This is a genomic window from Yoonia vestfoldensis SKA53, assembly GCF_000152785.1.
GTDB classification, from domain to species: domain Bacteria; phylum Pseudomonadota; class Alphaproteobacteria; order Rhodobacterales; family Rhodobacteraceae; genus Yoonia; species Yoonia vestfoldensis_A.
Map to the genome: position 1 here is coordinate 379743 of NZ_CH672414.1, position 55217 is coordinate 434959.

A 55217-nucleotide genomic window follows, 5' to 3' on the forward strand; every position below is an offset into this window, starting at 1 on the left:
CCCGCACGGCGCAAGATGCTGACGCAGAAATTCGCGCGCCATGCCGCGATCCGCGCGCAGATGGCGCGCGATCCGGGCTTTGTCAGCGCTTTTTGACGGCGCGTGCGGCTTGGGCTGCGGCGCGGATCTCGTCGGCGATTTCCTCGGCCTCTTCGGGTTCGAAATCCATCGGGATCTCTGTGTCGCCGGCCTCGATGAAAATGCGCACCATGCCCAGTTCGGTCGGGCCGATCTGCATATTGGCCTCGATATCGCGTTCGCTGTTGATACCCATGATCTGTTCCTTACTGTCTTTTGCCTGCCTACAGCGCTGCGCGATCGCTTGGCAAGTGCCGCGCGCGAAAAGCCGTGACTAGCCCTTGCAATCATGCGGTCATGCAGCTAAATCCGGCGCCAGTGCCGCGTTAGCTCAGTTGGTTAGAGCGCTTGATTGTGGATCAAGAGGTCGCTGGTTCGAGACCAGCAGGTGGTACCACCCCCTTTTCAGCCCGCAGATGATGACGGAGAACTTGATGGGGCCGACCCTGATCACATTCACGATTGCCCAAAACCCGCCGCCACGGCTGGACAAGGCGCTTGGCCGCGACGTGCCGAATGATGCCGCGCTCAGCCGGTCGCGTCTGGCGCGGCTGATCGCGGATGGCGCTGTGGCCGTGGACGGGCAGGTGGTCACCGACCCGCGTTTTCGCATCGCTGAGGGCGCGCAAGTCGCCGTCACCGTCGCCGTCGCTGTCGAAAGCCATATCGAAGCGCAGGATATCACGCTGGATGTGGTGTTTGAGGATGACGACCTGATCGTCATCAACAAACCCGCCGGCATGGTCGTGCATCCCGCCCCCGGCACGGCGGATGGCACATTGGTCAACGCGCTGATCCACCATTGCGGCGACAGCCTGTCGGGCGTGGGCGGCCTCAAACGCCCCGGCATCGTCCACCGGATCGACAAGGACACGTCGGGCCTGCTGGTCGTGGCAAAATCCGACCGCGCGCATCATCATCTGGCCGATCAATTCGCCGATCACACGGTGGAACGGCGCTATATTGCTGTCTGCTATGGCGTGCCAGAGGCCAATGACCCCCGCCTGCGCGGCATCAAGGGCACGTCCTTTGAACCCGGCAACATTCTGAAAATCCAGACCCAGCTGGGCCGGCACCGCACCGACAGGCAGCGGCAGGCGGTGTCCTTTACCGCCGGGCGGCATGCGGTGACACGGGTCCGAATCCTTGCCGCTTTGGGCGCGATGCCTGTCGCGGCGCTGGTCGAATGCTGGCTGGAAACTGGCCGCACGCATCAGATCCGCGTGCATCTGGCCCATTGCGGCCATGCGCTGATCGGTGATCCGACCTATGGCAGCCGGCGCAAGATGTCGCCCAAAGCATTGGGCGAGGCCGGCGTCGCCGCCGTCGCTGCCTTTCCGCGTCAGGCGCTGCATGCCGCGACCTTGGGTTTCGTACATCCGGTGACCGAAGAATTCCTCGAATTTTCAGCACCTTTGCCTGCGGATATGCAAGCATTGCTGGCGGCAATGGGCGCGCCGGTCTGAAATACGCTATCCCATCTGCGTGAGCGCACACAAAGGCCACTCGCAAAACTGAACTGAATGGTTCATATTGTGTTGACCAGAAGTAAAGACCGAGACTTGAAAATGGCCGCAGCGCGACCATATCTATGTTAAGCCTTTATACATAATGGAGGGCACGACAGTGAGCGACTATAAAAATCTTCCCGCACCAACCCCTGAAGGTGGATTGAACCGCTATATGCAGGAAATCCGCAAGTTCCCGATGCTGGAACCCGAAGAAGAATACATGCTGGCCAAACGCTGGGTGGACCACGAAGACACCGAAGCCGCGCATAAGATGGTGACATCGCACCTGCGACTGGCTGCCAAAATCGCCATGGGCTATCGCGGCTACGGCCTGCCGCAGGCCGAGGTGATATCGGAGGCGAATGTGGGCCTGATGCAGGCGGTCAAACGGTTCGACCCCGAAAAGGGTTTCCGCCTGGCGACTTATGCGATGTGGTGGATCCGCGCCTCGATCCAGGAATATATCCTGCGGTCCTGGTCGCTGGTGAAAATGGGCACGACATCGGCGCAGAAGAAACTGTTTTTCAACCTGCGCAAGGCAAAGAACCGCATTGGCGCGCTGGAAGAAGGCGATTTGCGCCCCGAGAACGTCAAACAGATCGCCAATGATCTGGGCGTGACCGAGGACGAGGTGATCTCGATGAACCGCCGCCTGTCGGGGGGCGATGCCTCGCTGAACGCGCAGATCGGCTCAGACGGTGAAGGGTCGATGCAATGGCAGGACTGGCTCGAAGACGACAGCGCCAATACCGCCGCCGATTACGAGGAACATGACGAACTCGACGCCCGCCGTGCCCTGTTGGTCGAAGCCATGACCTTGCTGAACCCGCGTGAAAAGGATATTCTGGTGCAGCGCCGTCTGGCCGAAGAAACCGTCACCCTCGAAGATCTGAGCGCGCGCTACGAGGTCAGCCGCGAACGGATCCGCCAGATCGAAGTGCGGGCGTTTGAAAAGCTGCAATCGCGCATGACCCAGCTGGCGCGCGAAAAAGGCATGCTGGAAAGCGCCTGAACTTTTCCGCGACCCGTCGTCCCTGTGATCCCCGTCGGAGCCTCCGGCGGGGATATTTTTTCTCGGAAGATGGGAAAGGGGAATGGCAGCGACCGGATGATAGCGCTAGCATTCTCAAAAGGGAGATGACCATGACACCAATCCGCTGGGGCATTCTGGGTGCCGCCGATTTCGCCCGCCGTTTCATGGGCCCTGCCATCCATGCCGCCAAAGGAGCCGAGCTTTACGCGCTGGCCACATCCAGCCCCGCCAAGGCGGCACATTTCGCGGATTTCGCGCCGCACGTCATTGTGCATGACAGCTATGATGCGCTCTTGGCCGATCCGGCTGTTGATGCGGTCTATATCCCGCTGCCCAACCATCTGCATGTGGATTGGTCGCTCAAGGCGTTGGCCGCTGGCAAACACGTGTTGTGCGAAAAACCCATGGGGCTGGCGGCGGCGGATTACGACCGGCTGATCGCTGCGCGCGATGCGGCGGGGCTGCTTGCAGCAGAGGCGTTCATGATCGTGCATCACCCCCAATTTGCGCGCGCGCGCGCTCTTTATGCCCAAGGCGCGATTGGCAAGCTGATGCATGTCGATGCAACCTTTACCTATAATAACGCGGATGATGTGACCAATATCCGCAACCGGCCCGAAACCGCAGGCGGCGCGCTGCGCGACATTGGCGTTTACACCTTTGGGGCCGCCCGTTTCGTGACAGGACAGGAACCCGATGCGATCACCTACGCCGATTTGCGGCTGGAAAATGATGTCGATGTCTTCGCGCAGATCGCTGCGCGTTTTCCCGATTTTACCTATTCCGCCATTGTCTCGATGCGGATGCATCCGCGCCAGCAAATCACCTTTCACGGTGACAAGGGTATTTTGCGCCTGACCTGTCCATTCAACGCCAATGTCTTCGACATGGCGCAATTGACACTGGAAACTGACGGGACCAGCACCATCAGCGAACGCTGGCCTGGCGTGAACCATTATATCGTGCAAGTCGAAAACTTCGGCCATACGCTGCGCGGCACGGCCCGCTATCCTTGCGCGCTGGAATTCTCACGCGGTACGCAGGCAATGATGGACATGGTCTTTACGGCGGGCGCGCGGCGTTAACCACGCGCCACCCAACTTCTTATTTCCAAAAATACTCCCCCGCCGGAGGCGCTGGCGTTACAGCGCCTCCAACTCGTCGATCATGCTTTCGATCAGCGCCAGCCCCTTGTCCCAGAATGCAGGGTCCGAGGCATCCAGCCCGAACGGGGCCAGCAAGTCCTTGTGATGCTTGGACCCACCCGCGCGCAGCATTGCGAAATACTTGTCGCGGAAATCGGCATCGCCTTCTTCGAATACCGCATAAAGCGCATTCACCAACCCGTCGCCAAACGCATAGGCATAGACGTAAAACGGCGAATGCACGAAATGCGGGATATAGGCCCAGAAGGTTTCATAGCCATCCGCGAAATCGAACACCGGCCCCAGACTTTCGGCCTGCACCGACATCCACAGCGCGTTGATATCCTCGGGCGTCAGTTCACCCTCGGCACGGGCCGCATGCAGCTTGCATTCGAAATCATAAAACGCGATCTGGCGCACCACGGTGTTGATCATATCCTCGACCTTGCCCGCCAGCAGCACCTTGCGGTCCTGTGGCGTTTTGGCCGTGTCGCGCAATTGCCGGAATGTCAGCATCTCGCCAAAGACCGACGCCGTTTCCGCAAGCGTCAGCGGGGTGGATGACAGCAATTCGCCCTGTTCGGCCGCCAGTACCTGATGCACGCCATGCCCCAGCTCATGCGCCAATGTCATCACATCACGCGGTTTGCCAAGGTAGTTCAGCATCACATAAGGATGCACCGGCGTCACCGTGGGATGCGCAAAGGCACCGGGCGCCTTGCCGGGTTTTGTCGCGGCATCAATCCAGCCTTTGTCGAAAAACCGGCCCGCGATTTCGGCCATGCGCGGATCGAAACCGGCATAGGCGGTCAGCACGGTGTCGCGCGCCTCTTCCCAGCCGATCACGCGGGTCTGGTCCATCGGCAAAGGCGCGTTGCGGTCCCAGACCTGCATCCTGTCCAGCCCCAGCCATTTGGCCTTCAGCGCATAGTACCGGTGCGACAGGCGCGGATAGGCGGCAACGACGGCGTTGCGCAGAGCCTCGACCACTTCGGGTTCGACATGGTTGGCCAGATGGCGCGCGGCCTGCGGGCTGGGCATCTTGCGCCAGCGGTCGTGGATTTCCTTTTCCTTGGCCAGCGTGTTGTGGACACGGGCAAAGATCTTGATGTTCTCACGGAAAACCGCCGTCAGCGCATGGGTCGCAGCCTCGCGTTTGGCGCGGTCAGGGTCGGTCAAAAGGTTCAATGTGCCTTCAAGGCTCAGCACATCGCCGTCCACGACGAATTCAAGCCCTGCCATGGTTTCATCGAACAGCCTGTTCCACGCGGCAGCCCCGACGGTGGATTGGTCATGCAGGAATTTTTCCAGCTCGTCGGACAATTGATGCGGCTTCATCGCGCGCATCCGGTCGAATACGGGTTTATAGCGCGCCAGATCGGCATTGGCGGCCAAAAGACCCGCCAGATGCGTATCGTCCAAACGGTTGAACTCCAGCCCGTAAAACACCAGCGGCGTGGTGAAACGGGTGATCCTGTCCTGACAATCGGCCATGAACTTGGCGCGATCGCTGTCGGTGGTGATCTGGTAATAGCGCAGGCCCGCAAATGACATGATCCGCCCTGCAATCACGTCGATCTGTTCATAGCGTTGCACCGCGCCCAGCAAACCCGCCGCGTCCAGCGATGCAAGCTTGCCTTCATAATCGGCGGCAAAGGCTGCGCATTCGGTTTCCAGCCATGCCATGTCGCGGGTGATTTCGGGGCTGTCCGGGCTGGGATAAAGGTCGGTCAGGTCCCATTCGGGCAGATCGCCAAAGCTGTTTTTTCCAGACGTATTGGCATCATAGACGGGGTTTTGCATGGCGCGGCTTTCATTGCTGTTTAACCCATTACTTAGAGTGTCGCACTGGCGCAGGGAACCCTGTCAGCCGTAAAGCCGCAGCATTTCGCGCAGATCGTCAAGCGTATTGGCCTCGGCCACGGGTTTGTCCTGCCGCCAGCGCAGCATCCGTGGAAACCGCAAGGCGACGCCGGATTTGTGCCGCGGGCTTGCGTTGATGCCTTCAAAGGCGATCTCGAACACATGGACGGCCGGCACCTGCCGGACGGGGCCGAATTTTTGCAATGTGTTCTTGCGCACCCAAGCAGTGATCTGGCGGAATTCGGCATCGGTCAGGCCGGAATAGGCTTTGGTGAAGGGGACCATTGCATCGCCATCGCGCACGGCAAAGGTGTAATCGGTGAACAGATTGGCCCGCCGCCCGCTGCCCGATTGCGCATAGATCATCACGGCATCAATGGTCAGCGGATCGACCTTCCATTTCCACCAATCACCTTTCTTGCGCCCTGCCAGATAGGGGCTGTCGTGGCGTTTGAGCATCAGCCCTTCGGCCCCCACATCCCGCGACTGGCTGCGTGCGGCGGCCAGATCGTCCCAGGTGCCAAACGTCACCTGCGGTGACAAGCGCAGCGGCGCGTTGGTTGAAACCCGCGCAACGAGCCTTGCCAAGGCCGCGCGTCTGTCTGCAAAGGGCAAGGCGCGGATGTCGCGCCCGTCGTGTTCCAGAAGGTCATAGGCCATCAGGATCACGGGCGCCTCGGTCAGCAATTTGCGCGGCACTGTTTTTCGCCCGATGCGTTTTTGCAAAGCGGCAAAGGGCAGGGGGGCATCGTCCGCAAAGGCCAGCACCTCACCGTCGATCACGGTGCCGTCGGGCAATGCATCGCAAAGCTGGGCAAGCTCGGGAAAGCGGTCTGTCATCAGGTCTTCGCCGCGCGACCACAGGTAATGGGTGCCGCCGCGCAGGATGAACTGCCCCCTGATCCCGTCCCATTTGCGTTCCGCCGACCAATCGGCGGGCGGGCCGAGGGTGGCGAGATCCTCCAACCCGTAAGCCAGATAGAACGGATAAGGGCGCGACGCGTCGGTGCCGGGATCATCCGCCTCGATCAGGCTGGCCCATGTGACGCTGTCGGGCGTCCAATTGCCCATCAGCTTATGGGTCAGTTCCGGTTCCGGCTGGCCCGTGGCCTGTGCCAGCGCGCGGGTCATCAGTTTGGCGCTGACCCCGATGCGCAAACCGCCCGTCAAGAGCTTGGTAAACAAAAACCGTTCCGCAGGCGGCAGCCGGTCCCATGCGGCGATGATGCCGGCCTTGCGCGCGTCATCATCCTGCATGCCCAGCGCGCGCAGATGCATGATCCAGTCGGTCAGGCTTGCGTCGCTGGTCGCGCGCGGCGCTGGCAGCACGAGTGCGATGGTTTCGGCCAGATCGCCCACGATGCTATAGCTTTCTTCGAACAGCCAGTCGGGCAGGCCTGCCACCTCTGCCGCCCAGAGGCGCAATTTGGAGGCTGTGATGACCCGCTTCGGCCTGCGTCCGGTGAACAGGGCTATGGTCCACAGTTTGTCACTGTCTGGCGCGGTGCGGAAATAATCGGCCAAGGCCGCGACCTTGGCGCTGGTCTTGGTGCTTTCGTCAAGCGCGCTGAACAGGGTGGCGAAGGCTTTCATGCCGCATCCTCGCCGCTGTCGAACCCTTCGCCTTGGTAATCGGTGCTGACGGTATGCGCGTCATGGCCCTGCTCGCGCAGCCATTGCTGAAAGGCGGTGGTATAGCCATGGGTGACAAAGATTTTCTCTGCCCCTGTCGCGGTGATCGCCGTGTTCAGCCCTGCCCAATCGGCATGGTCGGACACGATGAACCCCCGATCCGCCGCCCGTCTGCGCCGCACACCGCGCAAGGCCATCCAGCCACTGGCAAAGGCGGTCGAGGATGGCCCGAACCGCCGCGCCCAAGGCGTGCCAAGCGCGGCAGGCGTGGCCAGCACCAACGCACCGGGGTGGGATTTGGCGGTCATGGTGGTATCGACGCGGGTGGTGGCGGGCAGGGGGATGGCGATGCCGCGCAGCACGTCATTTGTGTTTTCCACCGCGCCATGTGTCAGGATCGGCCCGATGGCAGGGTCAAGCAGGCGCAAGAGCCTTTGCGCCTTGCCCAAGGCATAGGCCCCCAGGATCGCGGTCTTGCCTGCGGCGGCACTTTCGGCCCACCAGCGGTTGATCTGGTCGCGCAGCACATCCTGCGGCGTCCAGTTGAAAATCGGCAGCCCGAAGGTGCATTCGGTGATGAAGGCGTGGCAGGGGACGGGGGCGAAGGGTTCGGACAGCCCGTCGTCTACAATCTTGTAATCGCCCGAGACGACCCAGACCTGCCCTTTGACCGCTACCCTGATCTGCGCCGATCCCGGCACATGGCCTGCGGGGTGCAAAGACACCACTGCATCCCCGATGCGCAGGGCGCTGTCATAGGCAATCGTCTGCACCGCGATATCGCCCAGCCGGTGCCGCATCACGGCGGCGGTGGTAGGGGTGGCCAGATAGCTGTCCATCCCCCAGCGGGCGTGATCGCTATGCGCATGGGTGATCAGCGCCCGTGGCACGCGGCGCCAGGGGTCGATGTAGAAATCGCCCGCGGGGCAGTAGATCCCGCTCTCGGTGAAGGTCAGCACATCCGCCATGATGCATAGATAGGGTTTTTGACCGGTCTGCCAATGGCGGGCCTGCGTGGCGGTGGAGAGACCTGAGCCTCCGGCGGGAGTATTTTTTGAAATAAGAAGATGTGGATTGTGCCGTCAGCGGTGCGCGTCGAAATGTGCGATGGTCGTGGCATTGACGCTGTCGCGCATCGCAGGTTTGTCCATCAGCATTTCGTGCAAGCCGCCCTTGATGTCATGCAGCACACCGTCCCGCCAGCGCGTCATGCGGGTGCGGATCGCCGCTGGGTCGACGATGGATTCCTTGCTGCCCAAAAAGGTGATGCAGGGGGTCGCTGGGGCGGGCAGGCGGGCGAGATCACGCATTTCATGCAGCGATCTGTTCAGCCATCGCAAGCTAGGCCCGCCAAGGCCGAGGGCGGGATGCACCGCGATCTGGCCGCGCAGGGCGGCGTAGATTTCGGGATCATCGGTCAGCATATTGCCTGCGAAGGGCTGGATCAAAGGATAGCTGGTGGCGGATTGGCCCGGGACCAGTTTTTCGTCAAATTTGAATGACAGGCTGAGCGTTGTCAGGCTCCAGGCAAAGGCGCGTGTGGCAGGGGGCATCTGGATGCCCCACATGGGCGCGGAAAACATCACAGCCTTGACATCAAGGCCGTTCATCAGCGACCGCAGGCCGATGCAGCCCCCCATGGAATGGGCGATCAGAAAGAACGGACGCGGCAGGCCCAGCACCATGGCATGGTCCAGCAAAGCCGCCACATCGTGCTGATAATCCGCGAAATCGCCGATATGGCCGAGGTTCGGATCGCTGATCAGCCGGTCCGCCAGCCCCTGGCCGCGCCAGTCCACGGCCAGCACGCTATAGCCTGCCGCCGTGAGCGCCTGTGCCGTGATCCCGTATTTTTCGATGTATTCGGTGCGGCCGGGAAAGATCAGCACGGTGCCTTTGGCCCCGTCCCCCGGCCAGTGACCGGCGCGGATGCGCCTATTGTCGCGGGTGGTCAGCCAATGCGCGGCCCCGCCCGCCGGGCCGTTTGCGACATCATCGAAAAACGGGGCCGCGGGTGCCATCAGCCAAGCACGCTGGTCAATTTCATGGCAACGCCCATATCGCCGTCAACGCTGAGCTTGCCGGTCATAAAGGCCGTTGTCGGGTTCAATTCATCGTCAAGGATCGCCTTGAACACATCCGCACTGGCGGTCAGGGTCACATCGGCGTCGTCATCGGCGGCGCGTGCGCCGGTCTGGTCGATGATGATTGCGCCTTCGTCCTCAATGACGAATTTGGCACAGCCGTCGAACCCATTCCCGCCCATCTTGGCGTTCAGCTGACTGACGGCTTCGGTGATGACATCGCTCATGATTTTGATCCTCTTGTGATGAATTGCGGTGGCATGGCTCTGGTGTCCGCCGCATGATGCGCTACATTGCTTTATATGATAGCTGATCCTCTTCGCTTCAAATGTATCGTAGCGGCACTTGTGCTGGTCTTGGGCTTTTCGTTGCCTGCGGTCGCACAAACCGACCGGCTGGACCAGCTTTTCGCGGAATTGTCACAGACCGATGAAGACGGGTCCTTGCGCATCGAACAGCAGATTATCGCGGAATGGAGCAAGAGCGGGTCGGCGTCTATCGATCTGTTATTGCAGCGCGGACAGGATGCGCTGGATGACGGCGCGGCCGAGGCCGCACTCGATCATTTTTCGGCGCTGGTTGATCATGCGCCGGATTTCGCCGAAGGGTATTTCTTGCGCGCCACGTCGTTTTATCTGCTGGATGAAATCGGCCCGGCCATGGCCGATCTGGGCGAGGCGCTGACCCGCAATCCGCGCCATTTCGAGGCGATGCGCGGGCTGGCGGTGATGATGGAAGAAACCGGCCGCCCGCAAGCGGCACTTGAACTTTACGACATGATCCTTCAGATCGTGCCATATTCCATGCAGGCCCGCGAAGACCGCGCGCGCCTGCACCAACAGCTGGACGGCCAGGCGATCTGACCGCCCGGCCCTGACGGGGACGAAAATGCAAGGTTCCCGGATCACGGCCGTTCTCGGGCCGACCAATACTGGCAAGACCCATTACGCGATCCAGCGGATGCTGTCCTACCGCACCGGCGTGATCGGCCTGCCTTTGCGCCTGCTCGCGCGCGAGGTTTATGACCGCATCGTCGCGATCAAGGGGCCGGGGGTCGTGGCGTTGGTGACTGGCGAGGAACGGATCGTGCCGCCGCGCGCCGCCTATTGGGTTTGCACGGTCGAGGCGATGCCCGATGGCATGGGCTGCGATTTTCTGGCTGTCGATGAAATTCAGCTTTGTGCTGATCCCGAACGCGGCCATATCTTCACCGACCGGCTGCTGCATGCGCGCGGCTTGCACGAAACCCTGTTTCTGGGGGCCGAAACCATGCGCGGTGCGATTGCCGCGCTTGTGCCGGGTGCGCAATTCATGGTCCGCGACCGCATGTCAGAGCTGACTTATACCGGATCGAAAAAGATCAGCAGGATGCCCGCAAGGTCGGCCATCGTGGGGTTTTCCGTCGATAACGTCTATGCCATCGCCGAATTGTTGCGCCGCACCAAGGGGGGCGCCGCCGTCGTCATGGGCGCGCTGTCGCCGCGCACCCGCAATGCGCAGGTGGAAATGTATCAAAACGGCGATGTCGATTACCTTGTCGCCACGGATGCCATCGGGATGGGGCTGAACCTTGATATCAGCCATGTCGCGTTTTCATCGCTGACCAAATATGACGGCCGCCGGATGCGCCATCTGGAACCGCAGGAGCTGGCGCAGATTGCAGGCCGCGCGGGGCGGCATATCGAGAACGGCACGTTCGGGGTGACAGGCGAAGCCCCGCCCTTGGACGATGCTGTCGCCGAGGCGATCTGCAACCACCAGTTCCGCCCTGTCGCCAAATTGCAATGGCGCAACAGCCGGTTGCAGTTCGGATCTGTCAAGCGGCTGATTGGATCCCTTGAGGACCGCACTGACGATCCATGGCTGACCCGCGTGCGCGAAAGCGATGATCTGGCCGCGCTGAAAACCTTGGCGCAGGATGCAGAGGTCGCGGCCCGCGCGACCGACGGGCCATCGGTGAAACTGCTTTGGGATGTCTGTCGCATCCCCGATTTCCGGGGCATTTCGGCGGGCGAACATGCCGGTTTGCTGACACAGATTTACAACGATCTGCACCAGCTTGGGCATGTGTCGGCCAATTGGTTCGCCTTGCAGGTCCGCCGGATTGACCGCACTGACGGGGACATTGATACTTTGTCCAAACGGCTGGCCTATATCCGGACCTGGACCTATGTGGCTCAACGCAAAGGTTGGCTTGTTGACGATTCTCATTGGCGCGATGAAACCCGCGCTGTAGAAGACCGTTTATCAGATGCGCTGCACGGCGCGTTGACGCAAAGATTTGTGGACCGGCGGACCAGCATCCTGCTTCGCCGGCTCAAACAAAAGGAGAGCCTGTTGGCCGAGGTGAATGAAAAAGGCGAAGTGACCGTCGAGGGCGAATTTGTCGGTCGTCTGGAAGGGTTCCGTTTCCGCATGGACAAAGCAGGAAGCCCCGACGAGGCGAAAACCTTGCGGCAGGCGTCCCAGCAGGCGATTGCGCCGCATCTGCATCTGCGCGCGGATCGGTTCTATAACGCGCCCGATACCGAGATTGATTTCACCGAACAGGGTGGTCTCATGTGGGGCGATCAGGCCGTGGGCAAGCTGGTGGCGGGGTCTGACCCGCTGAAACCCGGCGTGGCGGTTTTCGTTGATGACGAGGCAGGGCCGGATGTTATTGCCAAGGTCCAGCGCCGGTTGCAGCATTTCATCGACCGCAAGATCGCAGCAGGGTTCGAACCGCTGCTGGCGCTGAAAAATGACGAGACCCTGACAGGGGCCGCCAAGGGGTTCGCCTACCGGATGGCCGAACATTTCGGCATCATCCCGCGCGGCGATATCGCGGACGAGGTCAAGGCGCTGGAACAGGACGCGCGGTCTGCGTTGCGCAAACATGGGGTGCGCTTTGGCCAGTTCACGATTTTCCAGCCGCTGCTGCTGAAACCTGCGCCCACGCGTCTGCGCCTTGTGCTGTGGTCGCTGGCCCGCGATCTGCAGGAATTCCCGCAAAGCCCGCCCCCCGGTCTGGTCACTGTGCCAGCCGCGAAGGATGCCGTGCCCGGCTATTACGCGATGGCCGGTTACCGCGCGGCGGGCGAGCGTGCGATCCGTATCGACATGCTGGAACGGCTGGCCGATCTGCTGCGCGACAAGGACAGCCGGGCTGGGTTCGAGGTAAACCCCGACATGCTGTCGATCACTGGCATGACGCTGGACCAGTTCGCCGATCTGATGGCCGGTTTGGGCTACAAGGCCGAAAAGGCCGAACGGGCCAAGGTCAAACCAGCGCGCGCGGATGTGACGGGCGATCCTTCTGTCGCGAAACCTGCCGACACGCCGGATCACGCCGACAATGCAGCAATGCCAACGGCCGATGTGCCTGACGCCACGCCGCAGGAAATGCCGCAGGAAATGCCGGCTGGCGCATCTGTCGAAACCCCCGACGCGCCCGAGATGGAGGTGTTCTATACCTTCACATGGGGCGGACGGGCTGTGCGCCCGGCACGCCCCACGGGTGGCGACCGCCCGCGCGGCAATCCAAAATCCAAGGGCAAGCCCAAGGGCAAACCGACAGCACAGGCGAGCAAGCCTGACAGCTATCAGGCTAAGCCGCGCTATGAAAAACCGATTGATCCCGATAATCCGTTTGCGGCGGCCTTGGCGGGGTTCAAAAAGGCTTGACCGATGCGCCTCGGCCCACGATCCGGCTGGACAAATGGCTCTGGCATGCGCGGTTTTTCAAATCGCGCAGCATTGCCGCCGGTGTGGTGACGGGGGGCAAGGTGCGGGTGGGTGGCAATCCTGTCAGCAAACCTGCACGCGCCGTGGGGCCGGGCGATGTGCTGACCTTCGTGCAGGCCGATGTCGCGCGGGTGATCCGCATCCTTGCATGCGGCACGCGCCGTGGCCCGGCGCCAGAAGCACAAGCGCTTTACGAGGACCTGACGCCAGTGACGGTGCCTGTACCCCAGACCCCTGGCAGCGACCGCAAGGGACGCCCCACCAAAAAGGACCGGCGGGATATGATGACGCAGCGTGGGATGGATGACCCTTTCACGCTTGAATGACCGCGCGATCCGATTTAGCAAACCGGCAAAGAATTACGGATGATCCCATGACCTATATCGTAAATGACAATTGTATCGCCTGCAAATACACCGACTGCGTCGAGGTATGTCCGGTGGATTGTTTCTACGAGGGCGAGAACATGCTGGTGATCCACCCTGATGAATGTATCGATTGTGGGGTCTGCGAACCAGAATGCCCGGCAGATGCGATCCGCCCCGATACCGAACCCGACATGGAAAAATGGGTCGAGTTCAACCGCAAATATTCGGAAATGTGGCCGGTTATCATCACCAAGAAAGACCCGCTGCCCGGCGCCGAAGAGATGGATGGCAAGCCCGGCAAGCTGGACCTGTTTTCCGAAGCCCCCGGCGAAGGCGGCTAAGGCAAGCGCCTGATTTCAAATGCGTTTCGTATCATACGCGGGGACGCTTCCGAAGGGCGCGTTTTTGTGGTATGATTCCCCCAATGACGCGAATGATGTGATCCCGCCCATAGGTATGAACCCGCCGGTGACGCTTGTTACCGACGGTTTTTTGTCGCCTGACGTGCCGGATTGCCATGAAAGGACAATCATGACCAAGAAGAAAAGCGAATTCAGCCCCGACCAATTTGTCGTCTATCCGGCGCATGGCGTGGGCAAGATCGTCTCTGTCGAAACGCAAGAAGTGGCCGGATTCGAACTCGAGATGTTCGTGATCGCCTTTGAAAAGGACAAGATGACCCTGCGGGTGCCGACGCATAAGGCGACCGATGTGGGCATGCGCGCGCTGGCGACACCTGATGTCGTCAATCACGCGCTGAAAACTCTGCGCGGCAAGGCCAAGGTCAAAAAGGCCATGTGGTCGCGCCGTGCGCAGGAATACGAGCAAAAGATCAATTCCGGCGACCTGATCGCCATCGCCGAAGTCGTGCGCGACCTGCACCGCCAAGACGACCAGCGCGAGCAAAGCTATTCCGAGCGTCAGCTATATGAAGCTGCCCTCGAACGCCTGACCCGCGAATTCGCCGCCGTTGCAGGCGATGACGAGAATGCGGCAGCCGCACAGATCGGGTCTGTTCTGGTCGGTCGCGCTGCTTAAGCGGATGTGAAATCAACAAAAAGCCGCGCCAGAGAGCGCGGCTTTTTGCGTTTCACAACGCCCGCCAGCCGATGTCGGACCGGTAAAACCCGCCCGGCCAGTCGACGCCTTGCGCCATGGCATAGGCCTGTTCATGCGCCTCGGCCAATGACGCGCCGCGCGCGGTGATGTTCAGCACCCGCCCGCCATGCGCCTGATACTGGCCCTCAAACCGTTTTGTGCCTGCATGGAACACCATGTGGAAACTATCCGCAGGCTGGCTGTCCAGCCCGCCGATCACGCTGCCCTTGGCGTAATCGCCCGGATAGCCGTTGGCCGCCATCACGATGGTCAGCGCATGGTCATCGGCCCAGTTCACGGATATTTCGTGCAGGCGCTGCTCGGCGCAGGCTTGCAGCAGGTCCAGCACTTGCCCGCCAAGGCGCATCATCAGCACCTGACATTCGGGATCGCCGAAACGCACGTTGTATTCCACCAGCCGTGGCTGGCCGTTTTCGATCATCAGCCCGCAGAACAGCACGCCTTGAAACGGGGTGCCGCGCCGCGCCATTTCATCCATCGTGGGTTGGATGATCTCGCGCAGCGCCTTTTGCGTGACCTCATCGGTCATCACGGGCGCGGGCGAATAGGCACCCATGCCGCCCGTGTTTGGCCCTTGGTCGCCGTCGAAGGCGCGTTTGTGGTCCTGCGCGGTGCCTACCGGCAGGATCGTGGTGCCATCACAGAGCACGAAAAACGACGCCTCTTCGCCTTCCATGAATTCCTCGATCACGACAGCGGTGCCAGCGGGGCCGAAACTGCCGTCGAACATGTGATCAAGGGCGTCCAATGCCTCGTCCACTGTCATGGCGACAGTGACACCCTTGCCAGCGGCCAGACCGTCAGCCTTGATCACGATGGGCGCGCCTTGGGCCTGCACATAGGCGCGCGCGGGGGCCGCTTCGGTGAAACGGGCATAGCCGGCGGTGGGCGCGCCGGCCGCATCGCAGATCGCCTTGGTAAAGGATTTCGACGCTTCCAGCTGAGCGGCGGCTTGCGACGGGCCAAAAACCAGCGTGCCGGTGCGGCGCAGCCGGTCTGCGACACCGGCCGCCAGCGGGCCTTCGGGGCCGATGATGACAAAATCAATCGTGTTTTCTTCAACGAAATTGGCGACGGCATCGCCATCAAGGATATTGAGATCGGCACAATCCGCGATTTGCGCGATGCCTGCATTGCCCGGCGCCACGATCAGCCGGTCGCATTTGGGGTTCTGCTTGATCGCCCAAGCCAGACTATGTTCGCGTCCGCCGCTGCCCAGAATAAGGATGTTCATGGCCGTCTCTCCGCCTTTGAAAACTTGGGGCGGTCTTAGTCAGGGCTGCGGCAGATCACAAGGCCGGGCTTGGCCTTTGGGTGGCGCCGCCTTAGGATGCGGCCCAAAGCGCACAGGATCACCCCGATGATGGATTTGTTCGAAGACGGCCCCACCGACAAAAGCGCCGACAACACGCCTGAATTTTCCGTGTCCGAGATTTCAGGCGCGGTCAAAAAGACCATCGAAGGCGGCTTTGCCCATATCCGCGTGCGCGGCGAATTGGGGCGCATCTCGCGCCCGTCATCAGGGCATATCTATCTGGATCTGAAAGACGACCGGTCGGTTCTGTCGGGCATCATCTGGAAAGGCCGCGCCACTGCCCTGACCCACCGGCCAGAGGAGGGGATGGAGGTCATCGCCACTGGTAAATTGACGACCTTTCCGGGCCAGTCGAAATACCAGATGATCATCGAAGACATCCAGCCCGCCGGTGCCGGTGCCTTGATGGCGATGCTGGAGAAACGCCGCGTGATGCTGGCGGGCGAAGGGTTGTTTGATGCGGCGCGCAAGAAACCGCTGCCCTATCTGCCCGAGATCATCGGCGTGGTCACATCGCCATCGGGGGCGGTCATCCGCGATATCCTGCACCGCCTGCGCGACCGTTTTCCGCGCAAGGTGCTGGTTTGGCCGGTCGCCGTGCAAGGCCAGAAATGCGCAGCCGAGGTCGCCGCGGCCATCGACGGGTTCAACCGCCTGACGCCGGGCGGTGCCTTGCCGCGCCCTGATCTGATTATCGTGGCGCGTGGCGGCGGATCGCTGGAGGATCTTTGGGGGTTCAACGAGGAAATCGTTGTGCGCGCGGCCGCCGCATCCGACATTCCGCTGATTTCCGCCGTGGGCCATGAAACCGACACCACGCTGATCGATTTTGCTGCCGATATACGCGCGCCCACGCCGACGGCGGCGGCGGAACTGGCCGTGCCGGTGCGGATCGAGCTTTTGGCCTTTGTGGACCAGCAAGGCGCGCGGCTGGTGCGCGCGCTGTCCAACGGCGTGCAGACCCGCCGCCAGCGATTGCGCGATCTGGCGCGCGCCTTGCCGCGGGTGGACACGCTGGCCGATGGGCCACGCCAGCGGCTGGATTACCTGGCCGACCGGCTGCCGGCAGCCCTGCGGCAGGCGGCGGCGCAAAAGCGGTTGCAACTGAGCGATGCGGCCCTGCGCCCCGCGATCTTGCAACGCCGACTGGCCGAGGATCGCAGGCGGCTGTCGGCATTGTCGGACCGGCTCGCGCCCGCCTTGCAACGCCGTAGTCGTGATGCAGCGGTGACGCTGGAACGGGCAGGGCGCGGATTGCGCTGTGATCTGTTGCAGACACGGCTGGACCGGCAGGCCGAACGGCTGAGCAGCGTGCTTGCGCGCCTGTCGGACCGCGCGACGCGCCAACAGACAGAACGGACTGCAAGGCTGGCCGCCCTTGACCGGCTGCGCGAAACCTTGGGGTATATGGAAACGCTCAAACGCGGCTATGCGGTGGTGCGTGCGGGCGATGTGCTGGTCACCGATACGGTGGCTGCGGCCAAGGCGGATCATCTGGAAATCCAGTTCGCCGATGGTCGGATCGCGGTGGCGTCACGACGATAGATTGTTGCAGATCAGCGGTTCGTCGGCATCGGTTTCATAGATCACGGTGCCATCGGGGACATTGATAAATGTGGCCCACATCGTGCCCTTTTGCAGATAGGTCGCCCAGCATTTGGGTTCGGGATCGTCGTCATAAATAAAGCAGATATTACCTTTGCTTTCATACCAGGTTCCGTACATGCAGGTTCCGTCAAAAGCCGACCACATGACACGGCGACCTGGCAGATAAGCCTCGATTCCATAGGCGGGGTTGGTGTCGGTACGAAAGGTGATCGTGCGGCCTGTGACATGGGCGTCAAATGCCTCGCCTGTCATCTTGTTCTGAGCGTTGGCTTGTGTTGTCAGCAGCAACAGCAAACCGACATTGCGCAGCGCGCCAGCTGCCCACCGATATATCCGTGATCTGCATCCGTGCAGGCAATCTTGGCGCTGGGCCGGGGGCGTGGGGTCGATCATCCGTCAAGATTAGCACGGCCGCTGCCTGCGATGAAGCGAAACTGCGTGGCTGCGTGCTTTGGTCTCTGGGGCGTCGCTTTTGCGTGGTTTGCAGGGCAGGCGCGGGCTATGCTGCGCCAAAATAGGGGAATGCGGGCATGGCCAAGGACAACCAAGACGGCATCTGGAAATCCGGCAAAGGCAAAGGGCGACATACCACCAAGGGTCGCCAGTTGGATGATGGCGCCATGGCGGAGATCCTTGCGCTGTTGGGCGACAGGCCGCGCCGCCGCGATCTGCTGATCGAGTTTCTGCATCTGGTGCAGGATGCAAATGGCCATCTGTCCGCCGCCCATTTGCGTGCGCTGGCCGAGGAAATGCGCCTGTCACAGGCCGAGGTGTACGAGGTCGCCACCTTTTACGCCCATTTCGACGTGGTCAAGGAAAGCGAGACACCGCCGCCCGCCCTGACGATCCGCGTTTGCGACAGCCTGTCATGCGAATTGGCCGGTGCGCAGGCGCTGAAAGCGGCGCTGGAAGACGGGCTTGACCCCGCACAGGTCCGTGTTTTGCGCGCGCCTTGCATGGGGCGCTGTGATACCGCGCCTGTGCTGGAAATCGGGCACAACCATATCGACCATGCCACCCCTGCAAAGGTGCAGGCGGCGATTGTGGCGGATGACACCCATGCGCATCTGCCCGATTACCAGACCTTGGCGTCCTATTGCGCCGATGGCGGTTATGCCGTGCTGGAACACTTGCGCGCGCAAGGCGACTGGCAGGCGGTGCAGGACAAGGTGCTGGCCTCTGGCCTGCGCGGATTGGGCGGTGCGGGCTTTCCGTCGGGCCGCAAATGGGGTTTCGTGCGCGCCCATGCCGGCCCCCGCTATCTGGCCGTGAACGGCGATGAAGGCGAACCTGGCACGTTCAAGGACCGCTATTATCTGGAACGCACGCCGCATGTCTTTCTCGAAGGGATGCTGATCGCCGCCTGGGCGGTCGAGGCGCAGACCTGTTTCATCTATATGCGCGATGAATATCCCGCCGTGCTGGCGATTCTGCGCCGCGAGATTGCGGCACTGGAACAGGCGGGGATCGTTGCGCCCGGTTTCATCGACCTGCGGCGGGGTGCAGGCGCTTATATCTGCGGCGAGGAATCCGCGATGATCGAAAGCATCGAAGGCAAGCGTGGTATCCCCCGCCACCGCCCGCCTTTCGTGGCCGAGGTTGGTCTCTTTGGCCGCCCGACGCTGGTGCATAATGTCGAAACCCTGCTTTGGGTGGCGCGGGTGTGCCGCGAGGGGCCGGATATCCTGAGCAGCGTGGAAAAGAACGGGCGCAAGGGGCTGCGGTCCTATTCCGTTTCGGGGCGGGTGGCGCAGCCGGGCATGTATGTCCTGCCCGCAGGATCGACGATCACCGATATCATTGCGGCGGCGGGCGGGATGGCGGCTGGCCATGTGTTCAAAGCCTATCAGCCGGGTGGGCCGTCCTCGGGGCTGTTGCCTGCGACGATGGCGGATGTGCCGCTGGATTTCGATACATTGCAGCCGCACGACACGTTCATTGGGTCAGCCGCCGTTGTCGTCCTTTCGCAGCAGGACCGCGCGCGCGATGCTGCCCTGAACATGCTGCGGTTTTTCGAGGATGAAAGTTGCGGACAATGCACGCCCTGTCGTGTCGGTTGCCAGAAAGCGGTGCAACTGATGCAGGCCCCCGAATGGGACCGCGCCTTGCTGGGCGATCTGTGTACCGCGATGGCGGATGCATCGATCTGCGGGTTGGGGCAGGCGGCCCCGAACCCGATCCGGCTAGTGATGCGCCATTTCAGCGACGAGATCTGACGCTGCCTGCGGCTGTGCCGCAGTTGCGGCGCTCCGCGCGGGGATATTTATGCTCGGAAGATGGCGGGGCGTGGTCTTTTCAATTCCGGGCGGAATGGCTAGGTCTTTGCGCAGAAGTCATGAAAGGCTGTTCCGATGGCGTTCTTCAGCAAGCTCAAAGAGAGGATGTTCAAATCCTCGGCCAAGATTGACGCGGGGTTGGATGCAATTGTCGCAGAGCCCGCGCCGAAACCTGGCCTGATCGGTAGGCTTTTGGCGCCGACCGAGGCGCAGCGCCGCGCGCTTGACGATGCCATGCTCGAAGAGCTGGAAGACCTGCTGATCGCGGCCGATATGGGCGTCGAAACTGCGCAGCGCGTGATCGCCAATATCGCCGAAGGGCATCTGGGCAAGCGTGTCTCGGTCGAGGAGGTCAAGCGCCTGCTGATGGCCGAGGTGGTGCGGATCATGGAACCTGTGGCGCGCCCTTTGCCGATCTATGCCAAAACGCCGCAGGTCGTGCTGGTCGTCGGCGTCAACGGATCGGGCAAGACCACGACGATCGGCAAGCTGGCCAGCCAGTTCCGCGCGGCCGGCAAGAACGTGGTGATCGCAGCGGGTGATACGTTTCGCGCTGCGGCCGTTGAGCAATTGCAGGTCTGGGGGCAGCGCGCGGGCGTGCCGGTGCTGACAGCGCCCGAAGGGTCGGACCCTGCCAGCCTGGCCTATGATGCGATGACCAAGGCGCAGGCGGATGGCGCCGATCTTTTGATGATCGACACCGCAGGGCGGCTGCAAAACCGTGCTGACTTGATGGAAGAGCTGTCCAAGATTGTCCGCGTGATCCGCAAGAAAGACCCAGATGCGCCCCATAATGTGCTATTGGTGCTGGATGCCACCACAGGGCAGAACGCGGTGCAGCAGGTCAAGGTGTTTCAGGAACTGGCTGCTGTGTCGGGTCTGGTGATGACCAAGCTGGATGGCACAGCCAAGGGCGGCGTGCTGGTGTCGCTGGCCGACAGGTTCGGCCTGCCGATCCATGCCATCGGCGTGGGTGAACAGATCGACGATCTGGCACCTTTTGATCCCGAGGAATTCGCCGCGGCCCTTGTCGGTCTGGACCTATAGGCGGCGTTGGACAATCTTGCCGCCTATCTGATCGCTGTTGCTGGCACGCCAGAGGGCGCGCGGCTGGCCACGATCCTTGCGCTGGTGTCGGCGCTGGCCCATGCGGTGTTCGGGGCGTTGCAAAAGGGGCGCCATGATCCCTGGCTGACGCGGGGCGCGATTGATTTATGGCTGGTGGTGTTTTCGGCCCCTGTCGCGCTGTTTGTCGTGCCGTGGCCGAATGCGGCGACCGCGCTGATCCTTGTGGGGGCGGTTGGCATCCATTTCGCCTATAAGGTCGCAATGGCAAGCGCCTATGAAAAGGCCGCCTTTACCGTAGTTTACCCCGTGGTGCGCGGCACCGGGCCGCTGGTCACGGTGATCGCGGCATCGGTGTTTTTCGGGGAACATTTCACGCCATTGCAATGGGTTGGCATGGGCTGTTTGTCAGGGGGCATCTTGTTATTGGCGCTGCGCAACCTGGCTGAAGAAAAGCTTGATCCCGCCGCGCTGCGTGCTGGGCTGGCCTGGGCGTTGATGGGCGGGCTTCTGGTGGCGGTCTATACCACCTATGACGCTTACGGCATCCGGCAGGCGCCGGACGCTTTCACCTTTTTGGCATGGTTCTTTTTCGTCACCGCGCTGGATTTTCCGGTGTTGGCACTGCATCGGTACCGGCGGATGGATAACCCGCCGGTGCTGGCCCCGCTGATGTGGCGCGGGGTGATCGGGGCGCTGGTGGCTTGGGTCAGTTTCGGGGGCGTGATGCTGGCCACCATGGTTGGCAAAGTCGGCGAGGCGGCTGTGCTGCGCGAAACATCCACCGTTTTTGCCGCGTTGATCGGCTGGTTCATCCTGCGCGAAAAGGTGGGGCCACGCCGATTGTTGCTGATGACATTGGTTGCCTTGGGCGCCGTGATCGTGGAAACGGGAGGCTGAAGGAGATACGCATGACCAAAACCATCAACCCGATCCTGAAACAGGTGCTGGAACTGGGCCCAACGCTTGCGTTTTTCCTGATCTATCTGCGGATCAAGGATGATACGTATACTTTTGCAGGCACCGATTATTCGGGTTTCATCGTGGCCGCGCTGGTTTTCGTGCCGATCCTATTGGTGGCGATGACGATCCTATGGGTACTGACCGGCAAGTTGAGCCGTATGCAGGTGTTCACTGCTTTCATGGTGATCTTTTTCGGCGGGCTGACGGCGTATTTCAACGACGAGCGTTTTTTCAAAATGAAAACCACCATCGTTTATGGGGCCATGGCGGGGCTTTTGGGGATCGGTCTGTTGCGCGGGCAGAGCTATCTGCAGTTCGTGATGGAAGAATTCCTGCCGATGCAGCGCGCAGGATGGATGATTTTCACCAAACGGCTGGCCTTTATCTTTGTCGTGCTGGCCATCGCTAACGAAATCATCTGGCGCACCCAATCGACCGAAACCTGGGTCAAGTTGGAAACCTTTGCCTTTCCGGCCGTGCTGTTCTTGTTCTTGTGGGTCCAGATCATCGGCTTGCAAAAGTACCTGATCGAAGACCCGCAGCAATCCAAGGACTGACGCCACCCATTGACGTGGGCGATGCTGCGGCCTATGCCAGACGCCGTGGTGATTTGTTTCCGGATTGCAGGCCACGTAAAACATTCTGCTAAAAAGGTGGCGGGTTTCATAGCCCCGATACCTTTGCCGGTGTCGGGGTTTTTTGATGCGCCACGGGCGCGAGGGCAGATGATGAGTGACTGGAACAAACGCACCAAGGCGGTGCATCACGGCATCCGGCGCAGCCAGTATGGCGAGGTCAGCGAAGCAATCTTCATGACGCAAGGCTTTGTCTATGACAGCGCCGAAGCCGCCGAGGCGCGGTTCATCAAGGCGGGTGCGGATGAATTCATCTATGCCCGCTATGGCAACCCGACCGTGGCCATGTTCGAAGACCGAATCGCCGCATTGGAAGGCACCGAGGACGGCTTTGCCACTGCGTCTGGCATGGCGGCCGTGCATGGAGCGCTTGCCGCGATGCTCAAGGCCGGTGATCACGTTGTCTCGGCGCGCGCGCTGTTCGGATCGTGCCTGTATATCTTGCAAGAGGTGCTGACCCGTTTCGGGGTTCAGGTAACATTCGTTGACGGCACTGATCTGGCTGCATGGCAGGCCGCGATCCGGCCCGACACCAAGGTGGTGTTTTTCGAAAGCATCTCGAACCCTACGCTGGAAGTTGTCGATATCAAGGCGGTTGCCGATCTGGCGCATGCCCATGGCGCGACGGTGATCGTGGATAATGTATTTTCGACGCCGGTATTTTCGGATGCGGTGGCTTTGGGCGCGGATGTGATCATCTATTCCGCGACCAAACATATCGACGGGCAGGGGCGGGCCTTGGGTGGGGTGATCCTTGGGACGCGCGATTTCATCCGCGGCACGGTTGAACCTTTTATGAAACATACCGGCGGGTCGATGTCGCCGTTCACGGCCTGGCTGATGCTCAAGGGGCTGGAAACCATGGAATTGCGCGTGCGCGCGCAGGCGGCCAGCGCGCAGCATATCGCGCAGGCACTGGCGGCTGATGGCACGCTGCGGGTGATCTATCCGGGTCTGGCTGATCATCCGCAACATGCGCTGACAATGGCGCAGATGGGGGCGGGCGGCACCGTGATGGCGATTGACGTAGGCAGCAAGGATGCGGCATTTGCGCTGCTCAACCGATTGGAAATATTCACGATTTCCAATAATCTGGGCGATGCAAAATCAATCGTCACCCATCCTGCGACGACAACGCATCAGCGGCTTGATGCTGCCACCAAGCTGGAGCTGGGGATCACCCCTGGGTTGATCCGTTGCAGCATCGGTCTGGAAGATCCCGATGATCTGTTGGCCGATCTGCGCGCGGCAATCGGGTAATACCGCGAACAAGGCTGGCGTATTGCGGGCATTTCCGGCAGGCTTGCGGTGCGACCCACGGCCTGGATGGGTGTGGCTTTTTGCGGCAAAGGTGATGTGGGGATGTCTGACCTTCGTGCCGATTTGTTACAATTCTGCCGCATCATGTCTGGACATGCGCCGCAGCTGCGCCATCTTCGCAAGGCGGATGCACCACAAGAGGGTTTCGATATGAATATCCACGCACGCGACATGGATCGCCAGCCCACAAGGTCCGATGCCGAGGCAGCGTTGGCGCTTTTGCGGCGCTGGGCGGGTGATGTCAGCCCCGAAGAAGTGGCGACGCTTGACCCTTTGGTGTCGCGTCTGATCCCCGGACAGGAAGTGTCGAACTACCCCGCACTTGCCCGCGCCTACCCCGAGGATTTCGCGGTGGACGAGGCCTATAAGGCGTCGATGCCCGATCTGCAGAACGGGCCGTCAAGCTTGATCCGCGGTGCCAAGCAGCAAATCCAGCATGTCGGCATTTCCAACTTTCGCCTGCCCATAAGGTTCCGCACCCGCGACAATGGCGATCTGACGCTGGAAACTTCGGTGACCGGCACCGTGTCGCTAGAGGCGGAAAAGAAGGGCATCAACATGTCCCGCATCATGCGGACATTTTATAAACATGCCGAGGAAACATTCAGCTTTGAAGTGATCGAGCGCGCGCTGGATGCTTATAAATCCGACCTCGACAGTTTCGATGCACGCATCCAGATGCGGTTCAGCTTTCCGATGAAGGTGCAAAGCCTGCGCTCGGGGCTGCAAGGCTATCAATATTATGATATCGCGCTGGAACTGGTCGAAAGTGCGGGTGTGCGCAAAAAGATCGTGCATCTGGATTATGTCTATTCATCCACCTGCCCCTGTTCGCTGGAATTGTCCGAACATGCCCGCCAGTTCCGCGGGCAATTGGCGACACCACATTCGCAACGGTCCGTCGCGCGGATTTCGGTGCTGGTCGAAGACGGGCCGATCCTGTGGTTCGAGGACCTGATCGAACGCGCCCGTGCCGCCGTGCCGACCGAAACCCAGGTGATGGTCAAGCGCGAGGATGAGCAAGCCTTTGCCGAGCTGAACGCCGCCAACCCGATCTTTGTCGAAGACGCGGCGCGTCTGTTCACCGAACAATTGCAGCTGGAACCGCGCGTGTCCGATTTCCGCGTGATCGCCAGCCATCAGGAAAGCCTGCACAGCCATGACGCCGTGTCGGTCCTGACCGAGGGGGCGACCTTTGCGACCGAAAGCCTTGACCCGCGATTGTTTGCCTCGCTTTTCCACGTTGGTTAACGCGCGTAGGGTGGGTCTTGACCCTCCTTACAACCAGCCCTTGAAGCCCCCCGCGCCCGCGCATAGTGTCGGGCGAATTGATGAAGTCGGACATCCGTCCAGCAGAGAGGCATGAACATGCAAGACCCCGTACAAACCTATATGAACCTTGTTCCCATGGTCGTGGAACAGACCGCGCGTGGCGAGCGTGCCTATGACATCTTTTCGCGCCTGCTCAAGGAACGGATCATCTTTCTGAACGGCCCTGTCCACGACGGGATGAGCCAGCTGGTCGTCGCCCAATTGCTGCATCTGGAATCGGAAAACCCGAAAAAAGAAATCAGCATGTATATCAACAGCCCCGGTGGCGTGGTGACATCCGGCCTGTCGATCTATGACACGATGCAATATATCAAACCCAAGGTCAGCACGCTGGTGATCGGGCAGGCCGCGTCCATGGGGTCGCTGTTGTTGACTGCGGGCCATCCCGGCATGCGCTTTTCGCTGCCCAACAGCCGCGTCATGGTGCATCAGCCATCGGGTGGCTATCAGGGGCAGGCGACGGATATCATGATCCATGCCGCCGAGACCCAGAAGCTCAAGACACGGTTGAATGAAATCTATGTCAAGCACACTGGCCAGCCGCTGAAAAAGGTCGAAACCGCCCTTGAGCGCGACAATTTCATGTCACCCGAAGAAGCCAAAGAGTGGGGCCTGATCGACGAGATCGTGGTCAACCGCGAAAAATCATCCGAGTGATCTGATGTCATTCACCACAGTGAAAAAGTGACCCTGAAACTGGTCATTTTGACATTGTAGACCTTGGCGGGCTGTCCTAGTGTCGACACAGGGCAGCCCGTTCATGTTTTACGGGCCACAGGCCAAGAGGGTTGATATGGCGACGACGACCGGAAATGACAGCAAGAACACGCTTTACTGCAGCTTTTGCGGCAAAAGCCAGCATGAGGTACGCAAGCTGATCGCCGGTCCGACTGTGTTCATCTGCGATGAATGTGTCGAACTCTGCATGGATATCATCCGCGAGGAAACCAAGGCATCTGGCCTGAAATCCGGTGAAGGCGTGCCGACACCCTCGGACATCTGCGCTGTTCTTGACGATTATGTGATCGGGCAGGTCCATGCCAAGCGTGTGCTTTCCGTGGCCGTGCATAACCACTACAAGCGCCTGAACCACGCCGATAAATCCGATATCGAACTGGCGAAATCTAATATCATGCTGATCGGGCCGACCGGCTGTGGCAAAACGCTCTTGGCACAAACGCTGGCGCGGATTCTGGACGTGCCTTTCACGATGGCCGATGCCACCACCCTGACCGAGGCCGGTTATGTCGGTGAAGACGTCGAAAACATCATCCTGAAATTGTTGCAGGCTTCTGAATATAACGTCGAACGTGCGCAGCGCGGGATCGTCTATATCGACGAGGTCGACAAGATTACCCGCAAATCCGACAACCCCAGCATCACCCGCGATGTGTCGGGCGAAGGCGTGCAGCAGGCCCTTTTGAAGATCATGGAAGGCACTGTCGCATCCGTGCCGCCGCAGGGCGGGCGCAAGCATCCGCAGCAGGAATTCCTGCAGGTGGACACGACCAATATCTTGTTCATCTGTGGCGGGGCTTTTGCCGGTCTGGACAAAATCATTGCGCGCCGCAGCAAAGGGTCCGGCATGGGCTTTGGCGCGGACGTCAAAGACGTGGACGAACGTGGTATCGGCGAAGTGTTTCAGGATCTCGAACCAGAGGATTTGCTGAAATTCGGCCTGATCCCCGAATTCGTTGGTCGTCTGCCGGTGATCGCCACGCTGACCGATCTGGACGAAGACGCGCTGATCACCATTCTGACCAAGCCCAAGAACGCCTTGGTCAAGCAATATCAGCGCCTGTTCGAGCTGGAAAACACCAAGCTGACCTTTACTGATGACGCGCTGACCGCGATCGCCAAGCGCGCGATCAAGCGTAAGACCGGCGCGCGTGGGTTACGCTCGATCATGGAAGGCATCCTGCTCGACACGATGTTCGACCTGCCCGGCATGGACACCGTGACCGAGGTTGTCGTGAACGAAGAGGCGGTGACATCCGACGTGCAGCCTTTAATGATCCACGACGATGTGAAGAAAAAAGAACCCGCGACTGCGGGTTAAAACGCCACTGCCGGTGGCCCCGATCCGTGGGAGCCGCCGGCAGGATATATCTTTTTAAACAAGATGGGACGGGGTGCGCCTGCTGGACCTTTGGCGCACGATAGGGCATGAAAGCCGCAGTTTACCGGAGACGCATCATGGGCCTTGGTCAGTCAATCAAACGTATCTTTACCTGGTGGGATGGTCAGACCTATGGCACCCAGCTATGGACATCGCGCAAGGGTGTGCGCGTGGGGCAAGATGCGCAGGGCAATATCTATTATCACAACGCCGACGACAGCCGCCGCTGGGTGATCTACAACGGCGAAATCGAAGGGTCGCGGGTCAGCCCTGAATGGCATGGCTGGCTGCATCACACATGGGATGAACCCCCGACCGAGGCACCTTTGCCGCGCAAGTCTTGGGAAAAGCCGCATCAGCCAAACCTGACCGGCACGATGGCGGCCTATGCGCCTGCAGGATCTATCCGTCATGTGGCCCCCGCCACGCGCAAGGATTACGACGCCTGGACCCCCGAATAGGGCGATGAAGCGGCTGTCAGCCATATTGGCCTGCCTGCTGCTGGCCGCCCCCGCGCCCGCGCAAGAGATGCTGTCAGGCATCGGCGCTGACATCCGCATTCTGGACAAGCTGACCGGCGCTGTCACCGATCTGGAGGTGTCCAACGGGCAGACCGACAATGTCGGCGCTTTGTCGGTCACGCTTGGTGACTGCCGGTATCCGGCCGAAAATGTTGCAAGCGAAGGCTATGCCGCGCTGGTGATCCATTACCGCGCTGAGGTGGCGCCGATCTTTGCGGGCTGGATGCTGGCGTCATCACCGGCGCTGAACGCGCTGGACCATCCGCGTTATGATGTCTGGGTTCTGCGCTGTATCACGTCGCTGGGCGCTGGCACCGCGCCCGTGAATCGCGCGGATTGACCGACCGCCGCCGCCAGCATCCTGTGATATTGCGCGCGGGTGATTTCCACAGCACCAAGGCTGGCCAGATGCGGCGTCAGGAATTGCGTGTCAAACAGGGTAAAGCCGCCACTGCGCAGGTTGTGCAGCAGATAGGCCAGCGCGACCTTTGACGCATCAGTGGCGCGGCTGAACATGCTTTCCCCGAAAAACGCAGCCCCGATGCGGATGCCATAGACGCCGCCGACCAGCTGTGCATCTTGCCAGACCTCAACGGCATGGGCATGGCCCTGGTCGTGCAGTGTGATCGACAGGTTGCGGATACTGGGGTTGATCCAGGTTTCTGCCCGGTCAGCGCAGCCATCGACGACATCGGCAAAGGCCGTGTCGAAACTGACCCGAAACCCGCCCCGCCGGATGGTGCGCGTCAAACTGTGACTGATGTGAAACCGGTCCAGCGGGAAGATACCCCGCCGGCGCGGATCGACCCAGAAAACGTCTGGGTCGTCGCGGCTTTCGGACATTGGGAACACCCCCAGACGATAGGCTTGCAGGACAAGCGCAGGCGTCAGGGGAAGATCCGCGTTTTGCACGTCAGGACAGGTGTGTTTCCAGCCAATGTTCCAGCCAGTGGATGTTGTAATCCCCCGACTGCACCGCAGGTTCGGCCAGCAGCGCATGGAACAATGGGATGGTCGTGTCCACACCATCGACGATCAATTCACCCAAGGCGCGCCCCAGACGGGCCAGCGCCTCTGGCCGGTCGCGGCCATGCACGATCAGCTTGCCAATCAGGCTGTCGTAATAGGGCGGGATCCGGTAGCCATCATAGAGTGCCGAATCCATCCGCACGCCCAAGCCGCCGGGCGCGTGATATTGCGTGATCGTGCCGGGGCAGGGCGTGAAATTGGGCAGCTTTTCGGCGTTGATCCGCACCTCGATGGCATGGCCGTTGATGCGCAGATCGTCCTGCGTAAACGACATCGGCAGGCCAGAGGCCACGCGCAGCTGTTCGCGCACCAGATCGACGCCAAAGATCGCCTCGGTCACCGGATGTTCGACCTGCAGGCGCGTGTTCATCTCGATAAAATAGAATTCATCGTTTTCGAACAGGAATTCGATCGTGCCTGCGCCGATATAATTGATCGCGGCCACGGCATCGGCGCAGACCTTGCCGATACGCGCGCGCAGTTCGGGCGTGATGACCGGACCGGGGGCTTCTTCGAATACCTTTTGGTGGCGCCGTTGCAGCGAACAATCACGCTCGCCCAGATGGACAGCATTGCCCTTGCCATCGCCGAAGACCTGAATTTCGATGTGGCGCGGCGTGGTCAGGTATTTTTCGATATAGACTTCGTCATTGCCAAAGGCGGCCTTGGCTTCGGCACGTGCGCCATGAAATGCTTTTTCCATATCAGCGGCGGTCAGGGCCACCTTCATGCCGCGCCCACCGCCACCGGCTGTGGCCTTGATGATCACGGGATAGCCGACTTCCTCGCCCACGCGCTGCGCGTCTTTCAGGGTCGGCACGCCGCCGTCAGATCCGGGCACGCAGGGGACGCCAAGTGCCTTCATCGTGTCTTTGGCGGTAATCTTGTCGCCCATAATGCGGATATGTTCGGCTGTGGGGCCGATAAAGGTCAGACCATGGTCTTCGACCGCTTGCACAAAGGCCGCGTTTTCCGACAAAAAGCCATAGCCCGGATGGATCGCCTGTGCGCCGGTGATTTCACAGGCCGAGATGATCGCAGGAAACGACAGATAGCTTTGCGCCGATGACGGGGGGCCGATGCAAATCGCCTCGTCGGCCATGCGCACATGCATCGCGTCGCTGTCAGCGGTGGAATGGACGGCAACGGATTTCACGCCCATTTCGCGGCAGGCGCGCACGACCCGCAGGGCGATTTCGCCGCGGTTCGCAATCAGGATTTTTTCAAACATCGCAGCCTCTATTCGATGATGACAAGAGGTGCGCCATATTCGACCGCGCCGCCATCTTCGACCAGAATGCGCCGGACCGTGCCAGCGCGCGGAGCGGGGATATGGTTCATCGTTTTCATCGCTTCGATGATCAGAATCGTGTCGCCTTCGCGCACTGTCTGCCCGATGGCCACGAAGGGCGCGGCGGTTGGTTCGGGTGCCATGTAGACGGTGCCGACCATCGGCGATGTCACGGCACCTGGATGGTTGGCGGGGTCGACATTGGTGCTGGCGGCGGGGGCCGCAGCGGCGGCAGGTGCGGCGGTCATCGCTGTAGCAGCGGGCGCGCTGGCCTGAACCATTGTTTGCGTGTGACGGCTGACGCGCACGTTCAGGCTGTCATTTTCGCCGTAGTCCCGCTTGACCTGCAATTCCGTCAGGTCGTTCTGGCGCAGCAATTCTGCCAGCGCCTGGATAAAGCTGACATCGCTATCGTGGGAGGTTTTATTGCTCATTTGTTCCTCGGCCCGTTGCCCATGGTTCAACGCCCGCTTGTTGCGGGCTTTTCACATCCTGCCTGCTTATAGGGTAAGCGGGCCATGGTGGGAAGCGGCAGAGGCGCAAAATGCGCAACCTTGCGTCAACGACTTACAATTTCTGCGGGCGGTCTTGCGTGGCGGGTTGCGCCATGATGTCGTCATCTGGCTTGTCTGCGGGCAACATCGGCACGCCGTAGGGGCGCAGGATTCGGTCATCTGGCAGGATTTCGGCAGGGTCTTCGGCAAAGCTGCTGTCAAGCCGTGCGGCGACCGCCTGTGCCACGAAGGGGCGTTCTGGTGGCAGCGTGGCTGAACCCTGCGCCGATCTGACCGGTGCGACCAAGGTATCAGGCAACTGCCGCTGTTGCGCGGTATAGGGCATTGCAGCGGGTGCTGTCGGCGTCAGGTGTAAAGACGGGTCCATGGCGTTCATCCATCAATGGGATACTGTGCCCATAGAATCCGCCTTGAAACTTACCAAGGCGTTAACGGGCCAAAGCCGAATATCTTGGATTTGAACCAATTGCGCAGGCAGGGTTGTCATAGCATCGGTTGCGCGTAGTAAATCTTGTAAAAGAAATCCTGACGTTCCAGATTGGCGCGGCCACAGCCGGACAGGACCAGATGACGATAGAACGCATGACCGGCACACGGATCCGGGAAAAACGGATGGATATCGGGCTGCGGCAGGCCAGTTTGGCGTCTGCCGTGGGCATATCGCCGTCTTATCTGAACCTGATCGAACATAACCGACGCCGGATTGGCGGCAAGCTGCTGACCGATCTGGCGCGCGCGCTGGGGGTCGATCCGTCCCATCTTGCGGGTGGCGCTGACCGCGACCTGCTGGACCAGTTGCACAGCGCCGCGACGCTTGCTGGTGACATGGCCGAGATCGCGCGCGCCGAAGAACTGGCCGCGCGCTTTCCGGGCTGGGCCGGGCTGATCGCGCTGCAGGCGCGCCGTTTGGCGGTGCTGGATGAACGCATCGGCGCCTTGACCGACCGCATGGCGCATGATCCGTTTCTGGCGACCGCCTTGCATGACGTGATTTCGGCGGTGACCGCGATCCGGTCAACAGCGGCGATTCTTGTCAGTCAGGAACAGATCGACGCCGACTGGCAGCGCCGTTTTCACGAAAATATTCATACCGACAGCCTGCGTCTGGGTAAAAGCAGCGAAGCATTGGTCGCCTATCTGGAGGCACCTGCCGATGCCGAACAATCGCCTGACACGCCGATGGGGCAGGTTGATACTTTTCTTGCCAAGAACGGCTATCACCTGCCGATGATCGAGGCGGAAACGGCCACGCCAGACGAGGTTGTCAGACTTTCTGGGCTGACTGGGGCGGCGGCGGCCCTGTTGGGCGGGATCTGCCGGCAATATGCTGCGGATGCGCGCGCCTTGCCGATGGCCGCTTTCGCGCAGGCAGCGCAGGCTTGCAATTATGACCCTGCTCTGCTGGCCACGCGATGTGGTACGGATTTCGCCACGATCCTGCGGCGGTTGCCGTGCCTGCCACCTGACGCGGGCCATCCGCCGATCGGGCTGGCCGTTTGCGATGCTGCGGGGGCTTTGCTTTATCTCAAGCGGGTGCCGGGCTTTGCAATGCCTACGGCAGGCGGGGCATGCCCGCTCTGGCCGCTGTTTGGGGCGCTGAGCCGCCCAAGCCAGCCATTGCGCGCCGAAGCTATCCTGCCAGGAGCGACAGCGTCACATCTGCTGTGCTATGCCATTGCGACGCCGCTGGCGGTGCATCATTTCGATCTGCCACCCGTGTTGCGCAGCACGATGCTGGTGATGCCCGATATGGCCCAAGGCAGCGCGGCCCCGGTCCCTGTCGGCATTGCCTGCCGCATCTGTCCGCGCGCAGATTGCCCCAGCCGCCGCGAACCTGCGATCATCGGGACGGTAACTGCGCTTTGACAGCCCGCCTCGAAAGGGAGATAGTCCCCATCAAGAGGAGCCCGCGCGTCAGCGCGGCGAATGAAGGGGAGGCGATGAGATGGGCAAACGCGTCCTTCTGATCGAGGATGAACCGAATATCATAGAGGCGATCGGGTTCATCCTGTCGCGCGACGGCTGGACCGTGCATACCCATCAGGACGGCCAGACTGCGATGGCCAAGGTGTTGGCCCTGCCGCCGGATATGATCATCCTTGACGTGATGCTGCCCGGGCGCAGCGGGTTCGAGATTTTACGCGAATTGCGCAGCACCGATGTGACCAAGGATATCCCCGTCATGATGCTGACCGCGCGCGGCCAGGACAAGGACCGCGACCTTGCGCTGCGGCTGGGGGCGAACCATTTCATGACCAAACCCTTTTCCAACAGCGATGTGCGCGATTATGTCCGCGCCATGATGGACCCATGAAACCGCCCGCCAAACCGCCGGTGTTTCTGGAACGCGCCAGTTACCGGCAACGCCGGCTGGGTGATGCTGCGCAATTCCTGCCATTGTTGGGGGCGGTTTTGTGGTTCATTCCGTTGCTCTGGGCGACCGATGGCCCAGAGGCACCATCGAAATCCAGCATGCTCACCTATATCTTCGTGATCTGGCTGGTCCTGATCGGGCTTGCGGCCCTGCTGTCGCGGCTGTTGCCCGATACCGACGAAGCATCCGACGACATGCGGCGGTAATGGTTTCCTTCAATATCCTGATCCTTGTCGCGCTCAGCTATGTGGCAGTATTGTTCTTGGTCGCGTTCCTGGCCGAACGGCGCGCAGCGGTGGGCGAGGCGAATTGGCTACGCTCGCCGGTCATATATACGCTGTCGTTGAGCATCTATTGTACGGCCTGGACGTTCTATGGGGCCGTCGGCTATGCCGCGCGGTCGGGGCTGGAATTCGTGACGATTTACCTGGGGCCGTCGCTGGTGATGGTAGGCTGGTGGTGGATCTTGCGGCGGTTGGTGCGGATCGGGCGGGCGCAGCGGATCACCTCGATCGCTGATTTGATTTCGTCGCGCTTTGGCAAATCGCGCTGGTTGGGAGCGATTGTCACCGTGATCGCGGTTGTCGCAGCCACACCCTATATCGCGCTGCAGATCCAGTCTGTCACGTTGTCGCTGGCGGTGTTCGCACAAAGCGAAGGAGCAGCCTGGAGCGATGGCGATTTCGTGCGTGCCGCGATGTGGTTCGCTGCGGGGCTAGCGGTTTTTACCATCCTGTTCGGCACCCGTAATCTGGATGCCAACGAACGCCATCCCGGCATTGTTACAGCCATCGCGGTCGAGGCGGTGGTCAAGCTGTTCGCCTTGATTGCTGTCGGTGTTTTCGTGGTCTGGGGGCTGGGCGGCGGGCCTGTGCAGATGATGGCGCGGATCGATGCGTCTGATCTTGATCTGTGGGATCAGGACACGAACCGCTGGTTCGGGCTGATCTTTGTGTCGGCGGCGGCGTTCATCTGCTTGCCACGGATGTTCCAGGTCATGGTCGTGGAAAACGATGACGAGGCCCAAATGCGCTTTGCCAGCTGGGCCTTTCCGGCCTATCTGCTGGCGATGAGCCTGTTCGTCGTACCCATCGCGGTCGTGGGGCTGGATCTGATGCCTGCAGGCAGCAACCCCGACTTGTTCGTTTTGACCATTCCTTTAAGTCAGGGCGCTAATGGTCTGGCAATGCTGTCTTTTTTGGGTGGGTTTTCATCTGCGACATCCATGGTGATCGTGGCGACGATCGCGCTGGCGACGATGGTGTCGAACCATATCGTCGTGCCTTTTTGGTTCTCTTTGCAGGGCGATCAGCGCGGTGCGATGTCGGGCGACGTGCGCCAGCTGACGCTGCTGGCGCGGCGGCTGTCGATCGCGGGGGTGCTGGCGCTGGGGTTTATCTATTACCGGTTGTCGGGGGGCGGTACGGCGCTGGCCGCGATCGGGCTGATCTCTTTCGTTGGATCGGTGCAGGTGCTGCCCGCGTTGATCGGCGGCATTTTCTGGCGGGGTGCGACGCGGCCTGCGGCGGCAGCCGGATTGCTGACGGGGCTGGTGGTCTGGCTTTGGACAATGTTCCTGCCCAGCTTTGGCCCCGGTGCCGTGATCCCGGTGGCAGTGTTCGCCGATGGCCCGTTCGGGATCGGCTGGTTGCGTCCTGAGGCCCTGTTCGGGATCGGTGGAATAGACCCCTTGGTGCATGGCATATTGTGGTCGATGCTGCTGAACAGCGCGATCTTTGTCGCGGTGTCGCTGATCACGTTTCCATCGCCACTGGAAAGGCTGCAAGGCGCGCAATTTGTCAACGTTTTTGAACATGGTACCGGCGCGCGCACATGGTCGCGCCTGGTTGCCGATGCAGAAGACCTGCTGCTGATGTCGCAGCGCATCATTGGTCAGACCGAGGCGCAGCGGATGTTCGCGCGCGAAGCCGCAAGCCAGGGCATCCCGGGCCAAATGCCCAAGGCCACACCCGATTTTGTCGCGCGGCTGGAACGCGAATTGGGCGGGTCTGTGGGGGCCGCAACCGCCCATGCCATGATCGGCCAGTTGACAGGGGGCAGCGGCGTGTCGGTCGAGGATCTGATCGCCGTGGCGGACGAGGCGGCACAGATCCTTGAATATTCCAACCGGCTCGAGGCGAAATCCGCCGAACAAGAGGCGACGGCGCGCGCCCTGCGCGATGCCAATGCCAAGCTGACGGCGCTGTCGATCCAGAAAGACGCGTTTCTCAGCCAGATCAGCCACGAATTGCGCACGCCAATGACCTCGATCCGGTCGTTTTCGGAAATTCTGCGCGATGATGATTTGGCCATCAAGGATCGCAACCGCTATGCTGGGATCATTCTGGACGAATCGATCCGGCTGTCGCGGCTGCTGGATGATCTGCTGGATTTGTCGGTGCTGGAAAACGGGCAGGTCGTGCTGCGTCCGCAGACGGGCCCGCTGTCGGCGCTGCTGGACCGCGCCATCGCGGCGGCGGGTCTGCATGAACGCAACCTGACTATCCTGCGTGACCGCGCGGCCGAGGATATCGAGATCACCGCCGATCTGGACCGGCTGGTGCAGGTGTTCATCAACCTGATCTCGAATGCCGCGAAATATTGCGATGCAAAAAAACCCGCCCTGACGATTCGCGTCAGCCGGACCAAGGGCCAGCACCGGATCGATTTTCTGGATAATGGTATCGGGATTGCCGCGCAGAACCAGGAACTGATTTTTGAGAAATTTTCCCGTCTTGCCGATGAATCCAAGGCGGGCGGTGCGGGCCTTGGTCTTGCCATCTGCCGCGAGATCATGCACCGGCTGCAAGGCGATATCACCTATCTGCATGGCACATCCGGCACGGCGTTCCGCGTGACCTTGCCCGTGATGTCCGCGCCGGTTGTGTCTTAGCGGAAAAGTAATCACTGCTGGATTAGTCTGACGTCAAACCCAAGGCAGGCGCATGACTGACAGCTCACATATCTTCATTCTGCGACGGATGGCGGGGCAGGCCGTTGACACGCCCCCCGTCAGCCCGCTGACCACGTCGCGCGCGGTGCGGCTGGCGCTGGTAAAGGCGGCCAGCGATGCGGGCGGGCTGGTGCTGCGGGTGGCCAGCACGGCGGATGATGTCGGGCAGCTGGATGATCTGCTGGGCGGGCTGGAGACGGGGCTGATGCTGGTCGGGCTGGATCGGCGGGGCGCTTTGGCGGGCTTTGTTGCGGTGGATATGCAATTGCGCGCCGCCATGGTCGAGGTGCAGACGACAGGCCGCCTGTTGGATCAGCCCGCCGATGACCGGCCTGCGACCGGCGCGGATAAGGCACTGTGCGATCCTTTGCTGGTGGCGTTCCTGTCCGCCTTGCCCCCTGCGGTGATGGGCACCGCCTATGAAGGCTGGGTCGATGATGTGACCGTTGGTGGCAGGCTGGCCGACAGCCGGTTGGCCGGTTTGCTGCTGGAGGATGGCGATTACCGCGTGCTGCGGATGAATGTCGAACTTGGCACCGGCGACCGGCAGGGCGAGGTGATGTTGGTCCTGCCGGTGCAGGCCGCACCCATGGTGCCAGAGGAGCAAGCGCCAGTGATGGATTGGGAGACCGCGTTCAGCGCGGCGGTGCAGGATGCGCCTGCGATGCTGACCGCGCGGCTGCACCAGTTCAAGATGCCGCTGGGGCGTGCGCAGGCTTTGCAGGTGGGGCAGGTGGTGCCGCTGCCCGGTTGCACCGTCAATTCGGTGCGGCTGATCGCCCCCGATGGGCGCTGCGTGGCGCAGGCCAAGCTGGGCCAATCTGCCGGACACCGCGCCGTGCGGATCGAACTGGCCCCGGGCCCGGAAATGGCTGATCTGGTCAGCACGGGGGTGTCACTGCCAGAGGTCGGATTTTCCTTTGACACAGCCGAAGAGGGCGAGATTTTGGAAGGGGTTTAGACCGGTTTGCGCTTGTTGCATCAGGCAAATATCATCACGCAACACATTGAACTTAAATGAAACATTCTTGCATTTAGAACGGAACAGGGCGTGACGCCGGATCATCCTGCGTCACGCCCTGATTTTTGCAATCTGGCGGATGGGGCCTTACCCCTTGGCCAGCATATCCAGCTGCCCGCGCATCCCGCCAAGGTCATAGCCCGCCTGCGCCGTGGCCTGAATGATCGCATCGGTCGGCATCTTGCCTGCCTGTCCCAGCGACCAGACGATCGAGGACCGTGTGCCCGACGCGCAATAGGCCAGCACCGGACCTGATGACGCGTCAGCCGCTGCCATCTGGCTGTCAACCATGCCCATGTTCAGCCCCTGATGGGTCACGGGGTTGACGGCAAAGGTGATCCCCGCCGCCTCGGCCGCGGCGCGGATGGTGTCTGCCTGATGCGAAGGTGGCACCTCGGCATCGGGCCGGTTGCAGATGATCGTGGTGAAACCGGCCGCGGCGATGGCGGCGATATCGGCCACATCAATCTGGGGCGAAACCGCGTAAACGGGGGTGATGTGTCGGATATCCATGATCGTCCTCTTAAGTTGCTGGCACGGCGCGGTCGAAACGGACCCGCAGCCCCGGTGTCAGCATCATACCTGCCAGCATTGCGGCCAGAAAGACAAGACCACCTGTCCCGCCATAGCTGAGCGAGGCGAGTGCCGGGCCGGGGCATAGCCCTGCCAGACCCCAGCCTGCGCCGAACAGGGTGGACCCGATCACCAGGTTGCGCCCGATCCGTGGTTCGGGTGGCGCGGGAAAAGCGGCTGCCAGCACAGGTTTACGCCCGATGGTGAACCGCCATGCGATGGCCATCGGAATGATCGCGCCGCCCATCACAAAGGCCAGTGTCGGGTCCCAGTCGCCGAACACATCCAGCCAGCCCTGTACCTTGGTGGTGTCGGTCATGCCCGAAATCAGCAGCCCCAGCCCGAACAGGCCGCCCGTCAGAAAAGAAACAACAGCGCGCATCAGATCACCCCCAGCACATGTTTGAACAGGACCATCGTCAGACCGCCTGCACCGATATAAAACGCGGTGGACACAATCCCCCGCAACGACAGCCGCGAAATCCCGCAGACCCCGTGGCCAGAGGTACAGCCATTAGCCAGCCGCGTGCCGATTCCCACCAGCAGACCCGCCGCGACAATGACCATCCAGTTGCTGGTCAGGTTCGTTTCCGACCCGCCGATCGCCAGCGCCGCGATGGCCGGCACAATCACCAGGCCCACGATCAGCGCCGCGCGTTCCTGCCAGTCACTGCGCCCGCTGCCATCGACCAGCCCGCCGATAATGCCCGACGCACCCATGACGCGCCCATTCACCAGCAGGAAAAAAGCCCCCGCCATCCCGATCAACCCACCGCCGATCAGGCCCATGATCCAGTCTTGTTGCATTGTCTTTCCTTATGTTTTCACGATCAAAGCTGGTTGATCGGTACTTTGAAATAGCGCGCGCCGTTGTCTTCGGGTTCGGGCAGGTTGCCCGCGCGCATGTTGGTTTGCAGCGATGGCAGGATCAGTCGGGGCATGCCCAGCTGGGCATCGCGCGTGGTGCGCATGGACACGAAATCTTCCAGCGGTTTGCCCGCGCCGATATGGATATTCATCGCCTTTTGTTCGCCCACGGTGGTTTCCCAAGCGAATTCATCGCGGCCTGGGGCCTTGTAATCGTGACCCACGAAAATCCGCGTGTCGTCGGGCAGGGCCAGGATTTTCTGGATCGAGTTATACAGATCCTCTGCCGACCCGCCGGGGAAATCGCAGCGTGCGGTGCCGAAATCGGGCATGAACAGCGTATCACCCACAAAGGCCGCATCGCCGATCACATAGGTCAGGCAGGCGGGGGTGTGGCCGGGCGTGTGCAGCACATCCGCGCGCAGCTGGCCGATGTGGAATGTGTCTGCTTCATTGAACAGCGCATCAAACTGCGATCCGTCGCGCTGAAAAGCGGTCCCTTCGTTAAAGATCTTGCCGAATGTGTTCTGCACGACGGTGATGTTGGACCCGATCCCGATCTTGCCGCCCAAATGCTCTTGCAGATAGGGGGCGGCGGACAGGTGGTCGGCGTGGACATGGCTTTCGAGGATCCAGGCAACATTCAGCCCCTGATCCTTGACCCAGGCAATAATCGCATCGGCCGATGTCGTATCGGTGCGGCCTGCGGCGGGGTCGTAATCCAGAACGCTGTCAACAATCGCGCAAGTGTTGCCCTGTGGTTCGCGCACAACGTAGGAAATCGTGTTGGTGGCTTCATCGAAGAAGGCTTTGACTTCGGGTTTCATGTTGATTCTCCTTTATGGCTATAGAATAAGGGTTTCTGAAAACATTTCAATGTTGAAATGTATAAAAAGTTCGGATAGAGTAATCCCATGAGCCAAGCGACCGATTTCCAACTGGACCCGATGGATGCCGCAGCGACCGAAGCGGCTGACCTGCTCAAGGCGTTATCCAATCCGGGGCGCTTGCGTATTCTTTGCGCGCTGGTCCCGGGTGAAATGTCAGTGGGTGATCTGGAAACCGCCCTTGGCGCCAGCCAATCTTATGTGTCGGGCCAGTTGCTGCGCCTGCGCAACGAAGGTCTGGTGTCGTGCACGCGTGACGGGCGCAGCATCCGTTATCAATTGGCGGATCCGCGCGTGCGCCCGCTTTTGGAACGAATTTACGAGATTTTCTGCCCCGCAGTATAGCGCGCAAGCTCGGCACGGGCGACCTGTCTGCGATGTACCGCATCGGGGCCGTCCGCCAACCGCAGGGTGCGCAGATGCGTCCATTGCCGCGCCAGTGGTGTGTCTTGCGATACGCCCGCTGCGCCGAACATCTGCACCGCCATATCGGTGATCTTCAATGCGACAGCAGGGGCCACGACCTTGATCTGGCTGATCCACGGCGCTGCGGCGCGTTTGTCGCCCTGATCCATCATCCACGCAGCCTTGAGACATAACAGCCGCGCCTGTTCGATCTCCATCCGCGCAGTGGCGATCAGATCGTAATTTTCGCCCAGTTCAGCCAGAGGTTTGCCAAAAGCCGCCCGGCTGACCGAGCGTTCGCACATCAGTGCCAGCGCCTTTTCCGCCTGTCCAATCGCGCGCATGCAATGGTGGATGCGCCCGGGGCCAAGCCGGCCTTGGGCGATTTCAAACCCGCGCCCTTCACCCAGCAGCAGATGATCGGCAGGCACGCGGACATTGTCATAGCGAAAATGCATATGGCCGTGCGGCGCGTCGTCGTGGCCGTAAACCTCCATCGCGCGCAATTTTACGATGCCGGGTGTGTCGGCAGGCACCACGATCATGGAATGGCGTTGATGCTTGGGCGCGTCATCGCTGGTGCGCACCATGACTATATGTACGGCACACCGCGGATCACCGGCACCAGTGGCCCACCATTTCTGGCCGTTCAGCACATAATCATCGCCATCGCGCACACAGCTCATGGCGATGTTGGTGGCATCTGAGCTGGCCACATCGGGTTCGGTCATCAGATAGGCTGACCGGATTTCGCCTGCCATCAGGGGTTTCAGCCAGCGGGTTTTCATTGCATCCGTGCCGTAGCGCGCAAAAACCTCCATATTGCCGGTGTCGGGTGCATTGCAGTTGAACACTTCGGCGGCCAGATGGCTTTTGCCCATCTCCTCGGCCAGATAGGCATATTCGACGGTGTTCAGGCTGGGGCCATCGCGGAATGTGTCCCAGAAATTCCAAAGGCCGCGCTCGCGCGCCTTGGCTTTCAACCCTTCGAGAATCTCGGCCTGACGGGGGGTGAATTGCCAGCGGTCGCCAATATCGACCTGCGACAGAAATTCATCGTCCAGCGGTGCGATTTCATCTGCGATCATCGCCTTGACGGCGGCAAGCACGGGTTTCAGCCGTGCGGTCTGTCCAAGGTCCATGGTGATCCTCCCCTGCGTCATGGTGCATTCGTTGGCGGCAGTGTCAATCAACGGCTTGCGCTACTTGGCGTCACATGGCCCTATCAGCCCATGATCGACGCGGCGAAAGATATCGGCATGTCCCTTGCCACGCTTGACGGCACCCTGTCGCGGGTTGTGCCGGGGTTTGCGGGCGCGCAAAAGGTCAGCAAATTCGGCACCGGCCAATCCAACCCGACCTATCTGATTACTGCGGCCAGCGGGCGCTATGTGCTGCGCAGCAAACCGCTCGGTGCGCTGCTGCCCTCTGCCCATGCGGTCGAGCGTGAATTTCGCGTGATGCAGGCGCTGGCGGGCAGTGGCGTGCCGGTGCCGCGCGTGCTGCATCTGGCCGATGCCGCCACATCGCCCAGCGGGCGCGCGTTTTACGTGATGGATTATCTGGACGGGCGCATTTTCTGGGATCCGGCCTTGCCTGAGGTGGCACAAGACGCGCGGGCCGCGATCTATAACGCGATGAACGCCGCGCTTGCGGGTTTGCATGATGTTGATGTTGCGGCTGTGGGCCTGTCGGATTTCGGCAAGCCCGGCAATTATTTTGCGCGCCAGCTGGATCGCTGGGGGCGGCAATATCTGGCAAGTGTGGCCGCACCTTCCCCTGATATGGCACGGATCATGGCATGGCTGGAACAGGCAATGCCGCCCGATGACGGGCAGGTGGCGCTGGTACATGGTGACTGGCGGCTTGATAACATGATCTTTGCGCGGGGCAGGCCGGATATTCTGGGCGTGCTGGATTGGGAATTGTCCACGCTGGGCCATCCGCTGGCGGATCTGGCCTATCAATGCATGCAATGGCGGCTGCCCAATGACGGGCGGATGCGCGGCCTGGGCGGGATCGAGCGCGCGGCCCACGGCCTGCCGACCGAGGCAGAATATGTCGCGGCCTATTGTGCGCGGCGCGGGCTGCCCATGATCGACAATTGGGCGTTTTATCTGGTGTTTGCCTTTTTCCGGTTGGCCGCGATCCTTGCAGGGGTCGCGGCACGGGCCGACAGCGGCAATGCGTCCAACCCCGATCAGGCGCGCGCTTATGGGCAGGCGGTGCCGGTTCTTGCTGCGCTGGCCTTGCAGGTGACCCGTGACGGGCCTTAGCCCAGCATGATCCCGACTGCGACCGTCATCAGACCCAGCACCGACACGCCCAGCGCGCCCAGATTGATCGGCAGCACCTTGGCCAGACGGGCGCGCATATCCGCATCCGACAGGTTTGCCCGTTTGGCGCGCGTGACCATGACCACGCTATAGCCGATCCCGATCAGGCCGATGACCGACAGCGCCGCACCGATCCAGACAACCATTTCCATGACGCACCTCTTTTGTTTGACCTGCCCTAGCGCGCAGGCCGAGGCCGCGCAAGGGTTGCGGGTCCACAGGCCAGCGGCTAGGAAACCGCAACCCCGCGAGGAGAGCGCCATGAACGATTCCGTCATCGACACGACTTCATCTGTTGCCGCCGAAGAACTGCGCCAGTTCATCGAACGGTTCGAACGGCTGGAAGCCGAGAAAAAAGACATCGCAGATGCCCAGAAAGAGGTGATGGCCGAAGCCAAAGGCCGCGGTTACGACACCAAGGTCCTGCGCAAGATCATCGCCATCCGCAAGCGTGACGCCAATGATCTGGCCGAAGAAGAAGCGGTGATGGATCTTTACATGTCTGCGCTGGGCATGTCCTGACCGGTCACCGGAACGGCAACACCAGATCAACCCCCGGCATCGCGTCGATCACGTCAAGGTCGCGTTCATAAAGCGTTGTCAGATGGTCCACGGTGGCGGCATCCAGTTCGGGCAGGTCGAGATCCTGTTCAACCGCATCAGGGCGCGCATGTTCGGCCCAGATCGCGGCGATCATGTCGTGCCTGTCGGTGTCACTGTCAAACGGTGCTTTGGCAAGGCTATCCGACAGGATCGACAGACCTTCAGGGTCCAGCACGGCAGCCAGCAGGTCGGTTGCACCCACGATCGGGCTTTGCGCGTCGATCCCTGACAGGCGGCGGATCAGCTGATCCCAGATCAGCGGCGAATCCTCGTTGCACCAGACCGTCAGCGGCGTGTCCGGTGCGGCTTGTTTGATGCGGCGGATCACGTCTGACCAGCGGATGTCTTCGGGTTCCAGCAGGCCAAGATTCGCGTCAATGCTGGTCTGCTCGATCCGGCGCAGCGTGTCCTGTAGGAAACCTGCCGGATTGCGGATAGCCAAAAACAGGCTGATCTCGTCGTCGGGGAACAGCCGGTGCAGGCCGCGGGTCTTGGTTTCCGCCTGCGGATAGAACACGCCATGTTCATAAATCCTCTGCGGTACGCAAAGAAAGTTCTCGTTGCTCAGGACCAATCGTCGCAGATCCTCGGTATCGGTGATGGTATCGAGCAGAATATCGCGCGTGTCAGGGTGCAGATCGTTGCCAGCCAGCCCTTGGATCGCCTCTCGGATCAGGCTGCGGTACTTGCCGGGGCCGGGCACGGCAATGCCCTGCTGTGACAATATTTGGGCATTCTTGAGAATCGATTTCAGCAAACGGTCCTCGTCGGTGCAATGCGCGCCGATATGAAAAGCAATCTGCATAGGCGGTCCCCGTATTTTGTTCTGCTTTACAGTCTCAGGCGCATTCTGGACAGCCAAACCGGTTTCGACTAAGCCGGTTTTCATGTCCGATCAAATAAGTCAGATTTCCTTGCCCCGTCCAAGGCGACGCCGGATCGACCCTTGGTCGGTCGGGGCCTTGGTGATCGCCGCCATGGTGATGATGCCGATCCTTGCGGTGGTCTGGTTCGCGCTGACGCCCACTGAAAACATCTGGCCACATCTGATCAACACGACGCTGCCGCGCTATCTGTCCAATACCTTCGTGTTGATGCTCAGCGTGGGCACGATCACGGCGGTGGTGGGGACGGCTACAGCGTGGCTGGTGGTGATGTACCGGTTTCCGGGGCGCGCGGTGCTGCAATGGGCCTTGCTGATGCCGCTGGCGGTGCCGGCCTATGTTGGCGCCTATGCGCTGGTCGATTTTCTGGAATATGCAGGTCCGGTGCAGACCGGGCTGCGCGACGCCTTTGGCTGGACCAGCCCGCGTGATTACTGGTTCCCCGCGATCCGCACCCGCGAGGCCGCGATCGTGGTGTTGAGCGCGGCCCTGTATCCTTATGTCTATCTGCTGGCGCGGGCGGCGTTTCGTGAACAATCGGGAGCGGCGTTCGAGGTTGCGCGCGCGCTGGGGGCAGGGGCCTGGGGCCGGTTCTTGCGGGTGGGGCTGCCGCTGGCGCGCCCCGCCATCGCGGCCGCTGTCGCCATTGTGATGATGGAAACCGTCAATGATTACGGCACGGTAGATTATTTCGCGGTGCAGACCCTGACGACCGGCATCTTTTCGGTCTGGCTTCAGGCGGGCAATCTGGGCGGTGCAGCCCAGCTCGCCAGCACGATGCTGGCTGTGATCGTGATCCTTGTGCTGGCTGAAAAGCTCAGCCGCCGCAAGATACGGTTTTTTGGTTCGGCCCGTGGCGCGCGCCCTGTCGCACCGGAACCATTGGCAGGCTGGAAGGCTTGGGCCGTCACGGTGCTGTGCCTGTTTCCGGTGCTGATGGGCTTCGTGTTGCCTTTGGCGGTGATCACGAGCCACGCGCTCAACGCCGATATGTGGCTTGCCCCTGGCCTGCGCCGCGCGGTCCTGCACACGGTCACAGTTGGCGGGATTGCGGCGGTGGTGACCGTCGTTGGCGGGGTGTTCATGGTATACGGCGTGCGGATGTCGCGGTACCGGTTGCCTGCGCTGCTGATGCCGGTGACGGCCATCGGCTATGCAGCACCCGGTGCGGTGCTGGGTCTGGGGATTTTGGTGCCGTTGGCCGCGTTTGACAACAGGCTGGCCGATGGGATCGTGGCAGCGGGGTTCAGCGACCCAGGCTTGATATTCACCGGGTCAGCGGCGGCCTTGGTGTTGGCCTATGTCGTGCGGTTCTTTGCGATTGCCCAAGGGGCGGCTGACGCGGCATTGGGGCGGGTGTCACCCAGCCTGCCGATGGCGGCACGGTCGCTGGGGCGGACGGCGGGCGGGACGCTGCGTGCCGTGCATCTGCCGCTGGTGCGTGCTTCGCTTGGGTCGGCGCTGTTGCTGGTGTTTGTGGATATCGTCAAGGAACTGCCTGCAACCTTGCTGTTGCGGCCTTTCAACTATGAAACACTGGCGACGCGGGTCCACGCCAAAGCGGTGCTGGAGAACCTCTCAGAGGCCGCACCCGCTGCCTTGATGATCACGCTGGTGGGGCTGGCCGCGGTGGTCCTGCTGGCCCGCGCCAACCGTTAAATCGACCGCGCACATATTTTACGCTTTTCTGTCAGATCGGCATTGCCAGAGAGCATTTGTCCCTGCTATACGCCCGCCATCGGGCGATGCCCCGCACCAGTGCCCCTATAGCTCAGCTGGTAGAGCAACTGATTTGTAATCAGTAGGTCCGCGGTTCGAGTCCGTGTGGGGGCACCATTTTATCATCCAAATTTATCCGGTGACATCCAAATAACCCTGAATTATAAGGGCTTTACGATGTCTCTTTGTCCAACGCCGTGTCATAGCGTTTGACAAGATACCCCCGAATTGGGGGTGTTTGCGGGGGTGTCGGGTTTGGTCCGGAAAGGTGATACCCCCAGCGATGCCATTATCTGATATTCAGGTGCGAAACCTAAAGCCGCGCGAGAAAGCCTATAAAGTTTCTGATTTCGAAGGGTTGTTCGTGCTGGTTAAGCCGAATGGCTCGAAGCTTTGGCAGTTCAAATACCGAATGGATGGTAAAGAACGGCTGCTTTCAATTGGAGTGTACCCCAACATCAGCTTAGCACAGGCTCGCAAGACCAAGGACGGCGCGAGAGCTAATGTTGCGGCAGGGATCGACCCAAGCGAAGCAAAGCAACAAGAAAAACGGCAGCGTCGCGAAGTGAATGACCAGACCTTTGAGAAGTTGGGCGCCGAGTTCTTCGCCAAGCAGCGGAAAGAAGGGAAATCCGCAGCAACGCTCTCCAAGACGGAGTATCACCTCCAATTGGCGTCCCGCGACTTTGGTCGCAAACCGATCATTGAGATCACTGCGCCTATGATTCTAAAGACGCTTCGAAAAGTTGAGGCCAAAGGCCACTACGAGACAGCGCACAGATTAAGATCGCGGATTGGCTCTATCTTTCGGTATGCAGTTGCAAGCGGCATTGCCGAAACCGACCCAACTTACGCATTGCGGGATGCATTGATCCGTCCGACGCGAAAGCATCGCGCGGCGATCATTGACCCGCAGGCGCTAGGTCGGTTGATGAACGAGATCGATGTCTTTGAAGGGCAGGCGACAACTCGCATCGCACTCAAACTACTGGCTATGGTTGCTCAGCGTCCCGGCGAGATACGCCACGCAAAGTGGTCAGAGATCGACTTCGTGAAGAAGGTTTGGTCTATCCCCGCTGACAGGATGAAGATGCGGAGGGATCATATTGTACCACTGCCGGATCAAGCAATTGCATTGCTGGACCAACTGCGCCGGATGAATGGCAACGGAGAGTATTTGTTTCCATCCCTGCGAACGTGGAAGCGGCCCATGTCTGAGAACACCCTTAATGCGGCGCTGCGTCGGATGGGATATTCTGGCGATGAGATGACCGCGCATGGTTTTCGTGCGTCCTTCTCGACCCTTGCCAATGAAAGTGGGCTTTGGAACCCCGATGCAATCGAACGCGCACTGGCTCACGTTGAGAAGAACGAAGTACGGCGCGCCTATGCGAGAGGGGAGCATTGGGAAGAGAGGGTGCGTTTGGCCAATTGGTGGGCTGGATATTTAGAAAACCTACAGGCAATGTGAGTCGATATTGCCCAAGAGATTTCATTTATGCCCGATACAAACCTTAGGAAACTCTATTCGCTCTATTTTGCCGAGTGACTCTTGGATGCAGGCGATGTGAACCTGTTATCGCTTGGCGACCATTTCGCCGAACGAATTTTAAAAATTATTGTATTCAAAGATCTTGTCGAGAAGGAAGTTGGCCTGCTCTCGGAAGACAGAGTTGCCAGACTTGTTGGTGGCCCGGACCAAGAATTGGACGATGCCGATCAGGCTAACATGATTAGAGACGACGCCAAGTTTCGCAAACTTGCAAGAACTGCGCCAGCAGAGTTGCTAAATTCAAGGAATCAAGAGTTCGCACTGTGGGCACTTGGCCTTCGGCCCGAGATGTTTGCTGATTTTGATTATTGGGGCAAGTTCGATAAGTTCTCTCTGGATGAACTTGTTTGGCTCTCTACTGGTTTAAGTCCGCGAAGTGGATCGACAGAAAAGGAACTTCGGAGGCTGGCTAAAGCCCCTGCTTTTCCGCTAGCAGAAATAGAACGACGTCGGGCGTTAATCATTCGTGCATTTCCACAGGCGCAGAGAAACCACGTCAAGGCCGTGGAATTTTGCGATTGGGCATCGCGCGTTGGGCTGAAATGGCACACTGGCTTTCATGAAATGGTTGAAGCTGCTGCGATCCGTGTTGGGCAAGATCGAGCAGGCCCCACTGAAATGCCCCCAACAGGAAGTTCGGAGCGGGCGATGCAGCCACGTCAGTTCCGTACTGCTGCTAAGATTATTACGGCTATTGCCATTGACGCATATGGGCATGTGCCAAACGAAGTTCGAAGCAAGACTACAAAAGATATTCTTGATGCTTGCGACAAAGCTGGACTTACGGTCAGCAATGATACGATTTTGAAATTTCTTCGCGCAGGTGAACCGCAAATGGAAGATCCAAGTTAATCGTTATGCGAGTAACTCTGCAATAATTATTAAGTATCAGTGTGTTAAGTTGATAGCTTAAGCGTTCGCTTGACTAGCCCTAAACCTGATCAAACGGTGTCAGCCTTGTTGGAGTTTCAACAGACGAGGTTGCATCATGTCACACCAACAAAAGTTTCCCGATACTGGGTTCATTCGCCTTTCGCAAATATTGTACCCCGTTGGCCCGATCCCAGTATCCAAATCGACATGGTGGCAAGGCGTCAAAGATGGGCGCTTTCCACAGCCCCAAAAGTTAGGCCCCCGCACTACCGTCTGGAAAGTTGAAGACATTCGCGCGCTGTTTGAAAGCCAGATGGATGGGTAAGCGCGCCAACCCAATGGCAGTCAAGGCGGCTTTGACCTACGAGGTAAGCGAGGCCGCCAAAGCGTTAGGTAAATCCCCTGCCACGATCCGCAACTGGATCAAGGATGGTTTGCCCGTCATGGCATCGCAAAAACCGTGTTTGATTTCGGGCGCGGCGTTGCGTGATTTTCTGCGGGCAAAATATCGCGCGACAAAGTCGCCACTGGCACCAGACGAGTTGTATTGCCTCTCATGTAGGGTAGGGCGCAACCCAGTCGGTTTTGCCGTCGAGGCTTCCCCGAACACGGCCAATACAACCCGTTTGAAAGGTGAGTGCAGTCGATGTGGGGCTGTCTCCACCCGCATAATTTCAAATACTGCGAGTGACACTTTCGCCGAAACCTTCCACTTCGCGAAAGGCGCTGACAGCGACCCCTAATTGATACCACCAGCCCCCGCCTAAATTTATACTTGCGAAGGAGTGCCGACACATGCGCAAAATCAACGAAGAAAACGAGCGGATCAAGCGCCGCTATCTGCAATATCTCAAAGTGGCAAAGCGCAAAGACCCGTCTACGGTTCTTAAGGCCGCTGAAGGCATTTTGAGATTTGAAGCGACCACGGGTTACGCCAGCTTTAAACGCTTTCGCATTGAACAGGCGATCAAGTTCCAGGAGCGGTTAAACAGCGATGTGAACAAAGCGACAGGCAAGCCGTTGTCGAAATCCACGATCCGCAGCGTCTTGGCTGCGAACAAAGGATTCATCTTTTGGCTTGCAGATCAGCAGGGCTATAAAAGCCGCATCCGTCACTCTGACGCCGACTACTTCAACATGGATGCGAAAGGTGCGCGGGTAGCCAGTGCAGTGCGGGAAACGCCCTATCCATCCTTGGAGATGGCCCGCCATGCTTTCTCCTACATGCCCGTGGATACCGAGATCGCCCAGCGCAACAAAGCACTTTTTGCTTTCTTGATGCTGACTGGCGCGCGTGATGGGGCAGTGGCTTCATTGCGTGTCAAACATATCAACATGATCGATGGTTGCGTTTATCAGGATGCCCGGGAGGTGAAGACCAAGAACTCCAAGACTATTACGACCTACTTCTTGCCTGTTGACGCCGCATATCTTGAATGCTTTACGGCTTGGATGACGTATCTCAGAACGGCTGCGCTCTTTGGACCAGACGACCCATTGTTCCCACCCGCAAAAATCAAACCCGTCGACGGTACATTTAAGGTGGTTGGGTTTAGCCGCAAAACCTACAAGAATGCCAATGCCATCCGGGCGGTGATCAAAGAAGCCTTCACCCGTGCCGATTTGCCTCAATTCACGCCGCACGCATTTCGCAAGACCTTGGTCAAGTGGGCGGACACAGTGTACCCCAGCCGCGAAGCGTTCAAAGCGTTCTCACAAAACATCGGGCACACAAGTGTAATCACGACAATCAGCGCCTACTGCCCGATTTCTACTGAACAACAGGGGGTGTTGATTAAATCACCACGCTCTGGCTGATTGGCATTGTTCCTCGGATAGGCACGACTTGCCTTGCTGAAAATCAAAGGAAACCAAGGTGTTTGAAAGCGCCTTCAACAACATCGACCGCGAGCATCGCAATGAAAAGCGGCTGGCGTCCAACCTTGAGTACGCCGAGCAAACATCTTGGATTCTTTTCTTCACATACCTTGAGGACATTGAACAGGAACGACAAGACGAGGCCGATCTTGGGGGCCGCGATTATGCGTTCGTGCTAGTTAAGCCGAATGGATCGAAACTTTGGTGGCCCTTGTGGCTCTGCGGGCTTCTTGGTCGAGGCTGATACGCATGTGCTCACCCCCGACAGGCAAAGAGGTTGCAAAAAGTCGGTTCTTCGAAAGCACCTGCTTAAGAGTAGCGGCACTAACCGTCCGGACACAAGAGGACTCTTCGAGAACCGCCCAATCATCCAGATGCAGATGTGATTTCTTTTGCTACTATGATGAAATACCGTCATTATGGATTTTATGGCAAGACGACCAACAATCAAAGATGTCGCCCGCGAAGCTGGCGTGAGCGCTACGACGGTAGATCGCGTCATCAATGGTCGAACGCTCGTGCGCGAAGAGACGATGCGCAAGATCGCGGAGGCCGCCAACAGGGTAGGCTACCATGGTAAGGGCATCATCCAGGGCAAGTTGAAGACTTCGGTCCCGGAAGTTCGCCTTGGTTTTATCCTTCTGAAGAAATCTCAGGAGTTTTACAAAAACTTCGCCCTGCAAATTGAAAAAGAGGTATCCGGACGGCCCGATTACAGAATAATCGTGGACATTCGTTTTTCGTCCTCACAGTCACCCGACGAATTCGCACAGTTGCTACAAGATCTTGGTCGGCGGTGTCATGCAATTGCCTGTACAGCCGTTAATGATAAGCGGCTTGACCCGGTTGTGCAAAGGCTGCGGGATGAAGGCGTAGTCGTGGTTTCGGTACTGAATGATTTTGCCCAAGGGATCAGGAAGGGGTATATAGGCCTTAATAACATGAAGATTGGCCGTACCGCTGCATGGATGATCACCAAGACGGTCCACCAGCCTGGTAAGCTCGCGATCTTCGTCGGGGGCAATCGATGGCATGGCCATGACCTACGTGAAGTCGGCTTTCGATCATTGGTCCGTGAGGTTGATCGTGGTTTTACGGTGCTTGATACGCTTGTAAACCTTGAGACGAGGCAGGTGACGTATGAAGCGACACTCGACCTGCTGCATAGGCACCCCGACCTGAAAGGCATCTATGTTGCGGGAGGGGGTATGGAGGGGGCCATCGCTGCGCTGCGCGAAGTCCATGACATACCTCATGTTGCGCTTGTCGTAAACGAATTGACAGCGGAAAGTCGGAGTGCGCTGATCGACGGTTATGCAGTTATGGCGATCGCTACTCCTTTGCCAGAGTTGTGTGCCGCACTCGTTGACCAGATGGTGGAATCTAGTTCAAAGGGCGTGGAAGGCGCATCTAGCCAGTACTTTCTGGAGCCAAAGTTGATTTTGCCGGAGATCCTATAATGATGTAAAAGCGTCATTATGTGACTAAAGTCACGTCATGAATGGCATAAAATGAGACACGATCTATTGACCGAATCTTAGGTTGAGGCGCAGGTTCCCACCAGCTTTATACGGCAGACAACGTGATTACGTCATGTTTGCCTTGGGGGATAACAATGCAGACCGCACTCAATCACATGACGACGCCCAACCTGTCGTATGTAGAATTTCTTGACCTTGCAGCGCAGCTTGGTTGCGTCGGCGTAGAAGTGCGTAACGACATTACCCGCACGCTTTTTGACGGGTTGGATGCAACCAGCGCCGGGAAAATGGCCGCAGACAAAGGCCTGCGCCTAGTCGGGCTAAGTCAGGTCTATCCGTTCAACAGCTGGGATGACGCGCGCGAGGCCGCTGTCCGTGCGTTGATCGACACCGCCAAAGCAGCCGGGGCTGAAACCATCAGTCTGATCCCACGCAACGATGGGACCGGTTTGGGCAACGGCGAACGTCAGGCAAAGGTGCGGGTCGCGTTGAAAGGTATCTTGCCAATGCTAAAGGACGCAGACCTTGTCGCATTGATCGAACCGCTGGGTTTTGGGCGCTCTTCACTGCGGTCCAAGTCGGAGTTGGTTGACGTGATCGATGGAATTGACGGCACGGCCTATTTCAAGCTGGTCCACGACACCTTTCATCATACGCTGGCCGATGGTGGAGCGATTTTCCCCGAGTATACTGGGATCGTGCACATTTCGGGTGTCGTTGATCCATCGTTGGGCATCGACCAGATGGAAGACGAACACCGTGTTCTGGTCGATGCTGACGACCGGTTGGGAAATGTGGCGCAAATTCAGGCATTGTTGGCGGCGGGCTACGACGGGCCAGTCTCGTACGAATGTTTTTCGCCTCAGACCCATGCGCTGACTGATCCCTACACCGCGATCAAACGGTCATTTGAATTCATTGCCTCACAGCTCAAGCGGGAAGCCGCCTGAGTCTGGGGATTGATTGCCCCAGACAGGGGTTCCGGCAGGAGGAACGGTGCGCCGGACACCATTAACGGGAGGAACCCAATGAAAAAGACTCTTATGGCCGCAGGCCTCGCTTCGATGCTGTCCACAACCGCTATGGCCGAAAATATCGGGGTTTCCATGGCGCTATTCGATGACAACTTTCTGACCGTTCTGCGCAATGGCATTCAGGAAATGGCCGATGGCATGGACGGGGTGGACGTCCAGATCGAGGACGCACAGAACGACGTTGCCCGTCAGCTTGACCAGATCAATAACTTCGTCGCATCCGGCGTCGATGCAATCATCGTCAACCCTGTCGATACGTCGGCAACGCAGGCGATGACAGATGCAGCGGCTGCTGCCGGTGTTCCACTTGTCTTTGTGAACCGCCAGCCCGTCAACGTTGATACACTACCAGACAATCAGGCATTCGTGGCATCCAACGAGATTGAATCCGGTACGCTGGAAACTTTTGAGATATGCAAGATGTTGCGCGCACAGGGTCTTGGCGGCGGCGCAAAGGCCTATGTAATGATGGGCGAGCTTTCCAACCAGGCCGCCGTCCAACGGACAAAAGACGTCGAGGATATCCTTGGCATCGACATGTGCAACTTTATTGAAGTGATTGACCAACAGACTGCGAACTGGTCGCGCGAACAGGCAAACTCGCTGATGACCAACTGGTTGTCTTCAGGTGAAGAGTTCCACGCCGTCATCGCGAATAACGATGAAATGGCACTGGGAGCAATTCAGGCGATGAAGGCTGCAGGTATCGACATGGCTGATGTCGTGGTCGGTGGCGTTGATGCGACACAGGACGCTTTGGCTGCAATGCAGGCTGGCGATCTGGATGTGACTGTTTTCCAGAACGCTGCCGGTCAGGGTTCGGGCGCACTGAATGCCGCTATCGCGCTTGCGAACGGCGAAGACGTTGAACAGAAGGTCTATATTCCGTTTGAGTTGGTGACGCCTGCCAATATCGCCGACTATCTTTCCGCAAACTAAGCTGACTGACTAAGTCAGACCGAAGCGGCGCCTGTGTTGCGCCGCTTCGGGACATGAAAAAGATCACCGTGGGGTGAGCGCCTGAGGAGGGGAACATGGTAGATAAGCTATCACATGGTATCGGCGGGCTGACCTACGACAAAACCAAACGCGCTTGGCCGAACGAGGCAAACGTCTTTATCGCGCTGATTTTGATCATTCTGGCTTTTGAGGCTCTTGGGCAAATTTTGCCCTACATGAACGGCCAAAGCATGCTTTTTGATTTCAACACCAGCCGCGACGGCACCATCATGAATATCGCGCGGATCAAGATTATCATTCTGCAAGTGGCCATCATCGGCATTATCGCGCTGGGTGTGACCCAAGTCATTATCTCCGGCGGGATTGACCTGTCGTCCGGCCCGCTCGTTGGGGCGACGGCGATGATCGTGATGTCCTTTGCCCAGACCGAACTGGTGAACGGCCAGTTGAACCCCAAGGCTGTTTTTGGCGCATGGTCATTCGATTTGCCTGTTATCGTACCAATCATGGTCGGTCTGGTCTTTGGGGCCTTCATCGGCGGCATCAACGGGTTTTTGATCGCGTTTACGCGAATTCCACCCTTTATCGCGACGCTGGGCATGTTCCTGATCTGTCGCGGTATTTCGCAATGGTGGACCAAAGGGCAGCCGGTTTCTTTTCCAACGGACGCATTCGCCGCCATCGGGTCGGGCATGATGCCGGTCGTCTGGTTTGCAATGCTGGCCATTCTGCTGGGTCTGATCATGAAGTTTACCGTCTATGGCAAGCATACTTATGCGATCGGTTCAAACGAGGACGCAGCACGAATGTCCGGTATCAACGTCAGGCGGCACAAGATTCTGGTCTATATGATCGCTTCCATGTTTGCCGCCTTTGCAGCGATCGTGTTGTCATCCAAAAATCTTACCGCACAAGCTGGAATGGGGCAGTTTTACGAACTCTATGCAATTGCGATGGCCGTCATCGGTGGAGTCAGCCTGAAAGGTGGGCGCGGTTCGATGATCGGCACCGTGCTGGGGGCAATGGTGTTCGGTGTGATCCAGTCTGGCTTCACGTTTATCAAGCTCGATGCCTTTTACCAGTTGATGGCGATGGGCGCGATCATCATCGGCGCGGTGGTCTTGGATCAGTATCGTCAGCAACGTGCAACAGCCGGCTGAAAGGAACATATCATGAGCAACGACTATATCCTCGAAACCCGCAATTTGACTAAGCATTACGGCGGCGTTCACGCCCTGGAAGGCGCGAACTTCAAGCTGCGCAAGGGTGAACATATTGCGATCATGGGCGACAATGGTGCGGGCAAATCGACGTTCGTGCGGCAAATTACCGGCGTCGAACAGCGGACACGCGGCGATGTGATCTTTGATGGCAAACCAGTGAACTTTGTAGGGCCGTTAGACGCCCGCGAAGCCGGCATAGAAACCGTGTTTCAGACACTTGCGTTGGCTGACGATCTGGACGTGCCCGATAACCTGTTTCTGGGCCGCGAATTGACAAAATGGAATTTCCTGGGGCCGTTCCGTTTGCTTGACTACAAGGCGATGCATCAGGCAACCATGGCGGGTCTGGAAAAGACGGGCGTGAAAATCCCCAATGTCCGCAACCCGATCCGCAATATGTCTGGTGGTCAGCGGCAATGCGTCGCAATCGCGCGCACCGCTACATTCCATTCCAAGTTGACAATCATGGATGAACCGACGGCAGCTTTGGGTGTTCAGGAAACAGCACAGGTCGAAAACATCATTCGCACCCTCAAAGAAGCAGGCGAGCCATTAATTCTTGTCAGCCATAACATGCGTCAGGTCTTTGATCTGGTAGACCGTGTGGTCGTCTTCCGGCGCGGACGCATCTGTGCCGACCTCGACATCAAGAACGACGATGTAACGGGCGAAGATGTCGTGGGCTATATCACAGGTGCCAAGACCCAAGCTGGATTTGAAGACGCAGCATGAAAAATGGCATTCATTCCGATACTGCCGCGCTGGTCATTGGCGGGACGCAGGGACTTGGGCTTGCGATCGCAAAACGGCTGGTCGCAGAAGGCTGCCGCCGTATCGTGATTGCGGGCCGTGATCCAGTGCGCGGTGAAGCGGCGGCACTTCAGATCGGTGCCAGTTTCATGGCTGCCGATCTGGAAGACACAGACAGCATTCTATCGCTCGTGGATAAGGCGGCCCATCGAATGGGCAGGATCACGGCCCTTGTTAATGCGGGTGCAATGACTGCCAGAGGTTCGGTGCTGGACACAACGCCCGAAGCGTTCGACCGC

60 protein-coding genes, 2 tRNA genes and 1 riboswitch (2 of these 63 cut by a window edge) are annotated in these 55217 nt (G+C 59.7%); of the genes, 43 read left to right on the forward strand and 19 right to left on the reverse strand.

From position 1 onward, the window contains the following. A protein-coding gene (locus SKA53_RS01960) for an MmcB family DNA repair protein (RefSeq protein WP_007204360.1) crosses the window boundary here: on the forward strand, window positions 1–96 show its end. 363 nt of this gene lie to the left of the window's left edge; only the last 96 of its 459 coding nucleotides appear in the window; the start codon falls outside the window, past its left edge; the stop codon is at window positions 94–96. Here SKA53_RS01960 and SKA53_RS01965 read toward each other — a convergent pair. Beyond that, complete coding sequence (locus SKA53_RS01965) at window positions 83–274, reverse strand: DUF6324 family protein (protein ID WP_007204361.1); 192 nt, start codon at window positions 272–274, stop codon at window positions 83–85. The genes SKA53_RS01960 and SKA53_RS01965 overlap by 14 nt on opposite strands. Window positions 275–398: 124 nt before the next feature. Between SKA53_RS01965 and SKA53_RS01970 the strand changes: the two genes are divergently transcribed. From SKA53_RS01970 to SKA53_RS01985, 4 genes are all read left to right on the forward strand, one after another. Next, window positions 399–475, forward strand: a tRNA-His gene (locus tag SKA53_RS01970). 19 nt (window positions 476–494) lie between these two features. After that, on the forward strand, window positions 495–1544 hold the full coding sequence (locus SKA53_RS01975; protein WP_007204362.1) for an RluA family pseudouridine synthase: 1050 nt from the start codon (window positions 495–497) through the stop codon (window positions 1542–1544). A 160-nt stretch (window positions 1545–1704) separates the two neighbouring features. After that, window positions 1705–2601 carry an RNA polymerase sigma factor RpoH gene (gene rpoH / locus SKA53_RS01980; protein WP_040483064.1) on the forward strand — a complete coding sequence of 299 codons (897 nt, stop codon included), beginning with the start codon at window positions 1705–1707 and terminating at the stop codon, window positions 2599–2601. A 131-nt stretch (window positions 2602–2732) separates the two neighbouring features. Next, the gene (locus SKA53_RS01985; protein WP_040483065.1) at window positions 2733–3707 is read left to right on the forward strand and encodes a Gfo/Idh/MocA family protein; all 975 of its coding nucleotides are present in this window, start codon (window positions 2733–2735) and stop codon (window positions 3705–3707) included. Window positions 3708–3764: 57 nt separating this feature from the next. Here the strand turns inward: SKA53_RS01985 and SKA53_RS01990 are convergent, their stop codons facing one another. The 5 genes from SKA53_RS01990 to SKA53_RS02010 form a co-directional block, all read right to left on the reverse strand. Next, window positions 3765–5570 (reverse strand): M3 family oligoendopeptidase, encoded by a 1806-nt coding sequence (locus SKA53_RS01990; protein WP_007204365.1) that lies wholly within the window; start codon window positions 5568–5570, stop codon window positions 3765–3767. Between the two features lie 63 nt (window positions 5571–5633). Next, window positions 5634–7223, reverse strand: a complete 1590-nt coding sequence (locus SKA53_RS01995) for an ATP-dependent DNA ligase (protein ID WP_007204366.1) — start codon at window positions 7221–7223, stop codon at window positions 5634–5636. Further along, entirely contained in the window at window positions 7220–8230 is a 1011-nt protein-coding gene (locus SKA53_RS02000; RefSeq protein ID WP_007204367.1) for a ligase-associated DNA damage response exonuclease, read from the reverse strand. Before SKA53_RS02000 ends, SKA53_RS01995 begins: the two co-directional genes overlap by 4 nt. Window positions 8231–8344: 114 nt before the next feature. Then, complete coding sequence (locus tag SKA53_RS02005) at window positions 8345–9283, reverse strand: alpha/beta fold hydrolase (protein WP_007204368.1); 939 nt, start codon at window positions 9281–9283, stop codon at window positions 8345–8347. Then, complete coding sequence (locus tag SKA53_RS02010) at window positions 9283–9573, reverse strand: SCP2 sterol-binding domain-containing protein (protein ID WP_007204369.1); 291 nt, start codon at window positions 9571–9573, stop codon at window positions 9283–9285. The genes SKA53_RS02005 and SKA53_RS02010 overlap by 1 nt, the downstream gene beginning before the upstream one ends. 75 nt (window positions 9574–9648) lie before the next feature. On the opposite strand from SKA53_RS02010, the gene SKA53_RS02015 reads away from it, so the two are divergent. The 5 genes from SKA53_RS02015 to SKA53_RS02035 all read left to right on the forward strand — a co-directional run bounded on the left by SKA53_RS02015 (window position 9649) and on the right by SKA53_RS02035 (window position 14475). Further along, window positions 9649–10209: a tetratricopeptide repeat protein gene (locus tag SKA53_RS02015; protein WP_050752694.1), complete on the forward strand. Its 561-nt coding sequence runs from the start codon at window positions 9649–9651 to the stop codon at window positions 10207–10209. A gap of 25 nt (window positions 10210–10234) precedes the next feature. Beyond that, window positions 10235–13009 (forward strand): helicase-related protein, encoded by a 2775-nt coding sequence (locus SKA53_RS02020; RefSeq protein ID WP_007204371.1) that lies wholly within the window; start codon window positions 10235–10237, stop codon window positions 13007–13009. Beyond that, window positions 13006–13395, forward strand: coding sequence for an RNA-binding S4 domain-containing protein (locus SKA53_RS02025; protein WP_007204372.1), 390 nt, complete (start codon window positions 13006–13008; stop codon window positions 13393–13395). Before SKA53_RS02020 ends, SKA53_RS02025 begins: the two co-directional genes overlap by 4 nt. Window positions 13396–13442: 47 nt before the next feature. Beyond that, the gene (gene fdxA, locus SKA53_RS02030) at window positions 13443–13778 is read left to right on the forward strand and encodes a ferredoxin FdxA (RefSeq protein WP_007204373.1); all 336 of its coding nucleotides are present in this window, start codon (window positions 13443–13445) and stop codon (window positions 13776–13778) included. A 190-nt stretch (window positions 13779–13968) separates the two neighbouring features. Continuing rightward, window positions 13969–14475 (forward strand): CarD family transcriptional regulator, encoded by a 507-nt coding sequence (locus SKA53_RS02035; RefSeq protein ID WP_040483067.1) that lies wholly within the window; start codon window positions 13969–13971, stop codon window positions 14473–14475. 52 nt (window positions 14476–14527) lie between these two features. Here SKA53_RS02035 and purD read toward each other — a convergent pair whose 3' ends face one another. Then, window positions 14528–15790, reverse strand: coding sequence for a phosphoribosylamine--glycine ligase (gene purD, locus SKA53_RS02040; RefSeq protein WP_007204375.1), 1263 nt, complete (start codon window positions 15788–15790; stop codon window positions 14528–14530). Between the two features lie 126 nt (window positions 15791–15916). On the opposite strand from purD, the gene xseA reads away from it, so the two are divergent. Further along, window positions 15917–17416, forward strand: a complete 1500-nt coding sequence (xseA, locus tag SKA53_RS02045) for an exodeoxyribonuclease VII large subunit (protein ID WP_007204376.1) — start codon at window positions 15917–15919, stop codon at window positions 17414–17416. Here xseA and SKA53_RS02050 read toward each other — a convergent pair. Then, window positions 17405–17731 (reverse strand): hypothetical protein, encoded by a 327-nt coding sequence (locus SKA53_RS02050; RefSeq protein WP_242601233.1) that lies wholly within the window; start codon window positions 17729–17731, stop codon window positions 17405–17407. The genes xseA and SKA53_RS02050 overlap by 12 nt on opposite strands. Before the next feature lie 278 nt (window positions 17732–18009). On the opposite strand from SKA53_RS02050, the gene SKA53_RS02055 reads away from it, so the two are divergent. From SKA53_RS02055 to SKA53_RS02100, 10 genes are all read left to right on the forward strand, one after another. Continuing rightward, complete coding sequence (locus tag SKA53_RS02055) at window positions 18010–19695, forward strand: NAD(P)H-dependent oxidoreductase subunit E (protein ID WP_007204378.1); 1686 nt, start codon at window positions 18010–18012, stop codon at window positions 19693–19695. A 135-nt stretch (window positions 19696–19830) separates the two neighbouring features. Next, window positions 19831–20802 carry a signal recognition particle-docking protein FtsY gene (gene ftsY / locus SKA53_RS02060; protein ID WP_007204379.1) on the forward strand — a complete coding sequence of 324 codons (972 nt, stop codon included), beginning with the start codon at window positions 19831–19833 and terminating at the stop codon, window positions 20800–20802. A 6-nt stretch (window positions 20803–20808) separates the two neighbouring features. Next, a complete protein-coding gene (locus SKA53_RS02065) occupies window positions 20809–21720 on the forward strand; it encodes a DMT family transporter (protein ID WP_007204380.1) in 912 nt (303 codons plus the stop codon). Window positions 21721–21731: 11 nt separating this feature from the next. After that, window positions 21732–22340 carry an inner membrane-spanning protein YciB gene (locus SKA53_RS02070; RefSeq protein ID WP_007204381.1) on the forward strand — a complete coding sequence of 203 codons (609 nt, stop codon included), beginning with the start codon at window positions 21732–21734 and terminating at the stop codon, window positions 22338–22340. A gap of 35 nt (window positions 22341–22375) precedes the next feature. Next, window positions 22376–22453: riboswitch (SAM riboswitch) on the forward strand. A gap of 55 nt (window positions 22454–22508) precedes the next feature. Beyond that, window positions 22509–23678, forward strand: a complete 1170-nt coding sequence (gene metZ, locus SKA53_RS02075) for an O-succinylhomoserine sulfhydrylase (protein WP_007204382.1) — start codon at window positions 22509–22511, stop codon at window positions 23676–23678. 210 nt (window positions 23679–23888) lie between these two features. After that, window positions 23889–24989 (forward strand): GTP cyclohydrolase FolE2, encoded by a 1101-nt coding sequence (gene folE2 / locus SKA53_RS02080; RefSeq protein WP_040483069.1) that lies wholly within the window; start codon window positions 23889–23891, stop codon window positions 24987–24989. Window positions 24990–25106: 117 nt separating this feature from the next. Continuing rightward, the gene (locus tag SKA53_RS02085; protein WP_040483070.1) at window positions 25107–25727 is read left to right on the forward strand and encodes an ATP-dependent Clp protease proteolytic subunit; all 621 of its coding nucleotides are present in this window, start codon (window positions 25107–25109) and stop codon (window positions 25725–25727) included. Window positions 25728–25863: 136 nt separating this feature from the next. Continuing rightward, window positions 25864–27129 carry an ATP-dependent Clp protease ATP-binding subunit ClpX gene (clpX, locus tag SKA53_RS02090; RefSeq protein ID WP_007204385.1) on the forward strand — a complete coding sequence of 422 codons (1266 nt, stop codon included), beginning with the start codon at window positions 25864–25866 and terminating at the stop codon, window positions 27127–27129. A gap of 137 nt (window positions 27130–27266) precedes the next feature. Further along, window positions 27267–27650, forward strand: coding sequence for an NADH:ubiquinone oxidoreductase subunit NDUFA12 (locus SKA53_RS02095; protein ID WP_007204386.1), 384 nt, complete (start codon window positions 27267–27269; stop codon window positions 27648–27650). A 4-nt stretch (window positions 27651–27654) separates the two neighbouring features. Then, entirely contained in the window at window positions 27655–28050 is a 396-nt protein-coding gene (locus tag SKA53_RS02100; RefSeq protein ID WP_007204387.1) for a DUF2155 domain-containing protein, read from the forward strand. Here SKA53_RS02100 and aat read toward each other — a convergent pair. The 4 genes from aat to SKA53_RS02120 form a co-directional block, all read right to left on the reverse strand. Further along, the gene (gene aat, locus SKA53_RS02105) at window positions 27978–28622 is read right to left on the reverse strand and encodes a leucyl/phenylalanyl-tRNA--protein transferase (RefSeq protein ID WP_007204388.1); all 645 of its coding nucleotides are present in this window, start codon (window positions 28620–28622) and stop codon (window positions 27978–27980) included. The genes SKA53_RS02100 and aat overlap by 73 nt on opposite strands. A gap of 1 nt (window position 28623) precedes the next feature. Further along, window positions 28624–29970: an acetyl-CoA carboxylase biotin carboxylase subunit gene (accC, locus tag SKA53_RS02110; RefSeq protein WP_007204389.1), complete on the reverse strand. Its 1347-nt coding sequence runs from the start codon at window positions 29968–29970 to the stop codon at window positions 28624–28626. A gap of 8 nt (window positions 29971–29978) precedes the next feature. Continuing rightward, a complete protein-coding gene (accB, locus tag SKA53_RS02115; RefSeq protein ID WP_007204390.1) occupies window positions 29979–30464 on the reverse strand; it encodes an acetyl-CoA carboxylase biotin carboxyl carrier protein in 486 nt (161 codons plus the stop codon). A gap of 133 nt (window positions 30465–30597) precedes the next feature. After that, window positions 30598–30912 carry a hypothetical protein gene (locus SKA53_RS02120; protein WP_110549057.1) on the reverse strand — a complete coding sequence of 105 codons (315 nt, stop codon included), beginning with the start codon at window positions 30910–30912 and terminating at the stop codon, window positions 30598–30600. 128 nt (window positions 30913–31040) lie between these two features. Here SKA53_RS02120 and SKA53_RS02125 point away from each other — a divergent pair, with 128 nt between their 5' ends. From SKA53_RS02125 to SKA53_RS02145, 5 genes are all read left to right on the forward strand, one after another. Continuing rightward, a complete protein-coding gene (locus tag SKA53_RS02125; RefSeq protein ID WP_007204392.1) occupies window positions 31041–32411 on the forward strand; it encodes a helix-turn-helix domain-containing protein in 1371 nt (456 codons plus the stop codon). 79 nt (window positions 32412–32490) lie between these two features. Beyond that, the gene (locus SKA53_RS02130; protein ID WP_007204393.1) at window positions 32491–32859 is read left to right on the forward strand and encodes a response regulator transcription factor; all 369 of its coding nucleotides are present in this window, start codon (window positions 32491–32493) and stop codon (window positions 32857–32859) included. Then, window positions 32856–33125 carry a hypothetical protein gene (locus SKA53_RS02135; protein WP_007204394.1) on the forward strand — a complete coding sequence of 90 codons (270 nt, stop codon included), beginning with the start codon at window positions 32856–32858 and terminating at the stop codon, window positions 33123–33125. Before SKA53_RS02130 ends, SKA53_RS02135 begins: the two co-directional genes overlap by 4 nt. Beyond that, the gene (locus SKA53_RS02140) at window positions 33125–35812 is read left to right on the forward strand and encodes an ATP-binding protein (protein ID WP_007204395.1); all 2688 of its coding nucleotides are present in this window, start codon (window positions 33125–33127) and stop codon (window positions 35810–35812) included. Before SKA53_RS02135 ends, SKA53_RS02140 begins: the two co-directional genes overlap by 1 nt. Window positions 35813–35864: 52 nt before the next feature. Next, window positions 35865–36833, forward strand: coding sequence for a FliM/FliN family flagellar motor switch protein (locus SKA53_RS02145; RefSeq protein ID WP_242601234.1), 969 nt, complete (start codon window positions 35865–35867; stop codon window positions 36831–36833). A gap of 147 nt (window positions 36834–36980) precedes the next feature. On the opposite strand, the gene SKA53_RS02150 is transcribed toward SKA53_RS02145, so the two are convergent. From SKA53_RS02150 to SKA53_RS02165, 4 genes are read right to left on the reverse strand one after another with little or no spacing between them, the layout of a single operon-like run. Continuing rightward, complete coding sequence (locus tag SKA53_RS02150; protein ID WP_007204397.1) at window positions 36981–37406, reverse strand: TIGR01244 family sulfur transferase; 426 nt, start codon at window positions 37404–37406, stop codon at window positions 36981–36983. A gap of 10 nt (window positions 37407–37416) precedes the next feature. Beyond that, on the reverse strand, window positions 37417–37848 hold the full coding sequence (locus tag SKA53_RS02155; protein WP_007204398.1) for a DUF6691 family protein: 432 nt from the start codon (window positions 37846–37848) through the stop codon (window positions 37417–37419). Further along, window positions 37848–38273 carry a YeeE/YedE family protein gene (locus SKA53_RS02160; protein ID WP_007204399.1) on the reverse strand — a complete coding sequence of 142 codons (426 nt, stop codon included), beginning with the start codon at window positions 38271–38273 and terminating at the stop codon, window positions 37848–37850. The genes SKA53_RS02155 and SKA53_RS02160 overlap by 1 nt, the downstream gene beginning before the upstream one ends. 23 nt (window positions 38274–38296) lie before the next feature. Continuing rightward, window positions 38297–39160 (reverse strand): MBL fold metallo-hydrolase, encoded by an 864-nt coding sequence (locus tag SKA53_RS02165; RefSeq protein ID WP_007204400.1) that lies wholly within the window; start codon window positions 39158–39160, stop codon window positions 38297–38299. Window positions 39161–39247: 87 nt separating this feature from the next. Here SKA53_RS02165 and SKA53_RS02170 point away from each other — a divergent pair, with 87 nt between their 5' ends. Next, window positions 39248–39565, forward strand: a complete 318-nt coding sequence (locus SKA53_RS02170) for an ArsR/SmtB family transcription factor (protein ID WP_007204402.1) — start codon at window positions 39248–39250, stop codon at window positions 39563–39565. Here SKA53_RS02170 and SKA53_RS02175 read toward each other — a convergent pair. Then, window positions 39538–40767, reverse strand: a complete 1230-nt coding sequence (locus SKA53_RS02175) for an acyl-CoA dehydrogenase family protein (RefSeq protein WP_007204403.1) — start codon at window positions 40765–40767, stop codon at window positions 39538–39540. The two genes, SKA53_RS02170 and SKA53_RS02175, sit on opposite strands and share 28 nt — an antisense overlap. A 90-nt stretch (window positions 40768–40857) precedes the next feature. On the opposite strand from SKA53_RS02175, the gene SKA53_RS02180 reads away from it, so the two are divergent. Continuing rightward, entirely contained in the window at window positions 40858–41901 is a 1044-nt protein-coding gene (locus SKA53_RS02180) for a phosphotransferase (RefSeq protein ID WP_007204404.1), read from the forward strand. Here the strand turns inward: SKA53_RS02180 and SKA53_RS02185 are convergent. Beyond that, window positions 41898–42113, reverse strand: coding sequence for a hypothetical protein (locus tag SKA53_RS02185; RefSeq protein WP_007204405.1), 216 nt, complete (start codon window positions 42111–42113; stop codon window positions 41898–41900). The genes SKA53_RS02180 and SKA53_RS02185 overlap by 4 nt on opposite strands. A 109-nt stretch (window positions 42114–42222) precedes the next feature. Between SKA53_RS02185 and SKA53_RS02190 the strand changes: the two genes are divergently transcribed. Then, window positions 42223–42483: a DUF2312 domain-containing protein gene (locus SKA53_RS02190; RefSeq protein ID WP_007204406.1), complete on the forward strand. Its 261-nt coding sequence runs from the start codon at window positions 42223–42225 to the stop codon at window positions 42481–42483. A gap of 4 nt (window positions 42484–42487) precedes the next feature. Here SKA53_RS02190 and SKA53_RS02195 read toward each other — a convergent pair whose 3' ends face one another. Continuing rightward, the gene (locus SKA53_RS02195; RefSeq protein WP_007204407.1) at window positions 42488–43369 is read right to left on the reverse strand and encodes a hypothetical protein; all 882 of its coding nucleotides are present in this window, start codon (window positions 43367–43369) and stop codon (window positions 42488–42490) included. Between the two features lie 82 nt (window positions 43370–43451). On the opposite strand from SKA53_RS02195, the gene SKA53_RS02200 reads away from it, so the two are divergent. The 14 genes from SKA53_RS02200 to SKA53_RS02260 all read left to right on the forward strand — a co-directional run. Continuing rightward, entirely contained in the window at window positions 43452–45107 is a 1656-nt protein-coding gene (locus SKA53_RS02200) for an ABC transporter permease (protein ID WP_050752653.1), read from the forward strand. Window positions 45108–45208: 101 nt separating this feature from the next. Then, window positions 45209–45284: transfer RNA gene (locus SKA53_RS02205), tRNA-Thr, on the forward strand. Between the two features lie 166 nt (window positions 45285–45450). Beyond that, window positions 45451–46638: a tyrosine-type recombinase/integrase gene (locus tag SKA53_RS02210; RefSeq protein ID WP_007204409.1), complete on the forward strand. Its 1188-nt coding sequence runs from the start codon at window positions 45451–45453 to the stop codon at window positions 46636–46638. A gap of 81 nt (window positions 46639–46719) precedes the next feature. Further along, window positions 46720–47571 carry a hypothetical protein gene (locus tag SKA53_RS02215; RefSeq protein WP_007204410.1) on the forward strand — a complete coding sequence of 284 codons (852 nt, stop codon included), beginning with the start codon at window positions 46720–46722 and terminating at the stop codon, window positions 47569–47571. 136 nt (window positions 47572–47707) lie between these two features. Further along, window positions 47708–47917 (forward strand): helix-turn-helix transcriptional regulator, encoded by a 210-nt coding sequence (locus SKA53_RS15110; RefSeq protein WP_007204411.1) that lies wholly within the window; start codon window positions 47708–47710, stop codon window positions 47915–47917. Next, window positions 47910–48335, forward strand: a complete 426-nt coding sequence (locus SKA53_RS14970) for a helix-turn-helix domain-containing protein (RefSeq protein WP_050752654.1) — start codon at window positions 47910–47912, stop codon at window positions 48333–48335. The genes SKA53_RS15110 and SKA53_RS14970 overlap by 8 nt, the downstream gene beginning before the upstream one ends. Window positions 48336–48387: 52 nt before the next feature. Then, window positions 48388–49410 carry a site-specific integrase gene (locus tag SKA53_RS02225; protein WP_007204412.1) on the forward strand — a complete coding sequence of 341 codons (1023 nt, stop codon included), beginning with the start codon at window positions 48388–48390 and terminating at the stop codon, window positions 49408–49410. Between the two features lie 58 nt (window positions 49411–49468). Next, window positions 49469–49714, forward strand: a complete 246-nt coding sequence (locus SKA53_RS02230; protein ID WP_007204413.1) for a hypothetical protein — start codon at window positions 49469–49471, stop codon at window positions 49712–49714. Between the two features lie 175 nt (window positions 49715–49889). Continuing rightward, on the forward strand, window positions 49890–50930 hold the full coding sequence (locus SKA53_RS02235; protein WP_007204414.1) for a LacI family DNA-binding transcriptional regulator: 1041 nt from the start codon (window positions 49890–49892) through the stop codon (window positions 50928–50930). Between the two features lie 155 nt (window positions 50931–51085). Beyond that, window positions 51086–51901 carry a TIM barrel protein gene (locus SKA53_RS02240; protein ID WP_040482750.1) on the forward strand — a complete coding sequence of 272 codons (816 nt, stop codon included), beginning with the start codon at window positions 51086–51088 and terminating at the stop codon, window positions 51899–51901. Window positions 51902–51979: 78 nt separating this feature from the next. Next, window positions 51980–52924 carry a substrate-binding domain-containing protein gene (locus SKA53_RS02245; protein ID WP_040482751.1) on the forward strand — a complete coding sequence of 315 codons (945 nt, stop codon included), beginning with the start codon at window positions 51980–51982 and terminating at the stop codon, window positions 52922–52924. Window positions 52925–53019: 95 nt separating this feature from the next. After that, window positions 53020–54105 (forward strand): ABC transporter permease, encoded by a 1086-nt coding sequence (locus SKA53_RS02250; RefSeq protein WP_007204417.1) that lies wholly within the window; start codon window positions 53020–53022, stop codon window positions 54103–54105. Window positions 54106–54117: 12 nt separating this feature from the next. Further along, window positions 54118–54900, forward strand: a complete 783-nt coding sequence (locus tag SKA53_RS02255) for an ATP-binding cassette domain-containing protein (RefSeq protein WP_007204418.1) — start codon at window positions 54118–54120, stop codon at window positions 54898–54900. Then, window positions 54897–55217, forward strand: partial view of an SDR family oxidoreductase gene (locus SKA53_RS02260; protein ID WP_007204419.1) — the beginning only. It continues 456 nt past the right edge of the window; 321 of the gene's 777 nt are visible here — the first part of the coding sequence; the start codon lies at window positions 54897–54899; its stop codon lies off the right edge, out of view. Before SKA53_RS02255 ends, SKA53_RS02260 begins: the two co-directional genes overlap by 4 nt.

Excerpts from the sequence above, each read along its gene's own strand:
- SKA53_RS01965 (WP_007204361.1), bottom strand. The coding sequence starts at position 274 with ATGGGTATCAACAGCGAACGCGATATCGAGGCCAATATGCAGATCGGC.
- SKA53_RS01975 (WP_007204362.1), top strand. The coding sequence starts at position 495 with ATGATGACGGAGAACTTGATGGGGCCGACCCTGATCACATTCACGATT.
- SKA53_RS01985 (WP_040483065.1), top strand. The coding sequence starts at position 2,733 with ATGACACCAATCCGCTGGGGCATTCTGGGTGCCGCCGATTTCGCCCGC.
- SKA53_RS01990 (WP_007204365.1), bottom strand. The coding sequence starts at position 5,570 with ATGCAAAACCCCGTCTATGATGCCAATACGTCTGGAAAAAACAGCTTT.
- SKA53_RS01995 (WP_007204366.1), bottom strand. The coding sequence starts at position 7,223 with ATGAAAGCCTTCGCCACCCTGTTCAGCGCGCTTGACGAAAGCACCAAG.
- SKA53_RS02000 (WP_007204367.1), bottom strand. The coding sequence starts at position 8,230 with ATGGCGGATGTGCTGACCTTCACCGAGAGCGGGATCTACTGCCCCGCG.
- SKA53_RS02005 (WP_007204368.1), bottom strand. The coding sequence starts at position 9,283 with ATGGCACCCGCGGCCCCGTTTTTCGATGATGTCGCAAACGGCCCGGCG.
- SKA53_RS02010 (WP_007204369.1), bottom strand. The coding sequence starts at position 9,573 with ATGAGCGATGTCATCACCGAAGCCGTCAGTCAGCTGAACGCCAAGATG.
- SKA53_RS02015 (WP_050752694.1), top strand. The coding sequence starts at position 9,649 with ATGATAGCTGATCCTCTTCGCTTCAAATGTATCGTAGCGGCACTTGTG.
- SKA53_RS02020 (WP_007204371.1), top strand. The coding sequence starts at position 10,235 with ATGCAAGGTTCCCGGATCACGGCCGTTCTCGGGCCGACCAATACTGGC.
- fdxA (WP_007204373.1), top strand. The coding sequence starts at position 13,443 with ATGACCTATATCGTAAATGACAATTGTATCGCCTGCAAATACACCGAC.
- SKA53_RS02035 (WP_040483067.1), top strand. The coding sequence starts at position 13,969 with ATGACCAAGAAGAAAAGCGAATTCAGCCCCGACCAATTTGTCGTCTAT.
- purD (WP_007204375.1), bottom strand. The coding sequence starts at position 15,790 with ATGAACATCCTTATTCTGGGCAGCGGCGGACGCGAACATAGTCTGGCT.
- xseA (WP_007204376.1), top strand. The coding sequence starts at position 15,917 with ATGATGGATTTGTTCGAAGACGGCCCCACCGACAAAAGCGCCGACAAC.
- SKA53_RS02050 (WP_242601233.1), bottom strand. The coding sequence starts at position 17,731 with ATGACAGGCGAGGCATTTGACGCCCATGTCACAGGCCGCACGATCACC.
- SKA53_RS02055 (WP_007204378.1), top strand. The coding sequence starts at position 18,010 with ATGGCCAAGGACAACCAAGACGGCATCTGGAAATCCGGCAAAGGCAAA.
- ftsY (WP_007204379.1), top strand. The coding sequence starts at position 19,831 with ATGGCGTTCTTCAGCAAGCTCAAAGAGAGGATGTTCAAATCCTCGGCC.
- SKA53_RS02070 (WP_007204381.1), top strand. The coding sequence starts at position 21,732 with ATGACCAAAACCATCAACCCGATCCTGAAACAGGTGCTGGAACTGGGC.
- metZ (WP_007204382.1), top strand. The coding sequence starts at position 22,509 with ATGATGAGTGACTGGAACAAACGCACCAAGGCGGTGCATCACGGCATC.
- folE2 (WP_040483069.1), top strand. The coding sequence starts at position 23,889 with ATGAATATCCACGCACGCGACATGGATCGCCAGCCCACAAGGTCCGAT.
- SKA53_RS02085 (WP_040483070.1), top strand. The coding sequence starts at position 25,107 with ATGCAAGACCCCGTACAAACCTATATGAACCTTGTTCCCATGGTCGTG.
- clpX (WP_007204385.1), top strand. The coding sequence starts at position 25,864 with ATGGCGACGACGACCGGAAATGACAGCAAGAACACGCTTTACTGCAGC.
- SKA53_RS02095 (WP_007204386.1), top strand. The coding sequence starts at position 27,267 with ATGGGCCTTGGTCAGTCAATCAAACGTATCTTTACCTGGTGGGATGGT.
- SKA53_RS02100 (WP_007204387.1), top strand. The coding sequence starts at position 27,655 with ATGAAGCGGCTGTCAGCCATATTGGCCTGCCTGCTGCTGGCCGCCCCC.
- accC (WP_007204389.1), bottom strand. The coding sequence starts at position 29,970 with ATGTTTGAAAAAATCCTGATTGCGAACCGCGGCGAAATCGCCCTGCGG.
- accB (WP_007204390.1), bottom strand. The coding sequence starts at position 30,464 with ATGAGCAATAAAACCTCCCACGATAGCGATGTCAGCTTTATCCAGGCG.
- SKA53_RS02120 (WP_110549057.1), bottom strand. The coding sequence starts at position 30,912 with ATGGACCCGTCTTTACACCTGACGCCGACAGCACCCGCTGCAATGCCC.
- SKA53_RS02130 (WP_007204393.1), top strand. The coding sequence starts at position 32,491 with ATGGGCAAACGCGTCCTTCTGATCGAGGATGAACCGAATATCATAGAG.
- SKA53_RS02135 (WP_007204394.1), top strand. The coding sequence starts at position 32,856 with ATGAAACCGCCCGCCAAACCGCCGGTGTTTCTGGAACGCGCCAGTTAC.
- SKA53_RS02140 (WP_007204395.1), top strand. The coding sequence starts at position 33,125 with ATGGTTTCCTTCAATATCCTGATCCTTGTCGCGCTCAGCTATGTGGCA.
- SKA53_RS02145 (WP_242601234.1), top strand. The coding sequence starts at position 35,865 with ATGACTGACAGCTCACATATCTTCATTCTGCGACGGATGGCGGGGCAG.
- SKA53_RS02150 (WP_007204397.1), bottom strand. The coding sequence starts at position 37,406 with ATGGATATCCGACACATCACCCCCGTTTACGCGGTTTCGCCCCAGATT.
- SKA53_RS02155 (WP_007204398.1), bottom strand. The coding sequence starts at position 37,848 with ATGCGCGCTGTTGTTTCTTTTCTGACGGGCGGCCTGTTCGGGCTGGGG.
- SKA53_RS02160 (WP_007204399.1), bottom strand. The coding sequence starts at position 38,273 with ATGCAACAAGACTGGATCATGGGCCTGATCGGCGGTGGGTTGATCGGG.
- SKA53_RS02165 (WP_007204400.1), bottom strand. The coding sequence starts at position 39,160 with ATGAAACCCGAAGTCAAAGCCTTCTTCGATGAAGCCACCAACACGATT.
- SKA53_RS02170 (WP_007204402.1), top strand. The coding sequence starts at position 39,248 with ATGAGCCAAGCGACCGATTTCCAACTGGACCCGATGGATGCCGCAGCG.
- SKA53_RS02175 (WP_007204403.1), bottom strand. The coding sequence starts at position 40,767 with ATGGACCTTGGACAGACCGCACGGCTGAAACCCGTGCTTGCCGCCGTC.
- SKA53_RS02180 (WP_007204404.1), top strand. The coding sequence starts at position 40,858 with ATGATCGACGCGGCGAAAGATATCGGCATGTCCCTTGCCACGCTTGAC.
- SKA53_RS02185 (WP_007204405.1), bottom strand. The coding sequence starts at position 42,113 with ATGGAAATGGTTGTCTGGATCGGTGCGGCGCTGTCGGTCATCGGCCTG.
- SKA53_RS02190 (WP_007204406.1), top strand. The coding sequence starts at position 42,223 with ATGAACGATTCCGTCATCGACACGACTTCATCTGTTGCCGCCGAAGAA.
- SKA53_RS02195 (WP_007204407.1), bottom strand. The coding sequence starts at position 43,369 with ATGCAGATTGCTTTTCATATCGGCGCGCATTGCACCGACGAGGACCGT.
- SKA53_RS02200 (WP_050752653.1), top strand. The coding sequence starts at position 43,452 with ATGTCCGATCAAATAAGTCAGATTTCCTTGCCCCGTCCAAGGCGACGC.
- SKA53_RS02210 (WP_007204409.1), top strand. The coding sequence starts at position 45,451 with ATGCCATTATCTGATATTCAGGTGCGAAACCTAAAGCCGCGCGAGAAA.
- SKA53_RS15110 (WP_007204411.1), top strand. The coding sequence starts at position 47,708 with ATGTCACACCAACAAAAGTTTCCCGATACTGGGTTCATTCGCCTTTCG.
- SKA53_RS14970 (WP_050752654.1), top strand. The coding sequence starts at position 47,910 with ATGGGTAAGCGCGCCAACCCAATGGCAGTCAAGGCGGCTTTGACCTAC.
- SKA53_RS02225 (WP_007204412.1), top strand. The coding sequence starts at position 48,388 with ATGCGCAAAATCAACGAAGAAAACGAGCGGATCAAGCGCCGCTATCTG.
- SKA53_RS02235 (WP_007204414.1), top strand. The coding sequence starts at position 49,890 with ATGGATTTTATGGCAAGACGACCAACAATCAAAGATGTCGCCCGCGAA.
- SKA53_RS02240 (WP_040482750.1), top strand. The coding sequence starts at position 51,086 with ATGCAGACCGCACTCAATCACATGACGACGCCCAACCTGTCGTATGTA.
- SKA53_RS02245 (WP_040482751.1), top strand. The coding sequence starts at position 51,980 with ATGAAAAAGACTCTTATGGCCGCAGGCCTCGCTTCGATGCTGTCCACA.
- SKA53_RS02250 (WP_007204417.1), top strand. The coding sequence starts at position 53,020 with ATGGTAGATAAGCTATCACATGGTATCGGCGGGCTGACCTACGACAAA.
- SKA53_RS02255 (WP_007204418.1), top strand. The coding sequence starts at position 54,118 with ATGAGCAACGACTATATCCTCGAAACCCGCAATTTGACTAAGCATTAC.